The 51,747-nt window shown below is 39.2% G+C and carries 44 protein-coding genes and 1 tRNA gene; 41 read left to right on the top strand and 4 right to left on the bottom strand.

The window, feature by feature from the left end; translation table 11 throughout:
• Window positions 1–287, top strand: a 287-nt coding sequence (locus JQM81_RS10155; protein WP_235233448.1) for a hypothetical protein, incomplete at its 5' end; no start/stop codon positions are given.
• Window positions 220–1,116: a ComEC/Rec2 family competence protein gene (locus JQM81_RS10150; protein ID WP_235233447.1), complete on the top strand. Its 897-nt coding sequence runs from the start codon at window positions 220–222 to the stop codon at window positions 1,114–1,116. The genes JQM81_RS10155 and JQM81_RS10150, both read left to right, overlap by 68 nt.
• A gap of 8 nt (window positions 1,117–1,124) precedes the next feature.
• Here JQM81_RS10150 and JQM81_RS10145 read toward each other — a convergent pair whose 3' ends face one another.
• Window positions 1,125–5,369, bottom strand: a complete 4,245-nt coding sequence (locus JQM81_RS10145) for a 2-hydroxyacyl-CoA dehydratase (protein ID WP_235233446.1) — start codon at window positions 5,367–5,369, stop codon at window positions 1,125–1,127.
• A 234-nt stretch (window positions 5,370–5,603) separates the two neighbouring features.
• On the opposite strand from JQM81_RS10145, the gene JQM81_RS10140 reads away from it, so the two are divergent.
• The 5 genes from JQM81_RS10140 to JQM81_RS10120 all read left to right on the top strand — a co-directional run bounded on the left by JQM81_RS10140 (window position 5,604) and on the right by JQM81_RS10120 (window position 10,836).
• Entirely contained in the window at window positions 5,604–6,476 is an 873-nt protein-coding gene (locus JQM81_RS10140) for a rhomboid family intramembrane serine protease (protein WP_235233444.1), read from the top strand.
• A gap of 39 nt (window positions 6,477–6,515) precedes the next feature.
• On the top strand, window positions 6,516–7,952 hold the full coding sequence (pyk, locus tag JQM81_RS10135; RefSeq protein ID WP_235233442.1) for a pyruvate kinase: 1,437 nt from the start codon (window positions 6,516–6,518) through the stop codon (window positions 7,950–7,952).
• Window positions 7,953–8,152: 200 nt separating this feature from the next.
• The gene (locus JQM81_RS10130; RefSeq protein WP_334302619.1) at window positions 8,153–8,836 is read left to right on the top strand and encodes a TrmB family transcriptional regulator; all 684 of its coding nucleotides are present in this window, start codon (window positions 8,153–8,155) and stop codon (window positions 8,834–8,836) included.
• Complete coding sequence (locus JQM81_RS10125; RefSeq protein WP_235233440.1) at window positions 8,833–10,107, top strand: diaminopimelate decarboxylase; 1,275 nt, start codon at window positions 8,833–8,835, stop codon at window positions 10,105–10,107. The genes JQM81_RS10130 and JQM81_RS10125 overlap by 4 nt, the downstream gene beginning before the upstream one ends.
• A gap of 87 nt (window positions 10,108–10,194) precedes the next feature.
• Window positions 10,195–10,836, top strand: coding sequence for a hypothetical protein (locus JQM81_RS10120; RefSeq protein WP_235233437.1), 642 nt, complete (start codon window positions 10,195–10,197; stop codon window positions 10,834–10,836).
• Window positions 10,837–10,941: 105 nt separating this feature from the next.
• On the opposite strand, the gene JQM81_RS10115 is transcribed toward JQM81_RS10120, so the two are convergent.
• Window positions 10,942–11,024 (bottom strand) — tRNA-Leu (locus JQM81_RS10115).
• A 186-nt stretch (window positions 11,025–11,210) separates the two neighbouring features.
• Between JQM81_RS10115 and polA the strand changes: the two genes are divergently transcribed.
• Genes polA through JQM81_RS10085 form a run of 6 tightly spaced genes read left to right on the top strand, consistent with a single transcriptional unit; the run spans window position 11,211 to window position 17,816 of the window.
• A complete protein-coding gene (polA, locus tag JQM81_RS10110; RefSeq protein ID WP_235233435.1) occupies window positions 11,211–13,826 on the top strand; it encodes a DNA polymerase I in 2,616 nt (871 codons plus the stop codon).
• Window positions 13,827–13,838: 12 nt separating this feature from the next.
• Window positions 13,839–14,429, top strand: coding sequence for a dephospho-CoA kinase (gene coaE / locus JQM81_RS10105; protein WP_235233434.1), 591 nt, complete (start codon window positions 13,839–13,841; stop codon window positions 14,427–14,429).
• 21 nt (window positions 14,430–14,450) lie between these two features.
• Window positions 14,451–15,248 carry an MBL fold metallo-hydrolase gene (locus tag JQM81_RS10100; RefSeq protein ID WP_235233433.1) on the top strand — a complete coding sequence of 266 codons (798 nt, stop codon included), beginning with the start codon at window positions 14,451–14,453 and terminating at the stop codon, window positions 15,246–15,248.
• Between the two features lie 28 nt (window positions 15,249–15,276).
• Window positions 15,277–15,549 carry an ACT domain-containing protein gene (locus JQM81_RS10095; RefSeq protein WP_235233432.1) on the top strand — a complete coding sequence of 91 codons (273 nt, stop codon included), beginning with the start codon at window positions 15,277–15,279 and terminating at the stop codon, window positions 15,547–15,549.
• A gap of 29 nt (window positions 15,550–15,578) precedes the next feature.
• Entirely contained in the window at window positions 15,579–16,943 is a 1,365-nt protein-coding gene (locus tag JQM81_RS10090) for a PFL family protein (protein ID WP_235233431.1), read from the top strand.
• A gap of 15 nt (window positions 16,944–16,958) precedes the next feature.
• Entirely contained in the window at window positions 16,959–17,816 is an 858-nt protein-coding gene (locus tag JQM81_RS10085) for a DegV family protein (RefSeq protein ID WP_235233430.1), read from the top strand.
• Window positions 17,817–17,818: 2 nt separating this feature from the next.
• Here the strand turns inward: JQM81_RS10085 and JQM81_RS10080 are convergent, their stop codons facing one another.
• Window positions 17,819–19,102, bottom strand: coding sequence for a nucleotidyltransferase (locus tag JQM81_RS10080; protein ID WP_235233454.1), 1,284 nt, complete (start codon window positions 19,100–19,102; stop codon window positions 17,819–17,821).
• Window positions 19,103–19,267: 165 nt separating this feature from the next.
• On the opposite strand from JQM81_RS10080, the gene mgtE reads away from it, so the two are divergent.
• From mgtE to JQM81_RS10000, 16 genes are all read left to right on the top strand, one after another.
• Window positions 19,268–20,605, top strand: a complete 1,338-nt coding sequence (gene mgtE, locus JQM81_RS10075) for a magnesium transporter (RefSeq protein ID WP_235233453.1) — start codon at window positions 19,268–19,270, stop codon at window positions 20,603–20,605.
• Window positions 20,606–20,741: 136 nt separating this feature from the next.
• Window positions 20,742–21,743 (top strand): phosphate acetyltransferase, encoded by a 1,002-nt coding sequence (gene pta / locus JQM81_RS10070; protein WP_235233429.1) that lies wholly within the window; start codon window positions 20,742–20,744, stop codon window positions 21,741–21,743.
• A 45-nt stretch (window positions 21,744–21,788) separates the two neighbouring features.
• On the top strand, window positions 21,789–22,979 hold the full coding sequence (locus JQM81_RS10065) for an acetate kinase (RefSeq protein WP_235233427.1): 1,191 nt from the start codon (window positions 21,789–21,791) through the stop codon (window positions 22,977–22,979).
• Between the two features lie 203 nt (window positions 22,980–23,182).
• Window positions 23,183–23,716 (top strand): YceD family protein, encoded by a 534-nt coding sequence (locus tag JQM81_RS10060; RefSeq protein ID WP_235233425.1) that lies wholly within the window; start codon window positions 23,183–23,185, stop codon window positions 23,714–23,716.
• Between the two features lie 3 nt (window positions 23,717–23,719).
• On the top strand, window positions 23,720–23,899 hold the full coding sequence (gene rpmF / locus JQM81_RS10055) for a 50S ribosomal protein L32 (RefSeq protein ID WP_004606185.1): 180 nt from the start codon (window positions 23,720–23,722) through the stop codon (window positions 23,897–23,899).
• A gap of 124 nt (window positions 23,900–24,023) precedes the next feature.
• Complete coding sequence (gene plsX / locus JQM81_RS10050; RefSeq protein WP_235233424.1) at window positions 24,024–25,046, top strand: phosphate acyltransferase PlsX; 1,023 nt, start codon at window positions 24,024–24,026, stop codon at window positions 25,044–25,046.
• A 34-nt stretch (window positions 25,047–25,080) separates the two neighbouring features.
• On the top strand, window positions 25,081–25,314 hold the full coding sequence (acpP, locus tag JQM81_RS10045; protein WP_235233423.1) for an acyl carrier protein: 234 nt from the start codon (window positions 25,081–25,083) through the stop codon (window positions 25,312–25,314).
• Between the two features lie 53 nt (window positions 25,315–25,367).
• Window positions 25,368–26,063 (top strand): ribonuclease III, encoded by a 696-nt coding sequence (gene rnc, locus JQM81_RS10040; RefSeq protein ID WP_235233422.1) that lies wholly within the window; start codon window positions 25,368–25,370, stop codon window positions 26,061–26,063.
• A gap of 7 nt (window positions 26,064–26,070) precedes the next feature.
• The gene (gene smc, locus JQM81_RS10035) at window positions 26,071–29,631 is read left to right on the top strand and encodes a chromosome segregation protein SMC (RefSeq protein ID WP_235233421.1); all 3,561 of its coding nucleotides are present in this window, start codon (window positions 26,071–26,073) and stop codon (window positions 29,629–29,631) included.
• Between the two features lie 9 nt (window positions 29,632–29,640).
• Window positions 29,641–30,579, top strand: a complete 939-nt coding sequence (ftsY, locus tag JQM81_RS10030) for a signal recognition particle-docking protein FtsY (protein ID WP_235233420.1) — start codon at window positions 29,641–29,643, stop codon at window positions 30,577–30,579.
• Window positions 30,580–30,596: 17 nt separating this feature from the next.
• Entirely contained in the window at window positions 30,597–31,811 is a 1,215-nt protein-coding gene (gene ilvA / locus JQM81_RS10025; protein WP_235233419.1) for a threonine ammonia-lyase, read from the top strand.
• Between the two features lie 179 nt (window positions 31,812–31,990).
• Complete coding sequence (locus JQM81_RS10020) at window positions 31,991–33,391, top strand: 2-isopropylmalate synthase (protein ID WP_235233418.1); 1,401 nt, start codon at window positions 31,991–31,993, stop codon at window positions 33,389–33,391.
• A gap of 20 nt (window positions 33,392–33,411) precedes the next feature.
• Complete coding sequence (locus JQM81_RS10015; RefSeq protein ID WP_235233416.1) at window positions 33,412–34,065, top strand: GntR family transcriptional regulator; 654 nt, start codon at window positions 33,412–33,414, stop codon at window positions 34,063–34,065.
• Window positions 34,066–34,086: 21 nt separating this feature from the next.
• Window positions 34,087–35,283: an NADP-dependent isocitrate dehydrogenase gene (locus JQM81_RS10010; protein ID WP_235233413.1), complete on the top strand. Its 1,197-nt coding sequence runs from the start codon at window positions 34,087–34,089 to the stop codon at window positions 35,281–35,283.
• A 119-nt stretch (window positions 35,284–35,402) separates the two neighbouring features.
• Window positions 35,403–35,579: a DUF6472 family protein gene (locus tag JQM81_RS10005; protein ID WP_235233412.1), complete on the top strand. Its 177-nt coding sequence runs from the start codon at window positions 35,403–35,405 to the stop codon at window positions 35,577–35,579.
• Between the two features lie 27 nt (window positions 35,580–35,606).
• Entirely contained in the window at window positions 35,607–36,329 is a 723-nt protein-coding gene (locus JQM81_RS10000) for a flavodoxin family protein (RefSeq protein ID WP_235233411.1), read from the top strand.
• Here JQM81_RS10000 and JQM81_RS09995 read toward each other — a convergent pair whose 3' ends face one another.
• Window positions 36,330–38,285: an ABC-F family ATP-binding cassette domain-containing protein gene (locus JQM81_RS09995; RefSeq protein ID WP_235233452.1), complete on the bottom strand. Its 1,956-nt coding sequence runs from the start codon at window positions 38,283–38,285 to the stop codon at window positions 36,330–36,332.
• A 130-nt stretch (window positions 38,286–38,415) separates the two neighbouring features.
• Here JQM81_RS09995 and JQM81_RS09990 point away from each other — a divergent pair, with 130 nt between their 5' ends.
• The 12 genes from JQM81_RS09990 (at window position 38,416) to JQM81_RS09935 (ending at window position 51,327) form a co-directional block, all read left to right on the top strand.
• The gene (locus JQM81_RS09990) at window positions 38,416–39,060 is read left to right on the top strand and encodes a redox-sensing transcriptional repressor Rex (RefSeq protein WP_235233409.1); all 645 of its coding nucleotides are present in this window, start codon (window positions 38,416–38,418) and stop codon (window positions 39,058–39,060) included.
• A 90-nt stretch (window positions 39,061–39,150) separates the two neighbouring features.
• Window positions 39,151–40,686, top strand: coding sequence for an NAD(P)H-hydrate dehydratase (locus tag JQM81_RS09985; protein ID WP_235233408.1), 1,536 nt, complete (start codon window positions 39,151–39,153; stop codon window positions 40,684–40,686).
• On the top strand, window positions 40,652–41,821 hold the full coding sequence (alr, locus tag JQM81_RS09980; protein WP_235233407.1) for an alanine racemase: 1,170 nt from the start codon (window positions 40,652–40,654) through the stop codon (window positions 41,819–41,821). The genes JQM81_RS09985 and alr overlap by 35 nt, the downstream gene beginning before the upstream one ends.
• A gap of 80 nt (window positions 41,822–41,901) precedes the next feature.
• A complete protein-coding gene (locus tag JQM81_RS09975) occupies window positions 41,902–42,249 on the top strand; it encodes a type II toxin-antitoxin system PemK/MazF family toxin (protein WP_235233450.1) in 348 nt (115 codons plus the stop codon).
• A 24-nt stretch (window positions 42,250–42,273) separates the two neighbouring features.
• Window positions 42,274–43,062 carry a hemolysin family protein gene (locus JQM81_RS09970; protein ID WP_235233449.1) on the top strand — a complete coding sequence of 263 codons (789 nt, stop codon included), beginning with the start codon at window positions 42,274–42,276 and terminating at the stop codon, window positions 43,060–43,062.
• A 63-nt stretch (window positions 43,063–43,125) separates the two neighbouring features.
• Window positions 43,126–43,857 carry a YebC/PmpR family DNA-binding transcriptional regulator gene (locus JQM81_RS09965; protein WP_235233406.1) on the top strand — a complete coding sequence of 244 codons (732 nt, stop codon included), beginning with the start codon at window positions 43,126–43,128 and terminating at the stop codon, window positions 43,855–43,857.
• 33 nt (window positions 43,858–43,890) lie between these two features.
• Complete coding sequence (locus JQM81_RS09960) at window positions 43,891–44,655, top strand: CFI-box-CTERM domain-containing protein (protein WP_235233405.1); 765 nt, start codon at window positions 43,891–43,893, stop codon at window positions 44,653–44,655.
• A gap of 10 nt (window positions 44,656–44,665) precedes the next feature.
• Window positions 44,666–45,946, top strand: a complete 1,281-nt coding sequence (locus JQM81_RS09955; protein ID WP_235233404.1) for an O-acetylhomoserine aminocarboxypropyltransferase/cysteine synthase family protein — start codon at window positions 44,666–44,668, stop codon at window positions 45,944–45,946.
• 50 nt (window positions 45,947–45,996) lie between these two features.
• The gene (locus JQM81_RS09950; protein ID WP_235233403.1) at window positions 45,997–46,695 is read left to right on the top strand and encodes a ClpP family protease; all 699 of its coding nucleotides are present in this window, start codon (window positions 45,997–45,999) and stop codon (window positions 46,693–46,695) included.
• A 62-nt stretch (window positions 46,696–46,757) separates the two neighbouring features.
• On the top strand, window positions 46,758–49,160 hold the full coding sequence (locus JQM81_RS09945) for an FtsK/SpoIIIE family DNA translocase (protein ID WP_235233401.1): 2,403 nt from the start codon (window positions 46,758–46,760) through the stop codon (window positions 49,158–49,160).
• Window positions 49,161–49,198: 38 nt separating this feature from the next.
• The gene (gene folD / locus JQM81_RS09940; protein ID WP_235233400.1) at window positions 49,199–50,038 is read left to right on the top strand and encodes a bifunctional methylenetetrahydrofolate dehydrogenase/methenyltetrahydrofolate cyclohydrolase FolD; all 840 of its coding nucleotides are present in this window, start codon (window positions 49,199–49,201) and stop codon (window positions 50,036–50,038) included.
• 14 nt (window positions 50,039–50,052) lie between these two features.
• A complete protein-coding gene (locus tag JQM81_RS09935; RefSeq protein ID WP_235233398.1) occupies window positions 50,053–51,327 on the top strand; it encodes a chitobiase/beta-hexosaminidase C-terminal domain-containing protein in 1,275 nt (424 codons plus the stop codon).
• The last annotated feature ends 420 nt before the right edge of the window (window positions 51,328–51,747 follow it).

Raw genomic sequence — 51,747 nt, 5'->3', positions numbered from 1 at the left:
TTTCACTTTTTTCATTCCAAAGGAAAAAACGCCATGAAAATATGACAAAATGGCAAACCCGCCAGGCCCTGTATTTATTGGGCTTGACGGGTATTTTATACTTATTTTCTTGCAAAAGTCAGGATATAGCACACTGTGTCATAGATGACAAGAAAAGGTTGATTTTCCAGAACGAGAATTTTATAATAGATGGAAATGTATTAAGGGGAGTATACGAATATGAAGAATGTAAAGAAAATAGCAGCATTTATAGCTGCGCTGACGTTGGCAGTGGCAGGTTATGCTAATCTGGATGATATTACTACTGTGTCAGGAAAAAGCGACAGAAGTATAGCTGATACGGTTGCAACGCGAGAGATGAAAGTGACTTTTCTGGATGTTGGTCAGGGAGATTGTACGATTGTTCAGACTGAAGGACATAATATGCTCATAGATGCAGGCAATAATGACCAGGGAGAATCTGTAGTGGCTTATTTACTGAAAAATGGGATTGATACACTGGATTATCTGATCCTTACACATCCCGATGCGGATCATATTGGAGGAGCAGATGATGTATTGGAAAATATAGATGTTCAGATGGTGCTTATGCCAGATGTTGCCAATGATACCATAACTTATCTGGAAGTGATAGATGATATCAAAGAATTTAATATTCAGATTGTTTATCCGAGAGTAGGAGAGATTTTTACTTTGGGAGATGCTGAATTTACTGTTCTTTGTCCAGACGAAGAATTAGTGGATCAGAGCGATCTGAATAGTTCTTCTGTAGGAATCAAGTTAAATCATGGAATCAACTCCTTTGTAATGTGCGGAGATGCAGAAGAAAAGTCCGAAGAAACTATGGCAAAGCATTTTGGCAGTGAACTAGAATGTGATGTGTTAAAATGTGGTCATCATGGAAGCAGTACCGCTACAAGTGATGAGTTTCTGAAAGCAACAGATCCTACCTGGGCTGTCATTAGTTGTGGCGTGGATAATCAATATGGGCATCCACATTGGGAGACTATAGAAAAACTGGAAAATGATGATGTACAGATATACCGGACAGATCAGATGGGGACGATTATTGCAATCAGTGATGGAGAAAACATCAATTGGGTAAAAGGGAATTAGGCAAGCGCCTAATTCCCTAAATTTTTATTTGCTGTAGACAGCATTAATTTGATTCGGTTTAATTGATTTACTTCACTTGCTCCTGGATCAAAATCAATTGCTACTATATTGGACTCAGGATAGCGTCTTCTTAATTCTTTGATAACGCCTTTTCCTACTACATGGTTTGGAAGGCAGGCGAATGGCTGAGTACATACAATGTTCGGCGCACCACTGTGAATCAGCTCCAGCATCTCGCCAGTAAGGAACCAGCCTTCACCTGTCTGGTTTCCAAGAGATACGATTTCAGAAGCCATCTTGCCAAGATTGCGGATGTCAGCAGGTGGAGCAAAATGTTTGCTCTTTTCAAATGCTTTGGTAGCAGGTGCGCGGAACCACTCAATTGCTGCAATTCCAAGATTACCGATTGTTGCCTTGGATTTCTTCATACCAAGGTGAGATACTTTGAAATTCTGATTGTAGAAGCAGTACTGAAGGAAATCCAGCAGATCTGGTACGACTGCTTCCGCTCCTTCATTTTCCAATAGTTCTACCAGATAGTTATTGGCAGCCGGGAGGAATTTTACCAGAATCTCTCCGACAACGCCGACGCGTGGCTTTTTGATATCCAGAAGTTCAATATTCTGATCGAAGTCGTTTATGATATCGTGGCAAAGCTGGCTGAAGCGGTGTCTGGAAGGATAACCCTGGGATACGAACTCCTGGCAGACCTTTTTCCATTTTTCATGCATGGCGTTTACAGATCCTGGTACAGCTTCATATGGACGAAGGCGATATACGCATTTCATGAAAATATCTCCAAATACGACTGCATATACGCCGCGGAGTACCAGTGGAAGTGTAATCTTGAATCCAGGGTTACTTTCCAGCCCGCTTAAATTAATAGAGATGACTGGAATGTGTCCATAGCCGGCTTTCTTTAATGCACGTCGTATAAAACCGATATAGTTAGATGCACGGCATCCACCACCGGTCTGGCTGATGATGACGGCAATCCTATCGGTATCATATTTACCAGAAAGGATAGCTTCCATGATCTGTCCGACTACCATAAGAGATGGATAGCAGGCATCGTTATTAACATATTTTAATCCTACATCTACTGCCTGTTTATTATCATTTGGCAAGACTTCAATGTTGTAACCGGAAGCTCTGAATGCAGGTTCCAGTAATTCAAAGTGAATCGGTGACATCTGTGGGCAGAGAATCGTATAGTCCTTACGCATTTCTTTCGTGAAAGGCACTTTTGTTATAGCAGAAGAATGAATCTCTCTTTCTTCGTGGCGTTTTTCTCTGACACGGATGGCAGCAAGCAGAGATCTGACACGGATTCTCGCAGCACCTAAGTTGTTGACTTCATCAATCTTCAAAGATGTATAAATCTTGTCAGAATCATTCAAAATAGATGCTACCTGATCTGTTGTAACAGCATCTAGACCACAACCAAAAGAATTTAGCTGGATCAAATCCAGATTTTCTGTTGTTTTCACATAATTTGCCGCCGCATACAGACGAGAATGGTACATCCACTGATCCATAACGTTCAACGGGTGTTCTGCCGGATGCAGGTGAGAAACGGAATCCTCTGTCAATACAGCAATATTATAAGAGTTGATCAATTCCGGAATTCCGTGGTTTACTTCCGGGTCAATATGGTAAGGTCTTCCGGCAAGAACGATTCCACGATTACCGGTCTCTTCCAGGAACTTGATGGTCTCTTCTCCCTTTTTCTGCATATCTTTCCTACAGGAATCGAGTTCGTCCCAGGCTGCATGTACAGCTGATTTGATTTCAGCAGCAGGAATGGAGAACTTATCAGAGAATACCTCTACCATTCGATAGGCAATTGTCTCTTCATTTGCAAATGAAAGGAATGGATGGATAAAATCAACATCCCCATTTACGATAGCATCAATATTATTTTTGATGTTTTCAGGATAAGAAGTTACAATTGGGCAATTGTAGTGATTGTTTGCTTCTGCAAATTCATTACGTTCATAAGGAATACTTGGGTAAAATATGTATTTAATTCCTTCATTAATTAGCCATTGTACATGTCCGTGGGCAAGTTTTGCAGGGTAACATTCTGATTCACTTGGAATAGATTCGATACCAAGTTCATATACCTTTCTGGTGGAAACCGGCGATAATACAACACGGAATCCAAGAGTATGGAAGAAGGTAAACCAGAATGGATAATTCTCATACATGTTCAGGACACGTGGAATACCGATGGTTCCTCGTTTTGCCTCTTCCTCTGTTAACGGAGTGTAATCAAAATAACGTTTTAACTTATATTCAAACAGATTAGGCAGTTTATTGGCGGACTTTTCTTTACCAAGACCGCGCTCACAGCGGTTACCTGTAATGAATTTACGACCGCCGCTGAAGTGGTTGATGGTCAGGCGGCAGTTGTTGGTACATCCTTTACATTTGGCCATAGTTGTAGAATATTCCAGAGATTCGATCTCTTCGATAGGCAGCATAGTTGTGCCCTCGCAGTCTACATATCTTTCCCGTGCGATTAAAGCTGCACCGAAAGCACCCATGATTCCGGCAATATCCGGTCGGATTGCTTCGCAGTTGGCGATTTTTTCAAAACTTCTAAGTACTGCGTTATTATAGAAAGTTCCGCCCTGTACGACGATATGATTGCCAAGTTCGGAAGCATCGGACACTTTGATTACTTTAAACAAAGCGTTCTTAATAACGGAATATGCAAGTCCGGCAGAGATGTCAGCAACTTCAGCCCCTTCTTTTTGGGCCTGTTTTACCTTGGAATTCATGAATACAGTACAGCGTGTACCAAGGTCGATCGGATTACGGGCAAATAATGCTTCATGAGCAAAATCTTCGACAGAATAGTTCAGAGATTTTGCAAAGGTCTCTATAAAAGAACCGCAGCCAGAAGAGCAGGCTTCATTTAACTGAACGCTGTCGACGGTCTGATTCTTGATCTTGATACACTTCATATCCTGTCCGCCAATATCCAGGATACAGTCTACATCCGGCTCAAAGAAAGATGCAGCATAGTAATGAGAGACTGTCTCTACTTCGCCCTCATCCAACAAAAGCGCAGATTTAATCAGGGCTTCTCCATATCCGGTTGAGCAGGAGTGGACAATCTCCACACCTTCCGGAAGCTTACTGTAGATATCCTTAATTGCAGTTATGGTGGTACCAAGAGGATCTCCTTCGTTGTTATGATAGAAAGAGTATAATAATGTGCCATCCTCACCGACCAGCGCTGCTTTGGTAGTAGTGGAACCGGCATCGATTCCCAGAAAGGCTTTGCCGCGGTAAGATTCCAGGTCTTTCACAGGAACCTGATGTTTTGCGTGTCTTTCTTCAAAAGCATGATAGTCTGCTTCGCTGGTAAAAAGCGGCTCCATACGTTCTACTTCGAAATCCATCTTGATTTTACCTTCCAGGCGCTGCTGCATCTGCTGTAAAGATACATCCAGATCTTTCTTAGAATTCAGTGCAGATCCGATGGCGGCGAATAAGTGAGAATGCCCAGGGGCAATCGTATGTTCATTATCTAGCTTTAATGTACGGACGAAAGCTTCTTTTAATTCAGATAAGAAATGAAGCGGTCCGCCCAAAAATGCAACATGTCCTCGAATCGGTTTTCCACAGGCTAATCCACTGATTGTTTGATTCACAACAGCCTGAAAAATAGAAGCTGCCAGGTCTTCTTTAGAAGCACCGTCATTGATCAGCGGTTGGATGTCGGATTTAGCAAATACTCCGCATCGTGCAGCAATAGAATATAAAGATTTATAATTTTTGGCATATTCATTTAACCCAGATGCATCTGTCTGGAGCAGAGAAGCCATCTGGTCAATAAAGGATCCGGTACCGCCGGCGCATACGCCGTTCATACGCTGCTCTACATTACCGCCTTCAAAATAAATGATCTTAGCGTCTTCCCCGCCTAATTCAATGGCAACATCTGTCTGAGGAGCATAATCCTGTAATGCGGTGGAAACGGCGATTACCTCCTGCACAAATGGAACACCAAGATGCTTGGCAAGGGTTAGTCCGCCGGAACCTGTGATGACCGGAGAAGCATGAATAGGACCTAATTTATAAATTGCTCTTCCAAGCAGATCAGATAATGTCTCCTGGATATTCGCGTAATGTCTTTCATAATCAGAAAAGGCAACATCATTATTCTCATCCAGAATGGCAATTTTTACCGTCGTGGAACCAATATCAATTCCAAGGGTATAAATATCTTTTTGACTCATAATATGTACTCCTTATTACATTTTCATCTATGACTTTCTTCTTATTAAATGTGTTTTTGTTTTACAGACTGTAACATTATACGACAAATTATTCGAAAAGACAATTCGCAATTGATTATTTTAGCATAAAATAAATGTTAAAATTATTTAAACTTGTATAGCAGAATTGACAAATATTCTATGAAAAGTTAGAATGACTACAGTGTAAAACATATGAAAGACAGGGATTATTCTATGAACAATTGGTTAGATAAACTGGAGAGAAAGTTCGGAAGATATGCGATTCCGAATCTGATGTATTATATTATTATTTTGTATGCTGCTGGATTTGTCTTAAATCTGGTGAATCCATCATTCTATTACCAATATCTGAGCCTGAACGCTTCGGCAATCTTGCATGGTCAGATATGGAGGATTGTGACATTCATAATTCAACCACCGTCTACCAGCCTGATTTTTATTATATTTGCGTTATATTTATATTTTATGATTGGACAGCAGTTAGAGAGAGCCTGGGGAGCATTTCGGTTTAATCTTTACTTCTTTTCCGGAATGATTTTCCATGTGATTGCAGCAATTATTGCTTATCTCTTGACAGGAATCTCTTTTCAGATGGATACCTGGTATCTGAATATGTCTCTGTTTTTTGCTTTTGCTGCTTTATATCCTGATCTACAGTTTTTGCTGTTTTTTGTGATACCGATCAAAGCAAAATATCTGGCATTGATTGATGGATTATATTTTGTCTATGCGATTGTTCAGGCATTTTTGCCGGCTTATGGCGGAAGTGTCTATGGTATTTATTACAAGGCTAACGCTCTTGCAGCAGTGGTTTCCATACTGAACTTTCTGATCTTTTTCTTGAATTCAAGAAATGCAAGGGCGTATTCTCCGCGACAGATGAAGCGAAAAAAGGAATTTCAACGCAAAGTAAGGCATGCACAGCGTCCTGTTAATACCTATGCAAACGGTGCAAAACACAGATGTGCAGTCTGTGGCAGAACGGAGTTGGATGATCCAAAGCTGGAATTCAGGTATTGTTCTAAATGTAATGGTAATTATGAATATTGTCAGGATCATTTGTTTACACATACACATGTAAAATGATTTTACCAATAATAGTTATAAGAGAGGAATTAAGGGAATATGAAAAAAACAAAAATTATTTGTACAATGGGACCAAACACGAATGATGAAAGCCTTATGAGAAAATTAGTCCAGAGTGGTATGGATATTGCCAGATTTAATTTTTCTCACGGTGATCATGAAGAACAGAAGATGAGAATGGATGTGCTGAAAAAGATTCGTGATGAGGAAGGAAAGCCAATTGCGATTCTTTTAGATACAAAAGGACCAGAGATACGTACGGGAATCTTGAAAGATGGCAAGAAAGTAATGCTTCAGGCTGGTAATGTATTTACTTTAAGCACAGAGGATATTGTCGGAGATGAGACGAAGACATCTATCACATATCCAGGTCTGGTCGCAGATGTTCAGGTTGGAAGTACGATTTTGATTGATGATGGACTTATTGAGTTGAAAGTAAAAGAAAAAAGAGACACTGAGATTGTGTGTAAGATAGTGAACGGTGGTGAATTGGGAGAGCGTAAAGGTGTGAATGTACCGAATGTTCCAGTCAGACTTCCTGCAATTACTGATAAGGACAGAGACGATCTTCGATTTGGTGTAGAGCAGAAGGTTGATTTTATTGCAGCATCATTTGTGAGAAATGCAGAGTGTATTCTTGAAATCAAAGCATTTTTGAAAGAATGCGGTGCCCCATATATTCCGGTTATTGCCAAGATTGAAAATGCAGAGGGAATCAAGAATATTGATGAGATCATTCGATGCGCTGATGGAATCATGGTGGCCCGTGGAGACCTTGGTGTTGAGATTCCTGCAGAAGAGGTTCCATATCTTCAGAAGATGATCATTCAGAAATGTAATGATAATTATAAACCGGTTATTACTGCAACACAGATGTTAGATTCTATGATCCGCAATCCTCGCCCGACAAGAGCAGAAGTAACAGACGTAGCTAATGCCGTATATGACGGAACGGATGCGGTCATGCTTTCTGGTGAGACTGCGCAGGGTAAATATCCAGTTGAAGCTCTTCAGATGATGGTTCATATTGTAGAAAGTACAGAAGAACATCTGGATTATGATCTGATTCTTAAGAAAGCCGGTGAGCATAGGATGAAGAGTGCGTCCAGTGCCCTGGGCCATGCGACTGTAACAACTGCAAATAACCTAAGAGCAAAATGTATCATTACTCCTACAGTGTCAGGAGCAACGGCAAGAGTTGTATCTAAGTTCAAACCGCAGATGGACATCATTGGCGTTAGTCCGAATGAAACAACTTTGAGAAGAATGCAGATTTACTGGGGCGTAAGACCATTAAAATCTATTGAAGTTCATACGACGGAAGATATCTGTAATAGTGCAATTGATCTGATCTGTGCAAAACAGATGGCAGAGACAGGAGATGTTGTGATCCTGACAGCTGGAATTCCATCTACCAATGTGGCTGGAGTGAAGACTGGAGTCAGCAATATGATGAGGATTGCGGTTGTAGATTAAGAAATCGTTGTAGTAATAGAGGCGGAATGTTTCTGCCTCTTTTTTCTTGACCTTTGTTAGCTATTAGACCCTTAATGAAATTAAAAAAACCTTGTGAATGTATTGACATATTATCTAACATCCTTTATAGTGTTCCTATCGAGAACTACTAAAAGAAATGGGGTGATTAATTGGAACAGCTGTCATTTGTGGAACGTCTGATGGAATTTGGCCTTACGCGGCAGGAAGCAAATATTTATCAATGTATGATAACTGAAGGAAAAGTGACAGGATATGAGGTGGCTAAGCAGACGGGAATTTCTAGATCGAATGCGTATAATTCTCTTGCAAATATGACGGAGAAGGGTATTGCATATCTGGTAGAAGAAGGAAATACGCGAAAATATGTTCCGGTTCCACTGGATGAATTCTGCAAGAATCGTATCCGTAAGCTGGAAGAATCAAAGAAATGGCTGATCGCACATGTACCATCTGAAAAGACATATGTGGAAGGATATATTACAATTGAAGGTGCTGATCATATCCTGGACAAGATGAGAAATCTCTTGTCTCAGGTGGAAAAAAGAGTATATATCAGCTGCACAAGGAATTATCTGCTTCTTTTAGTCAGAGAATTAGAAGACTTAATTCGCGACAAAAAGAAGGTTGTGATTATTACAGATCAGCCAGCATCCTTTGATAATGCTAAGGTATATGTTGGTGAAAACAGAGGTATGCAGATTGGCCTGATTGCAGATTCTAGATATGTTCTTACTGGAGAATATGGAGAAGGAAGCTTGAATACTTGTTTGTATTCTGGACAGAAAAATTTTGTGGAGTTATACAAAACTGCACTTTCGAATGAAATAAAACTACTATCGATGCGGGAGGAAAACCAACAATGAAAAAAGAACCATTTGTAACGAAAGAACAGTTAGATGAGATTGTAAAAGAGTATCCAACACCTTTTCATTTGTATGATGAAAAAGGTATTCGTAAAAATATGAAAGCATTAAAAGAAGCATTTTCATGGAATAAAGGCTATAAAGAATATTTCGCAGTAAAAGCGACACCTAATCCATTCTTGATTAATATTTTGCGAGAATATGGCTGTGGCTGTGATTGCTCGTCATATACAGAATTAATGCTTTCTGATGCAATAGGTGCATCTGGAGAAGATATTATGTTTTCATCTAACGATACGCCTGCAGAGGAATTCGTGCTTGCTGAAAAATTAGGAGCTATCATTAATCTGGATGATATTACACATATTGATTTTTTGGAGAAAACAATTGGACATATTCCGGAGATCATTAGTTGTCGCTACAATCCGGGTGGATTGTTTAAAATCAGTAATGATATTATGGACAATCCAGGAGATGCCAAATATGGTATGACAACGGAACAATTATTTGATGCATTTAAAATATTGAAAGAAAAAGGAGCAAAAGAATTTGGAATTCACGCATTTCTTGCAAGTAATACTGTGACGAATGAATATTATCCTATGCTTGCAAAGGTATTATTTGAAGTGGCAGTAAAACTTCAGAAGGAAACAGGTGTGCATATCAAGTTTATCAATCTGTCTGGGGGAATTGGAATTCCGTATACACCTGATCAAGAGCCAAATGATATTCGGATAATAGGGGACGGTGTCCGCAGAGTATATGAAGAGGTTCTGGTTCCGGCCGGAATGGGTGATGTGTCAATTTATACAGAATTAGGACGTTTTATGATGGGACCATATGGTTGCCTGGTAACTACAGCGATTCATCAAAAACATACACACAAAGAATATATTGGCGTTGATGCATGTGCAGTAAATTTGATGCGTCCTGCAATGTATGGTGCTTATCATCATATTACTGTTATGGGAAAAGAAAATCATCCATGCGATCACAAATACGATGTTACAGGTTCTTTGTGTGAAAATAATGATAAATTTGCCATTGACCGTATGTTGCCAAAGATTGATATTGGCGATTTACTAGTGATTCACGATACAGGTGCTCACGGATTTTCCATGGGATATAACTACAATGGAAAGTTAAAATCAGCGGAAGTTCTTTTGAAAGAAGACGGAACGACTCAGTTAATTCGAAGGGCTGAAACTCCGGCAGATTATTTTGCAACATTTGATTGCTTTGAAATTGGCAGAAAATTAACTGAAAATTAACAACAAGGTCCCCTGTCAAGAGTTGAATTTATGAAAAATAAAGTGTATGGTATACTCATATCTTATACAGGAGTAGGAGGAATAGGAATGAGAAAAAAAGGGCTTTTGGCTGTTTTGCTTGTTATGGCAATGTCTCTTTTGAGTGGTTGCGGGGGAATGAGTGCGGAAGATGCAAGTTCTTATGCAAAGTCTGTTTTGGATGCCAGCTATAAAGGAGAATTTGATGACTATATCGAATGGACGAAATCCACAGAAGATGAGGCAAATGAGTTGTATGAGGGCAATATTGACACAACAATGGAAGAAGCTGGTTTTTCTGACCTTGGAATATCAGAAGAACTGATGGCAAGTTACAGAGAATTGTTCCTGGATATGGTCAAGCATGCAAAATACGAAGTAGGAGAGGCAAAAGAATCGGATAACGATGCATATACGATTGACATTACAGTAGAACCGTTTATAGCCTTTGAAGGAATTCAGGAAGAGGTGACGGCTTCTCTTACAGAAGAAATAAGTAATATGACAGAGATTCCGAGTGATGAGGAATTGAATCAGATGGTATTCCAGAGAATGTATGATCTTATGGCTGCAAGAATGGAAGATCCTGCATATGGTGATCCTGCAATCGTTACAATTACCGTACAGCCAGATGCTGATGGTGTATATTATATTTCTCAGGAAGATATGACAGCACTTGATGATGCAATGTTTCCGACAGATAGTTTCTAATATATTTAAGAAAAAAGATGCGTTATATATCAGATTAATAAATGATATAACGCATCTTTTTTCTTAAAAAATAAAAACCAGATCCGTACTTGACCTGGTTTTTAATGCGGATGGTGGGACTTGAACCCACACGAAGTCGCCCTCGCAAGATTTTGAGTCTTGTGCGTCTGCCATTCCGCCACATCCGCATGTTCTTTTGCTTTTCGCAACAACATGATAAATTATAACCTTTTAATTTGAGAATGTCAATGGTTTTATAAAGAAATTTTGCAAAAAAAACAGGGTAAAATTGATTTGGTGAATAATTTCCTTTTAAAAACCAATGTTTTGGTGTATAGTAATAGGGTAGTTTTGTTTTTAATGGAGAATTCTATATGAATGAAAAGATTGTATTGATAGATGGACATAGTATTTTAAATCGTGCGTTTTATGGCCTGCCGGATCTGACGAATGCAGATGGGCTTCACACGAATGCAATCTACGGATTTTTAACAATTATGTTCAAAATCTTAGAAGAAGAAAAACCAGAATATCTGACAGTTGCTTTTGATGTTCATGCTCCGACATTTCGTCATGAGATGTATGCGGAGTATAAAGGTACGAGAAAGCCTATGGCAGATGAATTGCGTCAACAGGTCCCGGTCATCAAAGATGTTTTACATGCAATGGGAATCAAGACGATTGAATCAGCCGGCCTGGAAGCAGATGATCTTCTGGGAACTTTGTCTAAACGTTGTGAGAAGCAAGGAATGGAAGTGGCGATTATTTCTGGAGACAGAGATTTACTTCAGCTTGCAACAGGGCATGTGAAGATACGTATTCCAAAGACCAAGCAAGGCAGAACAGAAGTTGAAGATTATTTCGCGCAGGATGTAAAGGAACGTTATCAAGTGACGCCTTTGGAATTTATTGATCTGAAAGCTTTGATGGGCGATACCTCGGATAATATTCCTGGAGTCCCAAGTATTGGAGAAAAGACTGCTACGAAGATTATAGCAGAATATCATACGATTGAGAATGCTTATGACCATGTTGATGAATTAAAGCCGCCTAGAGCCTCCAAAGCATTGAAAGAACATTGGGATATGGCGGTGATGAGTAAGAAACTTGCCACGATTAATGTGGATGCTGATTTTCCTTATAAATTGGAGGACGCAAAGCTTGGAAATATCTATACTGAAGAGGCTTATGCATATTTTCAGAAGCTTCAGTTCAAGAATCTTCTTTCTAAGTTTGATGTAACAGCTCCTTCCAATCAGATTGAGTCTGTGTTTCGAGAAGTTACAGATATTCAGATGGCAGAAGAGATTATGACGAAAGCCAGGGCTGCAAAATGTGTAGGTGCGTGTGTTTTCCAGGATACGGAAAATGTATTACCACTTTTTGCCAATCAGGCAGGTGTCGGGGGAATAGGGTTGTGTTTCTCTGAACAGAATGTTTATTGTATTCGAACTGGGCATGGTATAGATACTTCGTGGCTGTTGAATCAGCTGGAGGTGATAGCCGAAGAAACAGAACGATATGTTATGTTTGATTTGAAATCAGCGATGAAGTATTTAAAGATCAGTAATACTTCAAACTGTTTCGATGCGACAATCGCAGCGTATTTGTTGAATCCGTTAAAGAGCAATTACACTTATGAGGACGTTGCAAGAGAACAATTGGATATTGTAATAGAAGAAAAAGCGGAATTGTATGTTAAGATATGCTATGAAGCATATACAGCATATACAGCATCTGAACGTTTATGGGAAAAACTTAAGGAATGTCATATGGACAAGCTTTTTACAGAGATAGAGATGCCATTGTTATTTACTTTGTATGAGATGGAAGCAAATGGTGTAAAAGTGGAGGCAGAGGCTCTGAAATTCTATGGTGATCAGTTGGGTGCCAAGATTGTAGAACTTGAGAAAGAGATCTATGAAGAAGCCAATGAGACATTCAATATCAATTCACCAAAGCAGCTGGGCGTTGTGCTGTTTGAAAATATGAAGATTCCTGGTGGAAAGAAGACAAAAACCGGATATTCTACGGCTGCGGATGTGTTGGAAAAGTTGGCACCTGATTATCCAATTATTGCGAAAATTTTGGAATACAGGCAGTATTCCAAATTAAAATCTACCTATGCAGATGGGTTGGCAAATTACATCTGTGATGATGGAAGAATTCATGGAAAATTCAATCAGACGATAACGGCTACAGGAAGAATCAGCAGTACAGAACCTAATCTTCAGAATATTCCGATTCGAATGGAGTTGGGACGATTAATTCGTAAGGTTTTCGTTCCGGAAGAAGGATATATATTTGTAGATGCCGATTATTCACAGATCGAACTGCGGGTACTGGCCCACTGTTCAGGAGATAGTCATTTGATTGAGGCATATAAAGAAGCCAGAGATATTCACAGAATCACTGCCTCACAAGTCTTTCATGTTCCATTTGATGAAGTCACTGACCAACAGCGGCGGAATGCGAAAGCAGTTAATTTCGGAATTGTGTATGGAATCAGTTCTTTTGGATTGAGTCAGGATCTGAGTATCAGTCGAAAAGAAGCAGCAAAGTATATAGATGATTATTTTAAGACATATCCGGGAATCAAGACATTTTTGGATGACACGGTAAAACATGCAAAAGATATGGGTTATGTTGTTACGTTATTTGGCAGACGTCGTCCGGTTCCAGAGTTGGCGTCCAGTAATTTTATGCAACGTTCCTTTGGAGAAAGAGTGGCGATGAATTCGCCGATTCAGGGAACTGCAGCGGATATAATGAAGATTGCCATGATAGGGGTCAGCCGAAGGCTGAAGGAAAAGCATATGAAATCAAAACTGGTTCTTCAGGTTCATGATGAATTATTGATTGAGGCTTTTCAACCGGAATTAGAGGAAGTGAAGGCAATTCTTCAGGAAGAGATGGAACAGGCAGCTTCCTTGGATGTACCATTGGAAGTTGATATGCACACAGGAGAAAACTGGTACGAGGCAAAGTAGAGGTGTAAGAGAATGAAGGTTATTGGAATTACAGGCGGAGTTGGCGCGGGAAAGACTCAGATCTTAGAATATTTGAATAATAAGTATGGTGCTACCATCTGTCAGGCTGATGCTGTAGGAAAAAAACTCCAGAAAAAAGGTACAGAGTGTTTTGATGCAATCGTGGCACATTTTGGTACAGAGATTTTAGATGCAAAAGGCGAGTTGGATAGAGAAAAACTGGCAGATATTGTTTTTTCGGACAAAGTAGAATTATCTGTTTTAAATAGTATTGTGCATCCGGCAGTGAAAGAAGAGATTTATAAAAAGATTGCCAAAGAAGAACGTAAGAATACGAATTTATTTATTCTGGAGTCAGCGATTCTCATTGAAGATCACTACGAGGAAATCTGTGATGAGTTATGGTATATCTATGTGGAGGATTCTATTCGTAAGAAAAGATTAATCTATGCAAGAGGATATGATTCAAAGAAAGTAGATGATATTATTGCGGCACAGCTTCCAAAGAGTATGTTTATGAAACACTGTGACCGTGTGATTGATAATAGCAATACTTTTGAAGAGACAAAGATACAGTTGGATAAAATTGTGGCAGATTTATAAGAAAGGCAGAAAATATACAGTATGAGATTATGCAGCATTGCCAGTGGAAGCAGCGGTAACTGTATCTATGTAGGAGATGATAATACGCATCTTCTGGTAGATACAGGGATTAGTAAGAAGAGGATTGAAGAAGGGTTACATATACTGGGAGTCAAAGGAGAAGAACTGAAAGGAATTTTGATTACTCATGAACACATTGACCATATTCAGGGACTTGGTGTGTTCAGCAGAAAATATGAGATTCCAATCTATGCGACAAAAGGTACAATAGCGGGAATACGCGGTTGCAGTAGCCTGGGCAAGATGCCTGATGGATTACTGCACGAAGTAAATGTTGATGAAGTGTTTTCTGTGGGAGATATGAATATCTGCCCTTTTTCTATATCGCATGATGCAAAAGAACCATCAGGATATCGAATTGAAAATGAAAAAAAAGCTGTTGCTGTTGCGACAGATCTTGGAAAATATGATGATTATACTGTGAAACATTTACAGAATCTGGATGGAATTGTTCTGGAAGCAAATCATGATATTCATATGCTGGAAGTCGGTCCATACCCATATCCTTTGAAGAAAAGAGTGATGGGTGATAAGGGACATTTATCAAATGAATTGTCAGGGCGGCTTCTTTGTGATATACTACATGACAATTTACAGTATGTGATACTTGGTCATCTGAGTAAGGAAAACAATTATGAAGAACTGGCTTATGAGACAGTAAAACTGGAGGTCAGCTATGGAAACAACCCATATAAGGGAGATGATATTCCAATCATGGTGGCTAAACGAGATACTGTATCAGATATTATAACACTATAGGCAAACATGAGAAGCAGGAGGAACTAAGATGAGAAAGTGTGTAATTACAGTTGTGGGAAAGGATACCGTTGGAATCATTGCAAAGGTCTGTACGTATTTGGCAGAGACGAATATTAACATTCTGGATATTTCACAGACGATTGTCGATGGATATTTTAATATGATGGCAATCGTTGATGTCACAAATTCTGCAAAAGAGATTCAATGCGTGGCAAAAGAGTTAGAGGAGTTGGGGGTTTCCATTGGTGTGACGATTCACTGCCAAAGAGAAGAAATCTTTGAAAAAATGCACAGACTATAGAGGAAGACAGAAAGGCCAGGTATTAGAATATGATTAACAGATATGAAGTGTACGAGACAAACCAGATGATCGAGGAGGAAAACCTGGATGTCAGGACGATTACTCTTGGAATCAGTTTATTGGATTGCATTGATTCGGATCTGAAGAAGTTAAATGATAATATATATCATAAGATAACAGCAACAGCAAAAGATCTGGTTTCGACTGGCGAACAGATTGAACGGGAATTTGGAATTCCTATTGTAAATAAAAGAATTTCCGTGACTCCAATAGCGTTGATCGGCGGTTCGGCATGTAAGAAGTCTGAAGATTATGTTACAATTGCAAGGACGTTAGATAAAGCAGCAAAAGAAGTTGGTGTGAATTTTATCGGTGGATATTCTGCCTTGGTTTCAAAGTCCATGACGAAGAGTGATGAGAACTTGATTCGATCTATTCCAGAGGCTTTGGCATGCACTGACCGTGTCTGTAGTTCTATTAATGTTGGATCAACCAGAACAGGAATTAATATGGATGCAGTCAGATTGAGCGGAGAGATAATAAAAGCAACTGCCGAGGCCACAAAGGAGAATGATTCTCTGGGCTGTGCAAAATTAGTGGTATTTTGTAATGCCCCTGATGATAATCCGTTTATGGCGGGTGCATTTTTGGGAGTTACTGAAGGGGATGCGGTCATTAATGTTGGAGTTAGTGGCCCTGGCGTTGTAAAGCATGCGATTGAACAGGTACGCGGACAGGGATTTGAAAAATTGTGTGAGACAATTAAGAAAACTGCATTTAAAGTGACTCGAGTTGGACAGCTGGTTGCTGGAGAGGCTTCAAAAAGAATGGGAATTCCATTTGGAATTATTGATCTTTCTTTGGCACCGACTCCTGCTGTAGGAGATAGTGTTGCGGAGATTCTGGAGGAAATTGGACTGGAAAGAGTTGGCGCTCCGGGTACGACTGCAGCACTCGCAATGTTGAATGATCAGGTGAAAAAAGGGGGCGTCATGGCTTCTTCTTATGTAGGAGGGTTAAGCGGTGCGTTTATCCCGGTCAGTGAAGACAAAGGGATGATCGATGCTGTGAATCTTGGAGCTTTGACGATAGAAAAATTAGAAGCAATGACTTGTGTCTGCTCTGTCGGTCTGGATATGATTGCAATTCCCGGAAAGACAAAAGCATCAACAATCTCGGGAATTATTGCCGATGAGATGGCAATAGGCATGGTCAATCAGAAGACAACGGCTGTCCGGTTGATTCCTGTGATTGGAAAAGATGTCGGGGAAACGGCAGAGTTTGGTGGATTATTGGGTTATGCACCGATTATACCGGTGAATGAATATGATTGCAGTGCATTTGTGAACAGACAGGGAAGAATTCCCGCACCGATTCACAGTTTTAAGAATTAGAGAGGAAAATGAAGAATGGGAAAAGTGGCGATTGTAACAGACAGCAACAGCGGAATTACACAGAAACAAGCAGAACAATTGGGAATTCATGTTCTCCCAATGCCTTTTTATATTGATGGAGAACTTTATTATGAAGATATCACATTGACGCAGGATGAATTTTATAAAAGATTGGAAAATGATGCGGATATCTCTACTTCACAGCCGTCTCCTGCAGATGTAATGGAGTTGTGGGAAGAACTGTTGGAAAGCTATGAGGAAATTGTACATATTCCGATGTCAAGCGGTCTGAGTAGTTCTTGTGAGACTGCGATGGCTTTGGCACAGGATTTTGATGGAAAAGTACATGTAATCGATAACCAGAGAATTTCTGTAACTCAAAGGCAGTCTGTATTAGATGCTATTGAGATGGCCAAAAAGGGAATGCCTGCAGTTGAGATTAAAGATGTTTTAATGCGGGAAAAATTAGAAGCCAGTATTTATATTACAGTAGATACGTTAAAATATTTGAAAAAAGGTGGAAGAGTGACTCCGGCAGCCGCTGCATTGGGAACAGTTCTGAACCTGAAACCAGTCCTGCAGATTCAAGGTGAAAAATTAGATTCATTTGCTAAAGTACGTGGATGGAAATCTGCCAAAAAAACTATGTTAGATGCAATGGAAAAGGATATCAGTGAAAGATTTGCTGGACAAACTGTGCATTTGGAAGCTGCGTATACCTGTTCTGATGAAGAAGCAATGCAGTGGAAAGCGGAGATTCAGAACCGCTTTCCAGACTATGATATCGTGATGGATCGCCTGTCATTGAGTGTGACATGCCACATAGGGGCTGGCTCCATGGCGATTGCGTGCAGTAAAGTGATAGAATTATAATCTCAAATTCTAATAATCTGATGTTGATATTCATTGATAAAAGGCATTTTAAATTTGTTGGTGATAACACTTTCATATAGGTTGGAAGCAAAGATGTCCTGCTCTAACATCTGTAATCCAGTATTGTTTAGCTCACTTGTCTGCGTAAGTTTTGTGATTAATGGTACTTTGGAATGTTGTTTCAGGTGAGATAAAAGTTTTCCGGCATCTTTGCGAAAACCAAGAATGTGTGCATATTGGCAAAAGCCTTCTTTTTCGTAGATCAGCATATCTTCGTTCGTTATATTCAGCAAGATATGAAATAAACTTCTGCTGATTCTAGTATAAGTTATATCTTTTGTTTTTAACAAATCACAAAATTGCTCAAAAGTTATAAAGTCATTGACATGGTTCATGATCCGATTTGCCAGATCTTCGGTGACATCTTTGTATTTTACTAAAGTATCACGTGTTTCTGACAATAATTTGTATTTTAAGATAAGAGAAAAATCGTTGGCATAAATAGGATATCGATTACGATGCATTTCTTCAAGCATACGTATACAAGAAGGTGGTACCTGATCCTCCAGTCTAGTCAATACTTCAGACATGACAGGCTCATCAAACATACCTTCTCCTTCTAGATGAATGGAATTGCTTGCGTATGCAAGAAGCTTGCGAATCGCAGAAGCTGAACTATAGTTCCCAGTCAGATGTTCATCGTGATATCCAGATACTTTTCGCTTGATAGTATATGACTTGATATTACTGTGGGTTTTATGAAGGGTTTTAATATATTCAATTCCAAGAATATTGTTGGGCTGCTCTAAAATCATATCTATGGAATCATCTTTTAGATAATTGGCGAGAGCCATTTGTCTTGCGCGTGGAAAAGACATGCCCTTCCGTAATGCTTCCTGCAGAGAAAACTTATACTCTTCAGGTTCCTCTGAAATGATATGTGCAATGTTTTCCAGGACATTATAATCCCCACATTCACTTCCAAAACAGATCGCATCGACGCATCCCAACTGTTCAAACAGAGAGATAGCACCAGCTGCAAAATATTCAGCACTTCCGACTGCGTAACATACGGGAAGCTCCATAAGGAGATCGACACCTGCTTCCAGGGCGACTTCTGCCCGCAAATGCTTTGGCATAATAGCAGGAGCACCGCGCTGAACATAATTTCCGCTCATAACAACAATGACAGCATCTGCATCAGTAAGTTCCCGGGCTTTCTCTATATGGTATAAATGTCCATTATGAAATGGGTTGTATTCCGTAATTAATCCGACGATTTTCATCATAATCTCCTTGTATATCTTTTTGAAATTGATTATACTATAGAAAGATTAAGTTCGCAAATATTGGGAGGGAGGGTATATATGGAAAGCGAAGAGATGAACGTTAAGCCAGAAGATACAGAACAGGAAGAAAAAGAGTTTGACTATCTGGAAGAACGTGAAGAACTGACTGAAGAACGTATTCTTGACATGTTAGAGAACCGTCAGTTCAAAGAATTAAAAGAAGAACTTGAAAATAATATGTATCCTGTCGACCTTGCAGATATATTGGAAGAATTTGACCAGAAACAGTTAGTGATGGTATTCCGATTGTTGGCAAAAGAAGAAGCAGCAGAGACTTTTACGTATATGAACAGTGATATGCGTGAAGTCTTGATCAATGCACTGACGGATTCCGAGCTGGAAGAAGTCATGGAAGAAATGTACCTCGATGATACGGTTGACGTTCTGGAAGAAATGCCTGCCAACGTGGTGGACAGACTTTTGATGGTGACAGATGAGGAGACCAGAGCGCAGATCAATCAATTACTGCAATATCCTGAAGACAGTGCCGGAAGTGTAATGAATGTAGATTACATTGCATTACGGCGTGAGATGACGGTGGCGGAATCCATATTAAAAATCAGACAAGTAGGTCTGAATCGTGAGACAATCTATACTTGTTATGTGACCGAAAAGAGAAAATTAATCGGTCAAGTCGATGTCAAAGAACTTCTTACAACCAGTGAATCCAAGACTATCGAAGAGATCATGGATACGAATATGCTTTATGCACATACTACAGATGACCAGGAAGATGTGGCAAGGACAATCACAAAATATGGTTTGATTGCATTGCCCATTGTAGACCATGAGATGTGCATGGTCGGTATCGTAACTGTTGACGATGCTATGTTGGTATTACAGGAAGAGACCACAGAAGATATCAGTATCATGGCCGGTGTCAATCCGAGTGAGGAATCCTATTTTGGAACGACTGTGTTTGAACATGTAAAGAGTCGTATCCCATGGCTTCTGTTCTTGATGCTTTCTGCAACAGTTACTCAGATGATCATGAATAGTTATGAGGCGGCACTTGCTGTTATGCCACAGCTTGCGGGATTTATACCGATGTTGACCGGAACCGGAGGAAACTGCGGATCCCAGAGTTCCACGCTGATAATCCGTGGATTGTCGGTGGGAGAGATAGAGTTTAGTGATCTGTTCAAAGTAGTATGGAAGGAAGTCCGTGTTGCTGTCTGTATTAGTCTGATTCTTTCGGTTGTCAATGGAATTCGAATTATGCTGATGGGACAGGGAGATGCGTTGATGGCATTTACGATTGGATTAACAATGGCATGTACAGTCGTAATTGCAAAAGTAGTGGGATGTACCTTGCCTCTGCTTGCAAAAAAGATTGGGTTAGATCCTGCAATCATGGCAACACCATTGATTTCCACATTGGTAGATATCAGTACTATTAGTGTATATTTTGCAATCGTAAGCCATGTATTTCAGCTATGATTCACTATAATAATCTAATTTTTATGACAATTGTATATAAAAATAGACATAAGATTCTAAGAAGAGACCTTGTCCACGAGGTCTCTTTGTATTATAATAAAAATACTGAGAATATATGGAAAGGAGTCTATCAATCATGGGATTTATAGATGAAATTAAAGCAAAAGCAAAAACATGTAAAAAAACAATTGTACTTCCTGAGACAGAAGACATCAGAACTTATGAAGCAGCAGAAGCTGTATTAAAAGAAGGAACTGCTAATCTGATCTTAATCGGAAGCGAAGAAGAGATCGCAAAGAATAAGGGCTCTTTTGATATCAGCGGAGCTACAATTGTAGATCCTGCAACCTATGAGAAGACAGATGCATACATTGCAAAGCTTGTTGAGTTAAGACAGAAAAAAGGTATGACAGAAGAACAGGCAAGAGAACTTCTGTTAACAAATTATCTGTATTATGGTGTTATGATGGTCAAGATGAAAGATGCTGACGGTATGGTATCTGGAGCATGCCATTCTACAGCAGATACATTAAGACCATGTCTGCAGATTCTGAAGACAAAGCCAGGAACAAAATTAGTTTCTGCTTTCTTCGTAATCGTAGTACCGGATTGCGATATGGGTGCTGACGGAACATTCGTATTTGCAGATTCTGGACTTGAGCAGAATCCAGATCCTGAGAAACTTGCTGCAATCGCACTTTCTTCTGCAGATTCATTCAAGCTTCTGACTGGAAAAGAACCAATCGTTGCAATGCTTTCGCACTCTACAAAGGGAAGTGCAAAACATCCTGACGTTGATAAAGTAGTAGAAGCAACACGTATTGCAAAGGAAAATGCTCCAGAAGGACTGCTTCTTGATGGAGAATTCCAGCTGGATGCGGCTATTGTACCAGAAGTAGGAGCTTCTAAAGCACCAGGTAGCCCGGTGGCAGGTAAGGCTAATGTATTAGTATTCCCAGATCTTGATGCTGGTAACATTGGATATAAGCTTGCACAGAGACTTGGAAAAGCAGAAGCTTACGGACCACTTACACAAGGTATTGCAGCACCGGTCAATGACTTGTCCCGTGGATGCAGTGCGAAAGATATCGAAGGTGTAGTAGCAATCACAGCTGTACAGTGTATGGCAGAAGACTAATTATTTAATGAGATATTATAAATTATCAAAGAGAGGTATATATTTATGAATGTATTAGTTATTAACTGTGGTAGTTCATCCTTAAAATTCCAATTAATCAATTCTGAATCTGAAGAAGTTCTGGCAAAAGGACTCTGCGAGAGAATCGGAATCGACGGAAGCCTTACTTATCAGCCGGCAGGCGGAGAAAAGGTGAAATCCGACAAAGCAATGCCAACACATACAGAAGCAATTCAGTTTGTAATTGATGCTTTAACAGATCCAGAGACAGGAGTTGTTAAGAGCCTGGATGAGATTGGTGCAGTTGGACATCGTGTGGTACATGGTGGGGAAAAATTTGCAAGTTCAGTTGTGATCACAGATGAAGTAAAAAAAGCAATTGAAGAGTGTAATGACCTTGCACCACTTCACAATCCGGCAAACCTGATTGGAATCAATGCATGTCAGGAATTAATGCCAGGTACTCCGATGGTTGCTGTATTTGATACTGCATTCCATCAGACAATGCCGGAGAAAGCATACATGTATGGACTTCCGTATGAATATTATGATAAATACAAAGTAAGAAGATATGGTTTCCATGGTACAAGCCACAGTTTTGTATCTAAGAGAGCTGCTGAATTAGTTGGCAAACCGTATGATCAGGTAAAGACAATCGTATGTCACCTTGGAAATGGAGCCAGCATCTGTGCAGTAGAAAACGGAAAATCCGTGGATACTTCTATGGGTCTTACTCCTTTGGAAGGTCTGGTAATGGGTACACGTTCCGGTGATATTGATCCGGCAATCCTTGAATTCATTGCTAAGAAGGAAGATCTTGACATTGCTGGTCTTATGACAATGCTGAATAAGAAGTCTGGTGTATATGGTCTTTCCAATAATCTTTCCAGCGATTTCCGTGATCTGGACGCTGCTGCAAGTGAAGGAAATAAACCTGCTAAAATTGCATTAGAAGTATTTGCATATCGTGTTGCAAAATATGTTGGAAGTTATGTTGCAGCAATGAATGGGGTAGATGTCATTGCATTTACTGCAGGTATCGGAGAGAATTCTGGATCTATGCGTGCAGATGTTATCAAGTATCTTGGATATCTTGGAATTACACTTGATGAAGAAGCGAATGGCAAACGTGGTGAGGAGATTGCAATCTCAACTCCAGATTCTAAGGTAAAAGTTCTTGTAATTCCTACCAATGAAGAGCTTGCGATTGCTCGTGAGACGGTAGCATTAGTATAAACAAGATATAAGAATATGATATGGTTTTAGGAATACCCTCCTGCAGTTTTGTGGGAGGGTTTCATCATACTGATGTATCAGAAAACGTCGAATTTCTGGAACAGTTCGAAAAATTTGAAAGGTTTTAAGCAAAATCAACAAATATTTGTTGACAAAAACCTTTTACGTGATATAATAATCTAGGTATGAATAGGGGTGACTATATGTTAATTGACCTATCCAATGTTTTGTCTGAACCACATAAATCCTTGGATGAAACAGTTCCATGTACATTAGAAGTATTTCAATCAAAACTCGGTACGTTTCCGGTTTTATCAAAAGAGGATGTCTATATTACGATTGATTATGTAAAAGATAGACAGATCGAGATTCACGGGACATGCGGACTTGTGATAGAGATACCTTGTGATCGTTGCCTGGAGCCTGTTCCGACAGAATTTCATCTTGATTTTACAAAAAAGGTTGAAGCAGGAGTTTCTGAAGAAGAGAAGATGGATTCAGATGAATTCGATGAATCAAATTATATTGACGGATATGCTCTCGATGTAGATAAACTGATCTACAACGAGGTACTAATAGGGTGGCCGACGAAGATTCTGTGTAGCGAAGACTGTAAAGGAATTTGCAACGTATGTGGTCAAAACCTGAATCAGGGAACTTGTAGTTGTGAAGATACAAGTCTTGACCCTAGAATGTCAGTTATCCGCGATGTGTTTAAGAATTTTAAGGAGGTGTAACCCATGTCAATTTGTCCAAAGAACAAATCTTCTAAAGCAAGAAGAGATAAAAGAAGAGCTAATTGGAAAATGAGCGCTCCAAACCTGGTTAAATGCAGCAAGTGTGGCGAGTTAATGATGCCTCACAGAGTGTGCAAGGCTTGTGGCTCATACAACAAAAAAGAAATTATTCCTCAGGACTAATTTAGAATGATGTTGAAAGGTAAGACTTACTAGTGGTTGGTAAGTCTTATTTTTTATGTAGAAATCATTGATTTTTATAACAATGTTTAGTAGAATGAAATCTAGTAGGCTAGGAGGAAAAATTATGTCAGAAATTACAAAAGTAGTATTGGACGCCATGGGCGGTGACAATGCACCAAAAGAGATGGTTAAAGGTGCTGTTGAAGCTGTCTCAAAAGAAGCTGGCCTGAAAGTGATTCTGGTTGGTCGAGAAGAGGAGATTACTTCAGAGCTTTCATCTTACAATTATAAGAAAGAGCAGATAGAGGTAGTGAATGCCACAGAAGTGATTGAGACCGCAGAACCGCCTGTCAATGCGATTCGTCGGAAGAAGGATTCGTCAATCGTAGTTGGTATGAAGATGGTGAAGAAAGGAGAGGCAGATGCTTTTGTGTCTGCAGGAAGTTCTGGAGCCATTCTTGTTGGCGGTCAGACGATTGTAGGAAGGCTTAAAGGAGTTGAGAGACCACCGCTTGCACCATTAATTCCAACAGAAAAGGGAGTCAGTCTTTTGATTGACTGCGGAGCGAATGTGGATGCCAGACCATCGCATCTGGTTCAGTTTGCCAAGATGGGTTCCATATATATGGAGCATATTGTAGGAATAAAAAATCCTAAGGTAGCGATTGTAAATATTGGAGCAGAGGAAGAAAAGGGAAATGCATTGGTAAAAGAGACATTTCCATTGCTGAAAGAGACAAAAGGAATCAATTTCACAGGAAGCATTGAGGCCAGAGAAATTCCACATGGACAGGCAGATGTGATTGTCTGTGAGGCATTTACTGGGAATGTAATTTTGAAATTGACAGAAGGACTTGCATCTACACTGGTTGGAAAGATCAAGGAAGGTATGATGAGTACCCTTCGCAGTAAAATTGGTGCACTTCTTGTAAAACCGGCATTGAAAGCAACGTTGAAGGAATTTGATGCCAGTGAGTACGGTGGAGCGCCACTTCTTGGATTGAATGGTCTTGTAGTGAAAACACACGGAAGTGCAAAAGCAAAAGAAGTGAGCAATACATTGATTCAGTGTGTAACCTTTAAGAATCAGAAAATTAATGAAAAAATCAAAGAGTGTATTCAAACGGATGTGATATCCGCTGAATAGAGAGAACAATAAGTAGGAGAAAAGGAGAAACAAAATGGAATTCGAAAAAATTAAGGAAATTATTGCTGATGTATTGAATATTAATGCAGACGAGATTACGATGGATACTACATTTGTAGATGACTTGGGAGCAGATTCTCTTGATATTTTTCAGATTATTATGGGGATAGAAGAGACATTTGATATTGAAATTGATAATGATGATGCTGAGAAGATCGTTACAGTAGGAGATGCTGTAGAACAGATCAAAAATGCAACAAATAACTAGGGAATATAGAAAAGAAAAAGCCCAGTAGGGCTTTTTCTTATGTGAGGCATATTATGGGACTGGATTTAAGAATATTAGAAAATAAAATCGGATATAAATTTAAAGATTTTCATTTATTAAAAAAAGCGATGATTCATAGTTCTTATGCAAATGAAATGCATCTGCCAAAATATGAATGTAATGAGCGTCTGGAGTTTTTAGGAGATGCTGTATTGGAATTGGTGTCTAGTGAATTTTTGTTTTATGAACATGGGAAGATGCCGGAAGGTGAACTTACAAAGACAAGAGCCAGTATGGTATGCGAGCCGGCTCTGGCTTTTTGTGCCAGAGATTTGAAGCTAGGTGATTACCTTCTGCTTGGCAAAGGAGAGGAAGCTACTGGGGGACGTAAAAGAGAATCTATCACCTCAGATGCAATGGAAGCACTGATTGGAGCAATCTATATTGATGGTGGTTTTGCTAATGCAAAAGAGTTTATTCAGCGATTTATCTTGAAAGATCTTGAGAATAAAAAGCTCTTTTATGATAGCAAGACTATCCTGCAGGAAATTGTACAGGCCAATTTTAAAGAGGTCATTTCCTATAGACTGATTGGAGAAGAAGGTCCTGATCACGATAAATCGTTTCATGTGGCCGTCTCTATTGGAGAAAAGGTCTATGGCCTTGGTACGGGCCGTACCAAAAAAGCGGCAGAGCAAGACGCAGCTTACCAGAGTATTTTGAAGTTGCACAAGATGAATATAAAGTAGGTGTAGCATGTATTTAAAGAGCATAGAAGTGCAAGGGTTTAAATCATTTGCACACAAGATTAAATTTGACTTCCATAACGGGATTACAGGCATTGTAGGACCGAACGGAAGCGGTAAGAGTAATGTTGCGGATGCCGTGCGATGGGTGCTTGGAGAACAGCGTGTAAAACAATTGCGCGGCGGAAGTATGCAAGATGTTATTTTCTCCGGTACGGAGAATCGGAAGCCTTTAAGTTATGCTTCTGTTGCAATTACACTGGATAATTCAGATCATCAGCTCCCGATTGATTATGAAGAAGTAACGGTCGCCAGAAAACTATATCGTTCTGGAGAAAGTGAATATTTAATCAATGGGAGCGCCTGTCGTCTAAAAGATGTCAATGAGTTATTCTATGATACTGGAATTGGAAAAGAAGGTTATTCTATTATTGGTCAGGGACAGATTGACAAAATCCTAAGCGGTAAGCCAGAGGAACGAAGAGAATTATTCGATGAAGCAGCTGGAATTGTAAAATTCAAACGCCGAAAAAACATGTCCGTCAAAAAGTTGGAAGAAGAACGGCAGAATCTTTTGCGGGTAAATGATATTTTAGCAGAGCTTGAGAAGCAGGTCGGACCTCTGGAGAGACAGGCAGAGACGGCAAAAGAATACTTAAAAAAGAAAGAACAGTTGAAAACGTATGATATTAACATGTTCTTACTTGAGACTGAGAGACTACAGGAACAGATTCAGGGAATTGATGAAAAGCTTGACGTGACCAGAGAAGAACTTGGAGAAGCAAGCAGTCAATATGATGCCATGAAAACAGAATATGAATCTGTGGAAGAACAAGTTGATGGCATTGATGCATCGATTGAAAAAGCGAAAAGTCAGCTCAATGAGACTACTATGTTGAAACAGCAGCTTGAGAATCAGATAGAATTGCTCAAAGAGCAGATTCGAAGTATGCATATGAATGATGCACATTACGATCAGCGTGCAAGAACTATCGATTCAGAAATAAATGTCCGTGAGGGTCAACTTCAAGAATTAAAGTCAGAACAGGAAGCAATCCAGAAACAGATGGATGAACAGATGAATCTTGAAGAACAGGCCAAAAAAGAGCTGATTGATGTTCAATCCAGGATTGCAGAAATCACTGCTTCTGTAGATAAAAATAAAAATGATATCATGGAATTGTTGAATAGCAGGGCATCTACTAAGGCAAAGATTCAAAAATACGATACCATGCTTGAGCAGATTCATGTCAGAAAGGCTGGAATGGATCGCCAGATTCAGGAATCTGAAATGGAGATCCAGGAGCAGAGCAAAAAACTAGAAGGCTATCAGAATGAATTAAAAGAAGTATCTTCTAAGATTATTGAACTGTCTGAAGAAAGCAGTCAGTATGAGACGAAAATTGAAGAACTTCAGAAACGACTGGCAAAGCAGACGGAGCAATTCCGTATCGGACAGACAGCATTTCACAGAGAGCAATCCAGATTGGAATCTTTAAAAAATATTACTGAGCGTTATGATGGGTATGGCAATAGTATTCGCAAAGTAATGGACAATAGGGACAGAGAAAAAGGATTGTTAGGTGTTGTTGCTGATCTGATCAAAGTGGACAAAAATTATGAGATTGCCATTGAGACAGCCCTTGGAGGGAATATTCAGAATATTGTAACTACAGATGAAGAAACAGCCAAACGGATGATTCAGTTCTTAAAAAAGAACAAGTTTGGACGTGCAACATTTCTTCCGTTGACTACAATCCATGCCTATTCAGGAATCGGGAAGCCAGAAGCCTTACATGAACAAGGCGTTATAGGTACTGCGAATACACTTGTAAAGGTGGAAAGCCAGTATAAATCATTAGCAGATTATTTGCTTGGAAGGACGCTTGTTGTTGACCATATTGATCATGGAATTGCAATTGCAAAAAAGTACAAACAATCTATACGCATTGTAACGTTAGAGGGAGAATTGATTAATCCTGGAGGTTCCATGACTGGTGGAGCTTTTAAAAATTCCAGTAATCTGTTAAGCAGACGACGTGAAATAGAGGAGTTTGAAAAAACAGTTAAAAAACTGAAGCAAGAGATGGATGAGATGGAAGCGTCTTCCGAAGCCTTGCGAAAAGAGCGTGCCGGTTATTATGAGAAACTGGATGAGATCAGTAACAAACTCCAGAAAGCATACGTCATTCAGAACACGGCAAAAATGAATGCCGATCAGGCAGCATCTAGAATGAAAAATGCAAATGAGATTTCTGAGCAGACTAGAATAGAGTCAGAAAGGCTGGATGTACAGATTACAGACATTATTGATAATCAGGAATCCATCAATGTTGAGTTAGATACATCAGAAACACTTGAAAAGGATCTGACAGAACGAATTGAAAAAGAACAGAAAGTTCTTGAAAAAGAACATGAAGAAGAGACTTTGAAGTTAAAAAGAACAGAAGAGATACATCTTGCATATGCCAGTCTGGAACAAAAATTTACATTCGTGATAGAGAATGTAAATCGTATTCAAGAAGAAATCGGTAAATTTCAGAATGAATTAAAAGAATTGGAGAAGAGTAAAGGTGGTACTTCAAAGGAAATCGAAGAAAAAGAGGAGCAGATCACAGAACTGCGACAGACTATAGAGAATTCAAAAGATTTATTTAAAGAGATTCAGAATGAAATAGAAAAATTCAAAAAAGAACGTGAAGAATTAAACCAAAAACACAAAGTATTCCTGCAAAAACGTGAAGATCTGTCCAAGCATATGTCAAGTCTTGATAAAGAAATATTCCGTCTGGAGAGTCAGAGAGAGAATTATGAGGCATCCTCTGACAAACAGATGAATTATATGTGGGAAGAATATGAGATTACGTTTAACCATGCAAGAGAGTTAAGAGACAAAAATCTGACGGATCTTGCAAAGATGAAAAAGAGGATACAGGAATTAAAAAGTGAGATCCGTGCACTTGGAAATGTGAATGTTAACGCGATAGAAGAATATAAAAGTGTATCCGAACGATATGAATTCTTAAAAGGACAGCATGATGATCTGGTGGAGGCAGAAGCAACGCTGGAACAGATCATTGAAGAACTTGATACTGCGATGCGTAAACAGTTTCAGGAGCAGTTTGCCTTGATAGCCAAGGAATTTGATACAGTATTTAAAGAGTTGTTTGGCGGTGGAAAAGGTACATTGGAGCTGATGGAAGATGAAGATATTCTGGAAGCGGGTATTCGAATCATTGCTCAGCCGCCAGGAAAGAAATTGCAGAATATGATGCAATTATCCGGCGGCGAGAAAGCTTTGACGGCTATTGCGCTATTATTTGCTATTCAAAATTTAAAACCATCCCCGTTCTGTCTGCTGGATGAGATTGAGGCGGCATTGGATGATAACAATGTTGTGAGGTTTGCGCAATATTTGCATAAATTAACGAAACATACACAGTTCATTGTAATTACACACCGAAGGGGAACAATGACTGCTGCCGACAGACTGTATGGTATTACTATGCAGGAAAAAGGTGTATCTACACTTGTATCTGTAAGTTTGTTAGAAGATGAGTTGGAGCAATAGGAGGACGATATGACAGAAGAGAATAAGGAAAATATAGGTTTTTTTAAACGTCTGGTCTCAGGTCTCAGTAAGACGAGGGATAATATTGTATCTGGGATGGACAGTATTTTTAATGGATTTTCTCATATAGATGATGAGTTCTATGAAGAGCTGGAAGAAGTTCTAATCATGGGAGATCTTGGTGTTCAGGCTACTTATGATATTCTGGATGATTTGAAAACCAAAGTAAAAGAGCAGCATATCAAAGAACCTTCACAATGCAGACAGATATTGATTGACAGTATCAAAGAACAGATGGATGTAGGTGAAACTGCTTATGAGTTCGAGGAAAAGACGTCGGTTGTTATGGTAATCGGAGTCAATGGTGTCGGAAAGACTACAACAATTGGAAAATTAGCCGGTAAACTCCGGGCACAAAATAAGAAAGTTATATTGGCTGCTGCGGATACGTTTCGAGCTGCAGCGGGGGAGCAGTTAAAAGAATGGGCAAACCGGGCACAGGCAGATCTGATCGGTGGACAGGAAGGTTCTGATCCTGCGTCGGTTGTATATGATGCGGTTGCGGCTGCTAAGGCCAGACATGCGGATGTGCTGTTATGTGACACTGCCGGAAGACTCCACAATAAGAAGAACTTGATGGAAGAATTAAAGAAAATGAATCGAATTATTGATCGTGAGTATCCAGAAGCATTTCGGGAAACATTGGTCGTTCTAGATGCTACAACAGGTCAGAATGCATTGCAGCAGGCAAAAGAATTTAATGAAGTAGCAGACATCACAGGAATCATTTTGACAAAAATGGACGGAACTGCCAAAGGGGGGATTGCTGTGGCAATACAGGCTGAACTTGGGATTCCAGTCAAATATATTGGCGTAGGGGAGACTATAGATGATCTTCAGAAATTTGACGCAGATACTTTTGTAAACGCTTTATTTACAGCAGAATAAGAGAGGAGAAATATTCAATGCTTACATTAGAAAAATTTGAAGAAGCCAGTGAACTTGTAAAAAAGGTTACAAATCCGACAAAATTGGTATATAGTGAATACCTTAGTCAGCAGACTGGCGGAAAGATTTATTTGAAACCGGAAAATATGCAGTATACAGGTGCATATAAAGTAAGGGGGGCATATTATAAGATTAGCACGATGACAGAAGAAGCGCGTGAAAAAGGATTGATTACTGCGTCTGCAGGAAATCATGCTCAGGGAGTTGCGTACGCTGCTCAGAAGTTTGGCTGCAAAGCAACGATTGTAATGCCAACGGTCACTCCGCTTATCAAAGTAAATCGAACGAAAAGCTATGGAGCAGAAGTGATCTTACATGGGGATGTCTATGATGATGCTTGCGAATATGCATTGAAACTTGCAGAAGAAAATGGCTATACGTTTGTACATCCATTTGACGATCTGGCAATCGCAACAGGTCAGGGTACGATTGCGATGGAGATTGTTCAGGAATTACCTACAGTTGATTATATTCTGGTGCCGGTTGGCGGCGGCGGTCTGGTGACAGGTGTATCAACGCTTGCGAAAATGCTGAATCCTAAGATTAAGGTAATTGGTGTAGAACCTGCTGCCGCAGCAAGCATGACAGCGGCTCTGGAAGCAGGAGAGCCTGTTACCCTAGATAGTGCTAATACAATTGCAGACGGTACCGCTGTAAAGCGTGTTGGAGAAAAGATTTTTCCGTATGCAAAAGAGAATATCGACAGTGTCTTGACGGTTGCTGATGATGAATTGATTGCCGTATTTTTGGATATGGTAGAGAACCATAAGATGATAGTAGAGAATTCGGGTCTGCTGACAGTTGCAGCTCTGCGTCAGCTTGATTTGAAAGGTAAAAAGGCAGTTGCAATCTTAAGTGGTGGAAATATGGATGTAATCACCATGTCTTCTATTGTACAGCATGGTTTGATACAACGAGACAGAATCTTCTCTGTATCCGTACTTCTTCCGGATAAACCAGGTGAATTGGTACGAGTTGCGGCAACCATCGCCAATGCACAGGGAAATGTTATCAAGTTGGAACATAATCAGTTTGTAAGTACCAACCGAAATGCGGCAGTAGAACTTCGTATCACTATGGAGGCGTTCGGAACAGAACATAAACATGATATACTGATGGCACTTGAAGATGAAGGATTCCGTCCAAGAGAGATTGGAGCAAAGCTATACTAAAATGAGATGAGAATTCAAAACATTAAAGAGACAGAAAATTTGTTAGAATTTTCTGTCTCTTTTTGTATGAAGAGAGAAAAATTCCCCTTGACACAAAATGTATAATTGTATACAATTATACACATTAAAATATAAAATAATGTTTTGTTTTGGTAATGTCATTTTAAGGAGTGTGTATTATGGAAAATAGAAAAGTTTATTTGGACAAGCATTCGAATTTGCTTCAATTGGAGGAGCATATGTATCCTCTGGTCGATGTTGATACACCGAATGTATTCCGGAATCTATTTCATTATGATGAGATTCCGAAGATTGCATTTAACGATCGTATTGTACCCCATAGTATGCCGGATGAAATCTGGATTACAGACACTACATTTCGTGATGGTCAGCAGTCTCGCGCGCCATATAGCACAGAACAGATTGTGACACTCTATGACTATTTTCATAAACTAGGTGGACCGAAGGGAAAGATTCGCCAGAGTGAATTCTTTTTGTATAGCAAGAAGGATCGGGATGCAGTATATAGGTGTATGGAAAAAGGATATAAGTTTCCGGAAGTGACTAGTTGGATCCGCGCAAGTAAAAAGGATTTTGAACTGGTAAAAGAGATTGGAATGAAAGAAACTGGAATTCTAGTAAGCTGTTCTGATTATCATATCTTTTATAAATTAAAGATGACAAGAAGAGAGTGTATGAATCATTACTTATCAGTGATCCGTGAATGTCTGGAAACTGGAGTGAGCCCGAGATGCCATCTGGAAGATATTACGCGTTCTGATATCTATGGTTTCGTTATTCCATTTTGTCTGGAACTTATGAAATTAATGGATGAATATAAGATTCCAGTGAAGATTCGTGTCTGTGATACGATGGGATATGGAGTAAACTATCCAGGAGCTGTGATTCCAAGATCTATTCCTGGAATTATCTATGGACTTCGTGTTCATGCGGGTGTGCCAAGCGAATTAATTGAGTTCCATGGTCACAATGATTTTTATAAAGCAGTCAGTAACTCTACAACTGCATGGTTATATGGTGCAAGCGGTGTAAACTGTTCACTTTTTGGCATTGGAGAACGTACTGGCAATACACCTTTGGAAGCTATGGTATTTGAATATGCACAGTTAAGAGGAACATTGGATGGTATGGATACAACGGTAATTACAGATCTTGCAGACTATTACGAGAAAGAGATAGGATATCAGCTTCCGTCAAGGACACCATTTGTAGGAAAGAATTTTAATGTTACCAGAGCGGGTATTCATGCAGATGGACTATTAAAAAATGAAGAGATTTATAATATATTTGATACAGATAAATTCCTCAAACGACCACCGTTGGTTGCAGTATCCAATACATCTGGTCTTGCTGGGATTGCGCATTGGATCAATACGTACTTTCATCTGCCTGAAGAAAAACAAGTAGATAAAAATTCAGAATTAGTAATAATGGTGAAGGCATGGGTAGATAAAGAGTATGAGGAAGGCCGTGTTACGGTACTGACAGATAATGAATTGCTTGTTGTTATTGATGATGCATGTAAACAGCTTGGAGTCAGCCTTGTCCAGGAGAAATAGAATCGAAGAAGGAGCAGAACATGGAAGAATATCAAGACCATTCTCTTAGAGGAAAGGTATTTCAAAAACTCCGTGAAGATATTCTTTCTGGAGTATATAAAGATGATGATGAATTAAGAGAGATTTCCATTGGAGAAGAAATGGGAGTCAGCAGAACGCCAGTTAGGGAGGCGCTTAGACAGTTGGAGCTAGAGGGGCTGGTGACGATCATTCCTAATAAGGGAGCTTATGTAAAAGGTATTACTCAAAAAGATGTACATGATATTTATAAAATAAGATCTCTTTTGGAAGGCTTATGTGCAAGATGGGCGACAGATAATATTTCCGATGAACAGATAGAAGAATTAGAGGAGATTATTCTATTGTCAGAGTTTCATTTGCAAAAAAAGAGTGAAGGAAAAGCGGCACAGGTATCTGAATTGGATGGTAAATTTCATAAAGTCTTGTATGAGGCATCCAACAGTCGTATACTAGAACATGTATTATCTGATTTTCACAAATATGTGAAGATGGCACGTACTTTGTCGGTAGGTGCCAAGGACAGAGCACAGAAATCAATCGAGGAACATAAAGGTATTCTTGAGGCAATTAAGAATAAAGACGCTGATCAGGCTGAAATGCTTGCGAATCAGCATATCATGAATGTTATGGAGAACCTCCATATGGAGAAGTAAATCAAAAAGGAGAGAAGCAAGATGGCAAAGATTAAGATGACAACACCAATTGTAGAGATGGATGGAGATGAGATGACAAGAATCTTGTGGAAGATGATCAAAGAGAATCTTCTGGAACCATTTATTGAACTGAACACGGAGTATTATGATCTTGGACTGGAACACAGAAATGAGACCAATGACCAAGTAACCATCGATTCTGCAAATGCTACTAAAAAATATAAAGTAGCAGTGAAATGTGCAACAATCACACCAAATGCCGCACGTATGACAGAATATAATCTAAAAGAAATGTGGAAGAGTCCGAATGGAACAATCCGTGCTATTCTTGACGGAACAGTATTTCGCGCTCCAATTGTGGTAAAGGGAATAGAACCTTGTGTGAAGAATTGGAAGAAACCAATTACAATAGCGAGACATGCTTATGGTGACGTTTATAAGAATACGGAGATGAAGATTCCGGGACCTGGAAAAGTAGAACTGGTTTATACTGCCGAAGATGGAACAGAAACGAGAGAACTGGTACATAATTATGCAGGACCAGGTGTTGCACAGGGAATGCACAATCTGTGCGGATCCATTGAAAGTTTTGCAAGAAGCTGCTTCAATTATGCTTTGGATACCAAGCAGGATCTGTGGTTTGCGACGAAAGATACGATTTCTAAAAAATATGATCATACATTCAAAGATATTTTCCAGGAAATCTATGATGCAGAATATGCAGAAAAATTTGAAAACGCTGGTATCGTATATTTCTATACGTTGATTGATGATGCAGTTGCCCGCGTTATGAAATCAGAAGGCGGATATATCTGGGCATGTAAGAACTATGACGGAGATGTAATGAGTGATATGGTTTCTTCCGCATTCGGTTCATTGGCTATGATGACCTCTGTACTGGTATCTCCAGAAGGTTATTATGAATATGAAGCTGCACATGGAACAGTACAGCGTCATTATTATAAACACTTAAAAGGAGAAGAAACATCAACCAATTCAGTTGCCACTATATTTGCATGGACCGGAGCGTTGAGAAAACGTGGTGAATTAGACAGCAATCAGGAATTGATGGATTTTGCAGATAAGCTTGAAAAAGCAACGATCGACACAATTGAAGAAGGAAAAATGACCAAAGATCTTGCTTTAATTACAACTTTAGAGAATCCAACTGTGTTGAATAGTGAAGAGTTTATAAAAGCAATTGCTGAGAAATTGTAGTAATTAATAGTAAAAAGGGGACGTAGTAAAATTAACTTTTACTACGTCCCCTTTTTACATTTAGGGTGTACCCAAATGAAAAATATGTTATACTTGTTCCCAGGAAGGAGTTGTGTATCGTGAAGAGTAATTGTGAATCATGTGCTCATTATGAATATGATGAGGACTATGAATGTTTCACTTGTCAGATGGCATTAGATGAGGATGAATTGTATCGATTTGTGACCAATACATATTACGATTGCCCATATTATAGTTATGGCGATGAATATACGATTGTTAGACATCAGATGTAGATTATATGAATGGGGGAAGTATAGAAGATGAATATATTGATGATTAATGGAACTATGCGAAAGGGTTCTACTTATCATGTGGGAAAAATGTTGATTGATAAGATTGCTACAAAGGAGGATCAGGTAATTGAACTATTTCTACCGAAGGATATGCCTGAGTTTTGCAGAGGCTGTGGAAGATGTATTATGGAAGATGAGACAAAATGTTTTGATTATCTAATGTACATGAAGCGGTTGACTGGCTTGATTGATAAAGCTGACCTGTTGATTCTGACTTCACCGGTTCATGTCATGCATGTAACGGGAGCGATGAAATCTATGTTGGATCATTATGGATATCGTTTTATGGTTCACAGACCGGGAGCTTCTATGTTTCGAAAACAGGCAGTGTGTATTGCAACTGCCGCGGGAGGCGGCGTGAGATCTACGCTTAAGGATATGAAGATTAGTCTCCAGTTCTGGGGTGCCGCTAGAGTGTATACCTACGGAATGTCGGTGGCATCGCTTGGTTGGGATGGTGTCAGTGCAGATAAGAAAGAGCGGATTGACAGAGATTTGAGTAAGCTTGTATTAAAGATTTCCAAAGATCCAGATGGAGTGAATCCAGGAATCAAGACTCGTGCTCTGTTCTATATTATGAGAAGCTTTCATAAAAAAGGAATGAGTCCGGTGGATGATAATTATTGGAAAGAAATGGGATGGCTTGGAAAAGAACGTCCATGGAAATTACTGAAAAAGGAAGAGCTGTAGCTATTCAGCCAGCTCTTCCCATTTTATATACAGCTCTTCAAGTTCTTCCGCAATAGCTGCCTTTTCATTGGCTAATTCCTGACATTTAATGGAACTTGTAAAAATATCTTCCTGCAACATCATTTCGTCAATCTTAGCATCCCGCTCTTCAAGAGTAGTGATGCGTTCTTCGGTTTTCTTCAGTTCGTTTTTTCGTTTTCGCTCGCGAGCCTGTGCTTCTTTTTGTTCCTTCCAGTCGAGCTTAGAATCTGACACATTTGCTGCAACAGAGTCTTTGCCAGAAGATATAGCAGAATTTGCAGTTCCTGGAATATAAACAGAAGACGGGGCACCAGCATAAATGGTTGTTAGCTCGTCTTTTTTTTCAAGATAATAGTCATAATTCCCTATATAATTTACAAAAGTCTGATTCACCAGATCAAGGATCCTTGTTGCTGTCTGATTGATAAAATAACGATCGTGTGAAACATATAAGATAGTTCCGGTATAGTTGTTCAATGCTTTTTCCAGAATTTCTTTTGATGGAATATCCAAGTGGTTTGTTGGTTCGTCAAGAATCAGAAAATTAGCTTTCGAAAGCATCAGCTTCGCTAAAGATACTCTGCCACGTTCTCCACCGCTTAGGTCACCGATCCGTTTAAACACATCATCCCCAGTAAATAAAAAAGCGGCCAGCATATTTCTGATCTTCGTGTTAGTCAAATCCGGGTAATCATCTGAAATTTCGTCAAAAATGGTTTTTTCCATATGTAGTACATGGTGTTCCTGATCATAGTATCCGATCGCTACATTAGTTCCCAATGTAAATGTACCGGAATCTGCTGATATTACCTGATTTAAGATTTTTAAAAGTGTTGTTTTCCCCGTTCCATTGTCACCGATGATTGCAACATGTTCCCCGCGTTTAATGTCAAAACTTATATCTTGAAACAGAACTTGATTTGGAAATGATTTACTTAGATGTTCAACAGACAGAACATCGTTACCGCTGACACAAGAAGGCTCTAATGTTAAGTGAATCTCATTATTTGCTTCCAAGGGTTTCTCTACAGGACGGATCTTTTCCAACATCTTTTCACGGCTTTCTGCACGCTTAATAGATTTCTCACGATTAAAAGAACGAAGCTTTTCAATTACGGCTTCCTGATGCTTTATTTCTTGCTGCTGATTTAAATATTCTTTTATCTGAGCATCACGAAGCTGCTGCTTTTTGGCAGCATAATCACTGTAATTTCCATTATAGGTCATCAATTTTCCAGATTCGATTTCTAAGACCTTAGTCACTACTTTGTTCAAAAAGTAACGGTCATGAGATACGATCAGAACGGCTCCTGGATAATTCAGAAGATAAGTTTCTAACCAAGCTATAGAGTTTAGATCCAAGTGGTTAGTAGGCTCGTCCAAAAGCAAGATATCTGGCTTGGTGAGCAATAATTTACCAAGAGAGACGCGGGTTTTCTGACCCCCAGAAAGGGTATCTACGGGTTTAGAAAAATCATTTTCTGTAAAACCAAGACCTTTTAATACCCCGTTAATCTCACTTTCATATGCATAACCATTCTGGCGTTCAAAAGAAGCTGTCAGACGATTATATGTTTCAAGGCGTGATGTCAATGCATCACCTTCTAAATGTTTTAATTCTAATTCGATGGAACGGATCTGTGTTTCCATTTCGATGATATCAGATTTGGCAAGTTTCACTTCTTCATAGATAGTGCTTCCACTTTGCATAGCCTGATGCTGTGCAAGATATCCCAAGGTTTTGCCTTTGGTTAAAATTACTTCTCCGCGGTCAGAAGGAAGCTCACCTACAATCATTTTAAAAAGCGTTGATTTTCCCGCTCCATTGGGACCAACAAGAGCTGCTTTTTCGTGATCTTCTATATGAAAAGAACCGTCAGCGATAATCACTTTTTCGCCGAAAGATTTACTGATTCCGTGACATGCTAATATCATATTATTTTCATATCCTCCTTTTTCACTCGTTTTCATTATAGCGAAAATAGGACAAAATACAACTAAAAGTTTGACTTTGTTCACACAATTCTATATAATATTTCTTAGAATGAAATGGAAGGTGAGACTATTGGAAGAGAGAGAGATTTCCCAGGCGGTCATCCGTAGATTGCCACGATACTATCGATACTTAGGAGAGCTACTTGAAAATGGAGTGGAGCGTATCTCGTCTAACGATTTGAGTAAGCGTATGAAAGTGACTGCATCTCAGATTCGTCAGGATCTTAACAATTTTGGTGGGTTCGGTCAGCAGGGTTATGGTTATAACGTTAAATATTTGTATACAGAGATTGGTAAGATTCTTGGCTTGGAAGAGGCTCATAATATGATTATTATAGGAGCTGGTAATTTGGGGCAGGCTCTTGCTAATTATGCAGCTTTTGAGAAGAGAGGATTTGTATTAAAAGGAATTTTTGATGTCAACCCAAGATTGGTAGGTGTTTCAATCAGAGGCGTGCCGATTCGTATGATGGATGAGTTAAAGTCATTTGTCCAACAGAATGATGTTGAGATTGCAGTTTTAACTATTCCAAAGGACAAGGCAATTGAAGTGGCTAATATGCTGGTAGACAATGGTGTTCGTGCAATTTGGAATTTTGCCCATACAGATTTGAATCTGCCGGATCATATAATTGTTGAAAATGTACACTTGTCTGAAAGCTTAATGCAGTTATCATACAATATTAGCCGATATAACGAAGAACATAAGAAATAAAAAGCAAAGACGTGTAATGACTGGCATGCGCAGACGGGCTGGTTTTTACACGTCCTTTTATATTGTAAAATGAACTTGGAAGGTGAGATTATGCGATATCTGCTTAATGGAAATCAAATGAAAAAGGCGGATCAATATACAATACAGGAACTGGGAATTTCGTCTATGGAGTTAATGGAGCGTGCTGCAAAGAGATGTGTAGAGACTATGGAGGCGGAAAAACTTGATCTGTCCAAAGCGTGTATCGTATGTGGTTCAGGAAATAATGGTGGTGATGGATTTGCGATAGCGAGACTTTTGAAGGAAAAAGGATATTCTGTGACAGTATGTTTTGTAGGAAATGAGTCTCATCGTACGGATGAAACAAAGCAGCAGATGCGAAAATTAAGGGAGACAGGTGTTGAGATATTCAAAGAGTACAAAGAAGATGAATATAGTATCATAATAGATGCAATGTTCGGTGTTGGACTTAGCCGTGAGATTATAGGAAAATATTTTCAGATTATACAGAAGATGAATGAAGCAAAGGCTGTAAAATTCGCTGTAGATATGCCGTCTGGAATATCTGCGAATCATGGAAGTGTCCTTGGAATTGCTTTCCGTGCAGATATTACGGTGACTTTTCAAATAGAAAAGCTGGGACTTGCAATCTATCCCGGAAAGGAATATTCTGGTAAAGTGATTGTAGCTGATATCGGAATCCATACGGAAAAAATAATTGCTACCGAAAAAACGGCATATACTTATGAGAAGAAGGAATATTGTAAATTTCTGCCAGCCAGAAAAGAAAATTCTAATAAAGGGACCTATGGGAAATTACTTGTAATTGCAGGAAGTAAGGGTATGTCTGGAGCGGCTTATCTGAATGCAAAAGCGGCATATATGTCTGGAGCAGGACTGGTACAGATCTATACACCGGAAGAAAATAGAATTATTTTACAACAGCTCCTTCCGGAAGCAATTATTACAACTTATGACATTTTTGATAAGAATGAGTTGTTAAATCTTTTAACATGGGCAGATGCAGTTTGTATTGGATCTGGAATTGGAATCAGTGAGCGCTCCAGGAGAATATTGAAGGCAACTCTTGAGCATGTGAAAGTACCTTGTCTGATTGATGCAGATGGTTTGAACCTGATTGCTGAGCATAACGCTTATCTTCAAAAGACTCATCATACAGATTTTGTGATAACACCCCATATGAAAGAGATGTCACGGCTGTTACATATAAGTGTAGGGGAATTAAAACAACATAGGATGGATATACTGGATTCATTTGTTCAAAGAAGTCAATGGACTTGTGTGCTGAAGGATGCCAGAACTATTGTTGCATCAGTTCCTGGAGGGGACTATGTAAATATGTCAGGTAATTCGGCAATGGCAAAAGCTGGTTCTGGAGATGTACTGGCGGGATTAATAGCTGCGCTTTTGGCGCAAGGGCTTAGTTGTAGGGAAGCTTCTATTCTGGGAGTATACCTTCATGGAAGAGCAGGTGATTATGCTCGTATCAATAAGGGAAGTTATAGTGTTTTGGCAAGAGATTTGACGGAGTATTTATCCAATGCATTTAAAGAGCAGGAGGAGATAAAAAGTGAAGAATTATACGAGAGTCTGTGCAAGGATTGATCTTGATGCAATAGAATATAATATTGAGATGATGAAGGCAAATATACAAGATGGTGTTAAGATGCTGGCAGTTATTAAAACGGACGGATATGGGCATGGAGCGGTTCAGATTGCAAAGCTTCTCAGTACGAAAGATTATATCTGGGGGTATGCAGTTGCAACGCTTGATGAAGCGGTTATCCTTCGTCATGGAGGTATCACAAAGCCAATTCTTGTACTGGGATGTATCTTTCAGGATCAAAGAAAAGCAATGATTGAGCATGAAATTCGTATGACTGTGTATACAGAGGAGATGGCAAGAGAAGTATCAGATCTTGCAGTGGGTATGGGCAAAAATGCTTATATTCATATCAAGCTGGACACAGGAATGTCCCGACTTGGTTTTCCAGTTTGTCAAGAAAGTGTAGAGCATATTTTTAACATTGGCAAGCTGCCCAATCTTGTTATGGAAGGAATGTTTACACATTTTGCAAAAGCAGATGAGACGGATAAGTCATTTACCAGAAAACAGATGGAAGAGTATTGCTGGATGAAGGATGCACTGGCAGAAGAGGCGGTTACATTTACTTATTATCATTGCTCCAATAGCGCAGGTATTATTGATATGAAAGAAGCGAATATGGATCTGGTAAGAGCAGGAATTTCAACTTATGGAATGTATCCGTCTGAAGAAGTTGTTAAAGGAAATGTTCCATTGAAGCCTGCGATGAAATTGATCAGCCATGTAGCACATGTCAAATGGGTCAAGACTGGGACGCCAATCAGCTATGGTGGAACTTTTGTTACGGATAAGCGTACCAGAGTTGCAACTATCCCGGTAGGATATGGGGACGGATATCCCAGAAGCTTATCTAACAAGGGGTATGTTCTCATCAAAGGGAAAAAAGCACCAATTCTGGGGCGTGTCTGCATGGATCAGTTTATGGTTGATGTGACAGAGATTTCAAATGTTCAATTCGGGGATAAGGTAACACTGATCGGTGAAGATGGATCAGAAAAACTCCCGGTAGAAGTATTAAGTGACTTGTCTGGCAGATTTAACTATGAATTTGTATGTGATCTGGGCAAACGTATCCCAAGAGAATACATTCGTCATGGTAAAGTTGTAGAACAAGTAGATTATTTTGCAGAATAAATGAAATTAAACTCTATAGAATACATCCGAAAAAGATGGAAATACTAATTTTATCTTAAGAAAATCGGAGTGTGAATAGAGTGCAGGTAAGACGTGGAGATATATTTTATGCAGATTTAAGCCCGGTCGTAGGTTCTGAGCAGGGAGGGATTCGTCCAGTTCTGATTATACAGAATGATGTAGGAAACCGACATAGTCCGACTGTCATCTGTGCAGCCATAACTTCACGAATGAATAAGGCAAAATTACCGACCCACGTGGAGATTGATGCAAGTAAATATCAAATTGTAAAGAATTCTGTCATTTTGTTGGAACAGATCAGAACAATTGATAAGCAGCGCCTTAAGGATATGGTATGCCATTTAGATAAAGAGATAATGAACAAAGTAGATGAGGCTTTAAAGGTAAGTTTTGAGCTTCATACATAGCAAAGGAGTATGAAACAAAGAGATATGGAACAAGGTAGTTTATTCCAAAGAATGAGACAGATATTCCAGTTGGAAGATGAAATGGACGAAGGAATGCAGCGTGAGGCCGCAGGTCTGATTCGTAATATTTTCCGCTATATGGATAAAGATGCAAAAGATATCATGACCCATCGAAAAAATATTGTTGCAATTGATGGCGACGAATGTTTAGAAGAGGCACTGAAATTTATGCTGGATGAAAATTATTCTAGGTTTCCAATTTTTCGGGAAGACATTGATGAGATTATCGGAATCATTCATTTGAGAGAAGCAATGACATGTTATCTTAGAAAGGAATTGAGAGGGACGCCTATAAAGGAGCTGAAAGAATACATAAGACCAGTTACATTTATTCCGGAGACAAAAAGCATTGACACATTATTTAAGGAAATGCAGGCAGAAAAGAATCACGTAGTTATTGTTCTGGATGAGTATGGACAAACCTCTGGACTTGTTACCATGGAAGATATTCTTGAAGAAATTGTGGGAAATATTCTGGATGAACATGATGAAGAGGAAGAAATGATCACAAAACAGTCAGACGGAAGTTATATGGCAAATGGTTTGACAGAGTTAGAAGATCTGGAAGATATGCTCCCGATTGTGTTTGAAAAAGAAGATTATGAGACCTTAAACGGATTTCTGATCGATCAGCTTGAAAGAATTCCAGCAGAGGACGAACAATGTGTGATTGATTATGAAGGTTATCGATTTACAATTCTTCTCGTAGATAATAATACAATCCAAAGAGTTAAGATTGAAAAACTATCATAAAAGTGCTAAAATAGATAAAGTGTGTAAAAATATAATGATAAGATATAAAGTGAGGTATGTGAAATGTCAGGACATTCAAAATTTGCCAATATTAAGCATAAGAAAGAAAAAAATGATGCAGCAAAAGGAAAGATATTTACGAAGATAGGAAAAGAACTTGCAGTTGCAGTGAAAGAAGGCGGTAGTGCAGACCCGGCTAATAATAGCCGCCTGAGAGATGTTATTGCTAAGGCAAAAGCTAACAATATGCCTAATGATACAATTGATAGAAATATTAAACGTGCAGATAGTGATGCTAATGCTGCAAATTATGAGCATATTACATATGAAGGATATGGCCCTAACGGTACTGCAATTATCGTAGAAGCGCTTACTGATAACAGAAACCGTACTGCTACCAATGTAAAAAATGCTTTTACAAAAGGAAAGGGGAATGTAGGTACCCCGGGATGTGTTTCCTTTATGTTTGACAAAAAGGGGCAAATCGTTGTTGCAAAAGAAGAATATGAAGGAGATGCGGACGAACTGATGATGGCAGCATTGGATGCAGGGGCAGAGGATTTCTCTGAGGAAGAAGACAGCTTTGAGATTTTGACAGCCCCAGAGGACTTCAGTGCAGTACGTCAGGCACTTGAAGAAGCTGGTATTCCAATGGCTGCCGCAGATGTGACCATGATTCCTCAGACATATGTTGAGCTTACATCTGAAGAGGATATTAAAAACATTACGAAGACTCTGGATATGCTTGACGATGATGATGATGTTCAGGACGTCTACCATAATTGGGACGAATAATTCCGGTATCTTACATGCGGAGGAATAAAATTAATGAATGATATAAAAAAATCTCTGGAAGATCTTTTTGATGATATGATAAAAAACATACAGTTTTTTAAGAAAACAAGCTATCATTCCGTATTTAAGGAAAAATATGAAGAAAATCGAGAACTGTTTTTGTCATTATCGTCTTTTGTTGATGCAGCAGAAGAATCGAAAAAGGATAGAATAATAAAAGAATTGGCCACTGTAATTCCAGATTATGCCAGAGGAAAGCTTGCATCATTATCCAAGCGTCAGAAAGAAATATCAGCGATTGATTATAACATGAATATTGTTGTCTATATTATTCCTATGCTTTTATATGATCATCATCCTGTGAATGAAGCAATCGCAGATCAGCTGGTTTCCATCTGGAACGAGACGAAAGTAACTGGAATGGAAGTAAAAAAAGAAACTTTTGAAGGAATTGAAGGTGGATTCAAAAAGGGATTTTGTTATATTACGACAGCTGTCTGTGAGAGTCAGAATAAACCGGATAATTGTCATGAATTAACCGTTTTGAGAGAATATAGGGATCAATATCTCATGATGTCAGAGGAAGGGCAGAGGCTTGTGGCAGAATATTATGCTCTTGCGCCTTCCATTGTGATGGCATTAAATCGCAGAGAAGATTCCGTCCAGATTTATGATGGGATTTATCAGGAATATTTGATTCCTTGTATTCGATATGCAGAGAATGGTAAAAATGTAGAGTGTAAAAAACTGTATATGGATATGGTACACCATTTACAGGAAAAATATTTAGAGTCATAGGAGGAAGTATATGAGCGATTATAAGTTGGAAACAAAATGTATACAGTCTGGTTATCAGCCTGGCAATGGGGAGCCAAGAGTCCTGCCAATTTATCAGAGTACAACGTTTAAATACAATTCCAGTGAGCAGATGGGAAGATTGTTCGATCTGGAAGAAGCCGGATATTTTTATACCCGTCTTCAGAATCCTACGAACGATGCTGTAGCCGCAAAGATCTGTGATCTGGAAGGAGGTGTTGCAGCAATGCTGACATCTTCCGGTCAGGCTGCAAGCTTTTATGCAATTATGAATATTGTGGAGGCTGGTGATCATATCGTATGTGCTTCTGCGGTATATGGTGGTACATATAATCTTTATGCACATACTATTAAGAAGATGGGTGTGGATGCAACATTCGTTGATCCGGATTGTTCTGAAGAAGAGCTGAATGCAGCATTTCAGGAAAATACGAAGGCTGTATTTGGAGAAAGTATTGCCAACCCGGCTTTAGTAGTATTGGATTTTGAAAAATTTGCAAAAGCAGCACATGCACATGGCGTACCGTTTATTGTTGATAATACTTTTGCAACACCTGTGAATTGTCGTCCTTTTGAGTGGGGTGCAGATATTGTGACCCATTCTACGACAAAATATATGGATGGACATGCATCTTGTGTTGGGGGCGCGATTGTGGACAGCGGAAATTTTGACTGGGAAGCATATGCAGATAAATTCCCGGGACTTACAACTCCTGATGAGACTTATCATGGAATTGTCTATACACAGAAGTTTGGAAAATTAGCTTACATTACAAAAGCAACTTCTCAGCTGATGAGAGATCTGGGGTCTATTCAGGCACCTCAGAATGCATTTCTTCTGAATCTTGGCCTTGAGACTTTGCCACTTCGTATGGAAAGACATTGTTCTAATGCACTTAAGGCAGCAAAATATCTTCAGGGGCATGAGAAAGTAGCGTGGGTAAATTGCCCGTCTCTACCAGGAGATAAGTATTATGACCTTGCACAGAAATATATGCCAAACGGAACCTGTGGCGTTATTACATTTGGGCTGAAAGGTGGAAGAGAAGCAGCTGTTCGTATGATGGATAGTCTAAAGATGATTGCAATCGTTACACATGTGGCAGATGCAAGAAGCTGTGTGCTTCATCCGGCCAGCCATACACATCGTCAGATGAATGATCAGGAATTAATAGAAGCTGGAGTACAGCCAGATCTGATTCGATTTAGTGTAGGAATTGAACACATCGATGATATAATCGCTGATCTTTCTCAGGCGTTAGAACAGGTATAAAATCATTCAAACACCTCCATACTAATAGAAAATGTATGGAGGTGTTTTTTATGGCAAATGCAACACGTGAGGAACAAAAGAACGAACAGATCAGAGAATGGGGAAGTGTAGATCTTAACGAGAATCACAATCAATATAAGATTAAACTGTTGACTATCATTGGTGAGATCGAGGGGCATGAAGCAGTATCGAGTAATGCCAAAGCGACAAAATATGAGCACATATTACCTCTTTTAGCTGAAATCGAAGATAGTGATGAGATTGAAGGCGTGCTTATTCTTTTAAATACGTTAGGCGGAGATGTCGAAGCCGGGCTTTCGATTGCCGAGATGATTGCTTCCCTCAGTAAGCCGACAGTATCTCTTGTGCTTGGTGGAAGCCATTCTATCGGAGGCCCATTGGCAGTATCTGCAAAGTATTCTTTTATCGTACCGAGTGGAACTATGATCATTCATCCGGTGCGTTCGAATGGAATGTTTATTGGAGTAACACAAAGTCTTCGGAACATGATTCGAACACAAGACAGAATTACGAAATTTCTGTCTGAACATTCAAATATTTCTCAAAAAAGAATTGAAGAATTGATGTTAAATCCTACAGAGTTGGTCAAAGACGTAGGAACTCTTCTAGAAGGAAAGGATGCAGTACGAGAAGGGTTAATTGATGAAGTAGGTGGTATGAGCGATGCATTGAGGAAATTGCACGAAATGATAGACCAATGGAGGCAGAAAAAGTGTGAAAATATGTAATGACAGCCCTTTTTAAAAATGCTATACTATAAATAGTATTGCCAGAATAAGGGGGATATAATATGGCTGCTAAATCTAAGAAACGAGGGAGTAAAAAACAGACAAATAAGAAGAATTCTGAACAGAGTTTTGTCAGAGACGAGATTATTATCTGGGTGACACTTGCAGTCAGCATCTTACTATTACTCAGTAATTTTGGAATTGGGGGATTTGTAGGAGAAGCAATTGCTGATTTTCTGGAAAGCATTTTCGGATGGGTCGCATATATAATTCCATTCGTTTTATTTGGAACAGTTACGTTTCTCATATCAAATCGTGGGAATCTCAATGCTTATATGAAAACTTTTACCAGTCTCTTTTTTATGGTTCTGGTGTGCACTTTTTTACAATTGATCAATGACAAAGGCGGGAAACTGGGGGATATCCTTGTAAATATTCTTGTACCCGCCATTGGTGTTGTTGGTACATATGTGGTAGATATCATATTGATGATTATCTGCCTTGTAATTATTACTGGAAAATCAGCTTTAAAAAGCGTAAAAAATCAGGGAGATAAAGCTTACAATAAAGCCAAAAGAGATACGCAGCGTATAAAGGAACATGCTGAAGAGAAAAAGAAAACACGAGAAACACAGTCAAAGCCAGACAAAAAAGTGTCAAACAAAAGAAAAGACAAACATGTGGAAGGGGTTTCGTTTGATACTACGATTGCAAAAAAGTCGCCTGATGTGAAAGAGCTGACAATTGATCCGTTAAGTGAAAAGATTCAAAAGAAAGAATCAGCGCCTGAAAAGATGGATTTTGTAATTAATCGTGGAGAAGATCTTTCGGTTTCCGATAATAATATAGAGACAGAACCTATGATGGAAGATATACCGCGAGATGGAGCAGAGAATACCAAAAATAAAAAGCGCAGCAGTAAGATTGGCGCATCAGCCATTGCAAATGAAGTGGCGGATGTTGCCGCGGCAGTAGCCGAAGATGCTGTTAAACCGAAAAAAGATTATCAATTTCCACCTATTTCTCTATTAAAAAGAGGTGTGAAACATGCTGGTGAATCGGATGCCAGTCTTCGAGAAACTGCTATGAAACTGCAGCAAATCTTACAGAATTTTGGTGTCAATGTAACGGTGACGAATGTAAGTTGCGGGCCGTCAGTTACTCGTTATGAACTTCAGCCAGAGATGGGGGTAAAGGTAAGTAAAATTGTTGGACTCTCAGATGATATCAAGTTAAATCTTGCTGCTGCAGATATTCGTATAGAAGCCCCTATTCCAGGAAAAGCAGCGGTTGGAATCGAAGTTCCGAATAAAGAAAATTCCGCAGTTATGTTGAGAGATCTTCTTGAAGCTTCCGAATTCAAAAACAGTACTTCAAAGATATCTTTTGCGGTAGGAAAAGATATTGGTGGAAAAGTTGTAGTGACAGATATAGCCAAAATGCCGCACCTTCTGATTGCAGGTGCAACAGGTTCGGGTAAATCCGTGTGTATCAACACTTTGATCATGAGTATTTTATATAAAGCCAAACCAGACGAAGTCAAGTTAATTATGATTGATCCAAAGGTTGTTGAATTAAGTGTTTATAATGGAATCCCACACTTGATGATTCCAGTTGTTACAGATCCCAAAAAAGCTGCCGGTGCATTGAATTGGGCAGTGGCAGAGATGACAAGACGTTATCAGACATTTGCAGAATACCATGTACGGGATATGAAAGGATACAATGAAAAGATTGTATCTATGCCACAGGTGGAAGGTGAAGCAAAAGAACCTATGCCCCAGATTGTCATTATCGTAGACGAGCTGGCGGACTTGATGATGGTCGCACCAGGAGAAGTAGAAGAAGCAATCTGCCGTCTGGCACAGTTGGCCAGAGCAGCAGGAATTCATCTGGTATTAGCGACACAGAGACCATCAGTTAATGTCATTACTGGTTTGATCAAAGCAAATATGCCGTCGAGAATTGCATTTTCAGTTTCTTCAGGTGTAGATTCCAGAACAATTATAGATATGAATGGGGCTGAAAAGCTGTTAGGGAAAGGGGATATGCTTTTTTACCCTTCTGGTTATCAGAAACCAGCAAGAGTGCAAGGATCATTTGTAACTGACAAAGAAGTACAGAATGTTGTTGATTATTTAAAAAATCACAACAGTGATGTTACATACGATGAAGAAATTGTAAATCATGTGAACACCAATTCAGTAGGTACTATGTCATCATGTTCTGCAGATGGCGAGGATCGTGATGTGTATTTTGTGGATGCAGGACGTCTTATTATTGATAAAGACAAAGCGTCTATTGGAATGCTTCAGCGTACTTTTAAAATTGGCTTTAATCGTGCAGCACGTATTATGGATCAACTTTTTGAGGCTGGAGTAGTTGGACCGGAAGAAGGTACAAAACCAAGAAAGGTGTTAATGTCTCCGGAAGAATTTGAACAGTATGTAGATGAATGTTGTTAATATGATATGATTAACTAGTTTAAGGAGAATATTTAGATATGACAAGATTGATTGACGGAAAAGCTATTTCCGCACAGATAAAAGAAGAATTGAAAGAGCAAGTGGAAGCAATGAAAGCAGATGGACAGTCAGTTTGTCTTGCCGTAATTCAAGTAGGTGATGATCCTGCCTCTTCCATCTATGTAAGAAATAAAAAGAAAGCATGTGCATATATCGGAATCCAATCCTTGTCTTATGAGTTAAAAGAAACAACCACACAAGAAGAATTACTAGAGTTGGTTGAAAAATTGAATCAAGATGAAAATGTACATGGTATTCTGGTTCAGCTACCACTTCCTTCTCATATTGATGAGGATGCAATTGTGAAAGCAATTATTCCAGAAAAAGATGTGGATGGCTTTCACCCAGAGAGTGTAGGGAAAATGGTCATTGGGGAAGATGGCTTTGAATCATGTACTCCAGCCGGTGTAATTCAACTGTTAAAACGTTCTGGTATTGAAATTACAGGAAAAGAATGTGTAGTTGTTGGCAGAAGCAATAATGTGGGAAAGCCAATGGGCTTGCTTTTGCTTCGAGAAAATGGTACAGTAACTATTGCGCATTCAAAGACAAAGAACTTAAAAGATGTGACAAAGAGAGCGGATATTTTGATTGTAGCGATGGGAAAACCAAAATACATCACGTCTGAATATATAAAAGATGGTGCTGTAGTGATAGATGTAGGTATGCATAGAAATTCTGAAAATAAGCTATGCGGAGATGTTGATTTTGAAGATGTTAAAGACAAAGTATCTGCTATAACCCCTGTGCCAGGTGGTGTAGGACCAATGACAATTGCGATGCTAATGTGTAATTGTGTGAAAGCAGCTAGTAAGTAGGAGGTTCGCTTAAGATGAAATGTAGGTATTGCGGACAAAAAATACCAGAAGGAATGTTATATTGTGAAAACTGTGGAAAGGAAGTTCGCATTGTCCCAGATTATAATCCTTTGGATGATATGTTAACTGCTCAGATCCGAGGGGCTATTAATGGGGATGATGATTATATAGATTATGATTCTATGAACAGTCAAAATACAGAAAGACGTAATACTGCAAGCAAAAATACGGGAAGACAGAATGGAAATTCACGTCGAAATGTTACTTCTCGAAATACATCACAGAATGTATCAAGAAATACATCGCGTAATAATACATCAAGAAATATGTCAGAACGTGAAAGACGCCGTCGTCAGGCGGAGCGCAAAAAAGCAATGCGTCGTAAAAAAAGAAAACGGATATTGCTTATATTTTTGGTTTTACTTATTGCATTTATTGGAATCGGCATCGTAGTGTATCAGACTTCTTATAAAGGGATAGTGACAAAAGGATATAAATCAATAGAATCGAAAGAGTTCGATGCTGCGGCTGGGTATTTTCAGAAAGCCATTAATAAAAATAAGGAAAAACCGGAGGCATATACGGGATTATCCAAGGTATATATTGAACAGAAACAATTAGACAAAGCTGAAAAGGTATTTTTGGACGCAATAGAACAACAGCCCAAGAATGCAGATATCTATGAAGCATGTGTGAATTTTTATATGGATACTGATCAGAAAGAAGAGATTCCTTTACTTCTAGAAGATGCTGATGATAGTGTTACAAAACTCTTGGCTGGCTATATTGTTGTCGGACCGGAGTTTAGTCTGGATGATGATGAAACCTTTGATGATGTACAAGAATTATCTCTTAGTACAGAAAAGGGTTGTACGATATATTATACTGATGATGGTTCAGAACCGACAGTCAATAGTATAAAGTATTCAGAACCGATCCAAATCGGAGAAGACGAGACTATAATTACAGCAATTGCTGTTAATGAAAAGGGGATTCCAAGTCTTCCCGTAAAAAAGAATTATTTAGTAGAATTACCTATAGAAGATGCCCCTGCAGTTTCTCCATCCACTGGTCAATATGAGACTGCGAATCAGATAGAAATAAAAGTACCAGATGGTTATGAGGCATATTACACCATGGACGGAACGGATCCGACAACTGCGTCTAAAAAATACTCAGGTCCAATAAATATGCCAGAAGGTGAAACGATATTTAAAGCGATTTTGGTTAACGGAAAAGGACGTAGTAGTGGCGTTACTACGAGAAACTATGTACTGGAAGTTGAGTAAATGGGAATTTAGATTAGTTAGTTGGTAATTGGGAAGTGTACGGCGCAAGGGAGTTGGATAGGCTGGTCTGTTTCCGGTATCCTTCGCCAAGAATCCATAACATAAAAAAGAGTTGCAATTTCGTGACCGGATGCCAAATTCTCACACGGAATTGCAACTCTTTTTTCTGTAACGGATTCTATCGCTTGACTGGACGGAAACAGACCAGCCTATCCAACTCCCTTGCGCCTGACATTCCCAATTACTGAACGAACTCATCTGGGGTAATTCCTGGCGCGAAGCGCAATGGGGAGCGATGTTTTTATACTATTCATCATTATTTCAATGGAAGATTCAGTTAGTTATTCTGCCAGTTTTTTGACAATATCTTTACTATGATCTTTCCCTCTGCATGACGCGCAGGAATTCTCCCAGATGAGG

The sequence above is a fragment of the Faecalicatena contorta genome (assembly GCF_021531895.1).
Taxonomy (GTDB): Bacteria; Bacillota; Clostridia; order Lachnospirales; family Lachnospiraceae; genus JAFBIX01.
This window is presented reverse-complemented; position numbering and strand designations above follow the sequence as displayed.

Excerpts from the sequence above, each read along its gene's own strand:
- JQM81_RS10140 (WP_235233444.1), top strand. The coding sequence starts at position 5,604 with ATGAACAATTGGTTAGATAAACTGGAGAGAAAGTTCGGAAGATATGCG.
- JQM81_RS09955 (WP_235233404.1), top strand. The coding sequence starts at position 44,666 with ATGAGCGATTATAAGTTGGAAACAAAATGTATACAGTCTGGTTATCAG.
- folD (WP_235233400.1), top strand. The coding sequence starts at position 49,199 with ATGACAAGATTGATTGACGGAAAAGCTATTTCCGCACAGATAAAAGAA.
- JQM81_RS09985 (WP_235233408.1), top strand. The coding sequence starts at position 39,151 with ATGCGATATCTGCTTAATGGAAATCAAATGAAAAAGGCGGATCAATAT.
- JQM81_RS09970 (WP_235233449.1), top strand. The coding sequence starts at position 42,274 with ATGGAACAAGGTAGTTTATTCCAAAGAATGAGACAGATATTCCAGTTG.
- JQM81_RS10090 (WP_235233431.1), top strand. The coding sequence starts at position 15,579 with ATGATTAACAGATATGAAGTGTACGAGACAAACCAGATGATCGAGGAG.
- JQM81_RS09935 (WP_235233398.1), top strand. The coding sequence starts at position 50,053 with ATGAAATGTAGGTATTGCGGACAAAAAATACCAGAAGGAATGTTATAT.
- plsX (WP_235233424.1), top strand. The coding sequence starts at position 24,024 with ATGTCAGAAATTACAAAAGTAGTATTGGACGCCATGGGCGGTGACAAT.
- JQM81_RS10000 (WP_235233411.1), top strand. The coding sequence starts at position 35,607 with ATGAATATATTGATGATTAATGGAACTATGCGAAAGGGTTCTACTTAT.
- JQM81_RS10015 (WP_235233416.1), top strand. The coding sequence starts at position 33,412 with ATGGAAGAATATCAAGACCATTCTCTTAGAGGAAAGGTATTTCAAAAA.
- JQM81_RS09995 (WP_235233452.1), bottom strand. The coding sequence starts at position 38,285 with ATGATATTAGCATGTCACGGAATCAGTAAATCTTTCGGCGAAAAAGTG.
- pta (WP_235233429.1), top strand. The coding sequence starts at position 20,742 with ATGGGATTTATAGATGAAATTAAAGCAAAAGCAAAAACATGTAAAAAA.
- JQM81_RS10095 (WP_235233432.1), top strand. The coding sequence starts at position 15,277 with ATGAGAAAGTGTGTAATTACAGTTGTGGGAAAGGATACCGTTGGAATC.
- JQM81_RS10065 (WP_235233427.1), top strand. The coding sequence starts at position 21,789 with ATGAATGTATTAGTTATTAACTGTGGTAGTTCATCCTTAAAATTCCAA.
- rnc (WP_235233422.1), top strand. The coding sequence starts at position 25,368 with ATGGGACTGGATTTAAGAATATTAGAAAATAAAATCGGATATAAATTT.
- JQM81_RS10125 (WP_235233440.1), top strand. The coding sequence starts at position 8,833 with ATGAAAAAAGAACCATTTGTAACGAAAGAACAGTTAGATGAGATTGTA.
- polA (WP_235233435.1), top strand. The coding sequence starts at position 11,211 with ATGAATGAAAAGATTGTATTGATAGATGGACATAGTATTTTAAATCGT.
- rpmF (WP_004606185.1), top strand. The coding sequence starts at position 23,720 with ATGTCAATTTGTCCAAAGAACAAATCTTCTAAAGCAAGAAGAGATAAA.
- JQM81_RS10120 (WP_235233437.1), top strand. The coding sequence starts at position 10,195 with ATGAGAAAAAAAGGGCTTTTGGCTGTTTTGCTTGTTATGGCAATGTCT.
- JQM81_RS10020 (WP_235233418.1), top strand. The coding sequence starts at position 31,991 with ATGGAAAATAGAAAAGTTTATTTGGACAAGCATTCGAATTTGCTTCAA.
- ftsY (WP_235233420.1), top strand. The coding sequence starts at position 29,641 with ATGACAGAAGAGAATAAGGAAAATATAGGTTTTTTTAAACGTCTGGTC.
- JQM81_RS09950 (WP_235233403.1), top strand. The coding sequence starts at position 45,997 with ATGGCAAATGCAACACGTGAGGAACAAAAGAACGAACAGATCAGAGAA.
- JQM81_RS10145 (WP_235233446.1), bottom strand. The coding sequence starts at position 5,369 with ATGAGTCAAAAAGATATTTATACCCTTGGAATTGATATTGGTTCCACG.
- JQM81_RS10130 (WP_334302619.1), top strand. The coding sequence starts at position 8,153 with ATGGAATTTGGCCTTACGCGGCAGGAAGCAAATATTTATCAATGTATG.
- JQM81_RS10060 (WP_235233425.1), top strand. The coding sequence starts at position 23,183 with ATGTTAATTGACCTATCCAATGTTTTGTCTGAACCACATAAATCCTTG.
- smc (WP_235233421.1), top strand. The coding sequence starts at position 26,071 with ATGTATTTAAAGAGCATAGAAGTGCAAGGGTTTAAATCATTTGCACAC.
- JQM81_RS10100 (WP_235233433.1), top strand. The coding sequence starts at position 14,451 with ATGAGATTATGCAGCATTGCCAGTGGAAGCAGCGGTAACTGTATCTAT.
- JQM81_RS09965 (WP_235233406.1), top strand. The coding sequence starts at position 43,126 with ATGTCAGGACATTCAAAATTTGCCAATATTAAGCATAAGAAAGAAAAA.
- JQM81_RS10080 (WP_235233454.1), bottom strand. The coding sequence starts at position 19,102 with ATGAAAATCGTCGGATTAATTACGGAATACAACCCATTTCATAATGGA.
- JQM81_RS10150 (WP_235233447.1), top strand. The coding sequence starts at position 220 with ATGAAGAATGTAAAGAAAATAGCAGCATTTATAGCTGCGCTGACGTTG.
- JQM81_RS09960 (WP_235233405.1), top strand. The coding sequence starts at position 43,891 with ATGAATGATATAAAAAAATCTCTGGAAGATCTTTTTGATGATATGATA.
- pyk (WP_235233442.1), top strand. The coding sequence starts at position 6,516 with ATGAAAAAAACAAAAATTATTTGTACAATGGGACCAAACACGAATGAT.
- JQM81_RS10085 (WP_235233430.1), top strand. The coding sequence starts at position 16,959 with ATGGGAAAAGTGGCGATTGTAACAGACAGCAACAGCGGAATTACACAG.
- coaE (WP_235233434.1), top strand. The coding sequence starts at position 13,839 with ATGAAGGTTATTGGAATTACAGGCGGAGTTGGCGCGGGAAAGACTCAG.
- ilvA (WP_235233419.1), top strand. The coding sequence starts at position 30,597 with ATGCTTACATTAGAAAAATTTGAAGAAGCCAGTGAACTTGTAAAAAAG.
- JQM81_RS10010 (WP_235233413.1), top strand. The coding sequence starts at position 34,087 with ATGGCAAAGATTAAGATGACAACACCAATTGTAGAGATGGATGGAGAT.
- JQM81_RS09945 (WP_235233401.1), top strand. The coding sequence starts at position 46,758 with ATGGCTGCTAAATCTAAGAAACGAGGGAGTAAAAAACAGACAAATAAG.
- acpP (WP_235233423.1), top strand. The coding sequence starts at position 25,081 with ATGGAATTCGAAAAAATTAAGGAAATTATTGCTGATGTATTGAATATT.